General features: G+C 55.1%; 54 protein-coding genes and 1 other RNA gene (2 of these 55 only partly in view). 47 read left to right on the top strand and 8 right to left on the bottom strand.

The window, feature by feature from the left end:
- The 6 genes from RB620_RS17025 to RB620_RS17000 all read left to right on the top strand — a co-directional run.
- On the top strand, nt 1-173 hold the 3' portion of the coding sequence (locus tag RB620_RS17025; RefSeq protein WP_308096263.1) for a hypothetical protein. It extends 31 nt beyond the left edge of the window; 173 of the gene's 204 nt are visible here — the last part of the coding sequence; the start codon falls outside the window, past its left edge; it ends in the stop codon at nt 171-173.
- Nucleotides 174-291: 118 nt separating this feature from the next.
- Entirely contained in the window at nt 292-1,281 is a 990-nt protein-coding gene (prmA, locus tag RB620_RS17020; RefSeq protein ID WP_308096261.1) for a 50S ribosomal protein L11 methyltransferase, read from the top strand.
- Nucleotides 1,282-1,953 carry a site-2 protease family protein gene (locus tag RB620_RS17015; protein WP_308096259.1) on the top strand — a complete coding sequence of 224 codons (672 nt, stop codon included), beginning with the start codon at nt 1,282-1,284 and terminating at the stop codon, nt 1,951-1,953.
- Between the two features lie 68 nt (nt 1,954-2,021).
- Nucleotides 2,022-2,810: an RsmE family RNA methyltransferase gene (locus tag RB620_RS17010; RefSeq protein WP_308096257.1), complete on the top strand. Its 789-nt coding sequence runs from the start codon at nt 2,022-2,024 to the stop codon at nt 2,808-2,810.
- Nucleotides 2,811-2,812: 2 nt separating this feature from the next.
- On the top strand, nt 2,813-4,216 hold the full coding sequence (gene mtaB, locus RB620_RS17005; RefSeq protein WP_308096255.1) for a tRNA (N(6)-L-threonylcarbamoyladenosine(37)-C(2))-methylthiotransferase MtaB: 1,404 nt from the start codon (nt 2,813-2,815) through the stop codon (nt 4,214-4,216).
- A 130-nt stretch (nt 4,217-4,346) separates the two neighbouring features.
- Entirely contained in the window at nt 4,347-4,778 is a 432-nt protein-coding gene (locus RB620_RS17000; protein ID WP_308096253.1) for an NUDIX hydrolase, read from the top strand.
- 29 nt (nt 4,779-4,807) lie between these two features.
- Here RB620_RS17000 and RB620_RS16995 read toward each other — a convergent pair whose 3' ends face one another.
- The gene (locus RB620_RS16995; RefSeq protein WP_308096251.1) at nt 4,808-5,779 is read right to left on the bottom strand and encodes a Na/Pi cotransporter family protein; all 972 of its coding nucleotides are present in this window, start codon (nt 5,777-5,779) and stop codon (nt 4,808-4,810) included.
- Between the two features lie 331 nt (nt 5,780-6,110).
- Between RB620_RS16995 and RB620_RS16990 the strand changes: the two genes are divergently transcribed.
- The 28 genes from RB620_RS16990 (at nt 6,111) to rnpB (ending at nt 36,711) form a co-directional block, all read left to right on the top strand.
- Nucleotides 6,111-7,469, top strand: a complete 1,359-nt coding sequence (locus RB620_RS16990) for a class I SAM-dependent rRNA methyltransferase (RefSeq protein WP_308096249.1) — start codon at nt 6,111-6,113, stop codon at nt 7,467-7,469.
- Nucleotides 7,470-7,502: 33 nt separating this feature from the next.
- Nucleotides 7,503-11,009: a helicase-exonuclease AddAB subunit AddB gene (addB, locus tag RB620_RS16985; protein WP_308096247.1), complete on the top strand. Its 3,507-nt coding sequence runs from the start codon at nt 7,503-7,505 to the stop codon at nt 11,007-11,009.
- A gap of 3 nt (nt 11,010-11,012) precedes the next feature.
- Nucleotides 11,013-14,978: a helicase-exonuclease AddAB subunit AddA gene (addA, locus tag RB620_RS16980; protein WP_308096245.1), complete on the top strand. Its 3,966-nt coding sequence runs from the start codon at nt 11,013-11,015 to the stop codon at nt 14,976-14,978.
- Nucleotides 14,979-15,024: 46 nt separating this feature from the next.
- Nucleotides 15,025-15,630, top strand: coding sequence for a hypothetical protein (locus RB620_RS16975; protein ID WP_308096243.1), 606 nt, complete (start codon nt 15,025-15,027; stop codon nt 15,628-15,630).
- Nucleotides 15,631-15,705: 75 nt separating this feature from the next.
- Entirely contained in the window at nt 15,706-16,014 is a 309-nt protein-coding gene (locus tag RB620_RS16970) for a hypothetical protein (RefSeq protein ID WP_308096240.1), read from the top strand.
- A gap of 145 nt (nt 16,015-16,159) precedes the next feature.
- Complete coding sequence (locus RB620_RS16965; RefSeq protein WP_308096238.1) at nt 16,160-16,504, top strand: histidine triad nucleotide-binding protein; 345 nt, start codon at nt 16,160-16,162, stop codon at nt 16,502-16,504.
- Nucleotides 16,505-16,598: 94 nt separating this feature from the next.
- Nucleotides 16,599-16,772 (top strand): 30S ribosomal protein S21, encoded by a 174-nt coding sequence (gene rpsU, locus RB620_RS16960; protein ID WP_005547957.1) that lies wholly within the window; start codon nt 16,599-16,601, stop codon nt 16,770-16,772.
- A 15-nt stretch (nt 16,773-16,787) separates the two neighbouring features.
- Nucleotides 16,788-17,231 carry a GatB/YqeY domain-containing protein gene (locus RB620_RS16955; protein ID WP_308096236.1) on the top strand — a complete coding sequence of 148 codons (444 nt, stop codon included), beginning with the start codon at nt 16,788-16,790 and terminating at the stop codon, nt 17,229-17,231.
- Between the two features lie 151 nt (nt 17,232-17,382).
- Nucleotides 17,383-17,661, top strand: a complete 279-nt coding sequence (gene yqfC, locus RB620_RS16950) for a sporulation protein YqfC (RefSeq protein ID WP_308096234.1) — start codon at nt 17,383-17,385, stop codon at nt 17,659-17,661.
- Between the two features lie 15 nt (nt 17,662-17,676).
- Nucleotides 17,677-18,870 (top strand): sporulation protein YqfD, encoded by a 1,194-nt coding sequence (gene yqfD, locus RB620_RS16945; protein ID WP_308096232.1) that lies wholly within the window; start codon nt 17,677-17,679, stop codon nt 18,868-18,870.
- A gap of 6 nt (nt 18,871-18,876) precedes the next feature.
- On the top strand, nt 18,877-19,848 hold the full coding sequence (locus RB620_RS16940; protein WP_308096290.1) for a PhoH family protein: 972 nt from the start codon (nt 18,877-18,879) through the stop codon (nt 19,846-19,848).
- A gap of 226 nt (nt 19,849-20,074) precedes the next feature.
- A complete protein-coding gene (locus RB620_RS16935) occupies nt 20,075-22,327 on the top strand; it encodes an HD family phosphohydrolase (RefSeq protein WP_308096230.1) in 2,253 nt (750 codons plus the stop codon).
- Nucleotides 22,328-22,825, top strand: a complete 498-nt coding sequence (gene ybeY / locus RB620_RS16930) for an rRNA maturation RNase YbeY (RefSeq protein WP_308096228.1) — start codon at nt 22,328-22,330, stop codon at nt 22,823-22,825.
- On the top strand, nt 22,826-23,185 hold the full coding sequence (locus RB620_RS16925; RefSeq protein ID WP_308096226.1) for a diacylglycerol kinase family protein: 360 nt from the start codon (nt 22,826-22,828) through the stop codon (nt 23,183-23,185).
- A gap of 18 nt (nt 23,186-23,203) precedes the next feature.
- Nucleotides 23,204-23,647: a cytidine deaminase gene (gene cdd / locus RB620_RS16920; RefSeq protein ID WP_308096225.1), complete on the top strand. Its 444-nt coding sequence runs from the start codon at nt 23,204-23,206 to the stop codon at nt 23,645-23,647.
- Complete coding sequence (gene era / locus RB620_RS16915) at nt 23,644-24,564, top strand: GTPase Era (RefSeq protein WP_308096223.1); 921 nt, start codon at nt 23,644-23,646, stop codon at nt 24,562-24,564. Before cdd ends, era begins: the two co-directional genes overlap by 4 nt.
- 110 nt (nt 24,565-24,674) lie before the next feature.
- Nucleotides 24,675-24,827 (top strand): YqzL family protein, encoded by a 153-nt coding sequence (locus RB620_RS16910; protein ID WP_308096221.1) that lies wholly within the window; start codon nt 24,675-24,677, stop codon nt 24,825-24,827.
- 56 nt (nt 24,828-24,883) lie between these two features.
- The gene (gene recO / locus RB620_RS16905; RefSeq protein ID WP_308096219.1) at nt 24,884-25,627 is read left to right on the top strand and encodes a DNA repair protein RecO; all 744 of its coding nucleotides are present in this window, start codon (nt 24,884-24,886) and stop codon (nt 25,625-25,627) included.
- Nucleotides 25,628-25,980: 353 nt separating this feature from the next.
- Complete coding sequence (glyQ, locus tag RB620_RS16900; protein ID WP_308096217.1) at nt 25,981-26,868, top strand: glycine--tRNA ligase subunit alpha; 888 nt, start codon at nt 25,981-25,983, stop codon at nt 26,866-26,868.
- The gene (gene glyS / locus RB620_RS16895; protein WP_308096215.1) at nt 26,861-28,942 is read left to right on the top strand and encodes a glycine--tRNA ligase subunit beta; all 2,082 of its coding nucleotides are present in this window, start codon (nt 26,861-26,863) and stop codon (nt 28,940-28,942) included. Before glyQ ends, glyS begins: the two co-directional genes overlap by 8 nt.
- A gap of 39 nt (nt 28,943-28,981) precedes the next feature.
- Entirely contained in the window at nt 28,982-29,803 is an 822-nt protein-coding gene (locus RB620_RS16890; RefSeq protein WP_308096214.1) for a pyruvate, water dikinase regulatory protein, read from the top strand.
- Between the two features lie 69 nt (nt 29,804-29,872).
- A complete protein-coding gene (locus tag RB620_RS16885; RefSeq protein WP_308096212.1) occupies nt 29,873-30,343 on the top strand; it encodes a YaiI/YqxD family protein in 471 nt (156 codons plus the stop codon).
- A gap of 70 nt (nt 30,344-30,413) precedes the next feature.
- Nucleotides 30,414-32,243, top strand: coding sequence for a DNA primase (dnaG, locus tag RB620_RS16880; RefSeq protein WP_308096210.1), 1,830 nt, complete (start codon nt 30,414-30,416; stop codon nt 32,241-32,243).
- Between the two features lie 35 nt (nt 32,244-32,278).
- Nucleotides 32,279-33,409, top strand: coding sequence for an RNA polymerase sigma factor RpoD (rpoD, locus tag RB620_RS16875; RefSeq protein ID WP_308096209.1), 1,131 nt, complete (start codon nt 32,279-32,281; stop codon nt 33,407-33,409).
- Nucleotides 33,410-33,498: 89 nt separating this feature from the next.
- Nucleotides 33,499-34,341, top strand: a complete 843-nt coding sequence (locus tag RB620_RS16870; protein ID WP_308096207.1) for a hypothetical protein — start codon at nt 33,499-33,501, stop codon at nt 34,339-34,341.
- The gene (locus RB620_RS16865) at nt 34,341-35,114 is read left to right on the top strand and encodes a tRNA (adenine(22)-N(1))-methyltransferase (RefSeq protein ID WP_308096205.1); all 774 of its coding nucleotides are present in this window, start codon (nt 34,341-34,343) and stop codon (nt 35,112-35,114) included. The genes RB620_RS16870 and RB620_RS16865 overlap by 1 nt, the downstream gene beginning before the upstream one ends.
- The gene (locus tag RB620_RS16860) at nt 35,090-36,211 is read left to right on the top strand and encodes a Nif3-like dinuclear metal center hexameric protein (RefSeq protein WP_308096204.1); all 1,122 of its coding nucleotides are present in this window, start codon (nt 35,090-35,092) and stop codon (nt 36,209-36,211) included. Before RB620_RS16865 ends, RB620_RS16860 begins: the two co-directional genes overlap by 25 nt.
- A gap of 96 nt (nt 36,212-36,307) precedes the next feature.
- An RNA gene (gene rnpB / locus RB620_RS16855) (RNase P RNA component class A) lies at nt 36,308-36,711 on the top strand.
- Between the two features lie 82 nt (nt 36,712-36,793).
- Here rnpB and RB620_RS16850 read toward each other — a convergent pair.
- Complete coding sequence (locus tag RB620_RS16850) at nt 36,794-38,641, bottom strand: S8 family peptidase (protein WP_308096202.1); 1,848 nt, start codon at nt 38,639-38,641, stop codon at nt 36,794-36,796.
- Between the two features lie 278 nt (nt 38,642-38,919).
- On the opposite strand from RB620_RS16850, the gene RB620_RS16845 reads away from it, so the two are divergent.
- The 6 genes from RB620_RS16845 (at nt 38,920) to helD (ending at nt 45,783) form a co-directional block, all read left to right on the top strand.
- The gene (locus RB620_RS16845) at nt 38,920-39,420 is read left to right on the top strand and encodes a YpuI family protein (protein ID WP_308096200.1); all 501 of its coding nucleotides are present in this window, start codon (nt 38,920-38,922) and stop codon (nt 39,418-39,420) included.
- Between the two features lie 55 nt (nt 39,421-39,475).
- Entirely contained in the window at nt 39,476-39,688 is a 213-nt protein-coding gene (locus RB620_RS16840) for a DUF1540 domain-containing protein (RefSeq protein ID WP_308096199.1), read from the top strand.
- A 7-nt stretch (nt 39,689-39,695) separates the two neighbouring features.
- A complete protein-coding gene (locus RB620_RS16835; protein WP_308096197.1) occupies nt 39,696-40,133 on the top strand; it encodes a DUF4190 domain-containing protein in 438 nt (145 codons plus the stop codon).
- 178 nt (nt 40,134-40,311) lie between these two features.
- Nucleotides 40,312-41,091, top strand: coding sequence for an ABC transporter ATP-binding protein (locus RB620_RS16830; protein ID WP_308096196.1), 780 nt, complete (start codon nt 40,312-40,314; stop codon nt 41,089-41,091).
- Entirely contained in the window at nt 41,067-43,418 is a 2,352-nt protein-coding gene (locus RB620_RS16825) for an alpha/beta hydrolase (RefSeq protein WP_308096194.1), read from the top strand. Before RB620_RS16830 ends, RB620_RS16825 begins: the two co-directional genes overlap by 25 nt.
- Complete coding sequence (gene helD / locus RB620_RS16820; RefSeq protein ID WP_308096192.1) at nt 43,393-45,783, top strand: RNA polymerase recycling motor HelD; 2,391 nt, start codon at nt 43,393-43,395, stop codon at nt 45,781-45,783. Before RB620_RS16825 ends, helD begins: the two co-directional genes overlap by 26 nt.
- On the opposite strand, the gene RB620_RS16815 is transcribed toward helD, so the two are convergent.
- The gene (locus RB620_RS16815) at nt 45,752-46,645 is read right to left on the bottom strand and encodes a helix-turn-helix transcriptional regulator (protein ID WP_308096191.1); all 894 of its coding nucleotides are present in this window, start codon (nt 46,643-46,645) and stop codon (nt 45,752-45,754) included. The genes helD and RB620_RS16815 overlap by 32 nt on opposite strands.
- A gap of 313 nt (nt 46,646-46,958) precedes the next feature.
- On the opposite strand from RB620_RS16815, the gene RB620_RS16810 reads away from it, so the two are divergent.
- The 6 genes from RB620_RS16810 to RB620_RS16785 all read left to right on the top strand — a co-directional run bounded on the left by RB620_RS16810 (nt 46,959) and on the right by RB620_RS16785 (nt 55,154).
- Complete coding sequence (locus tag RB620_RS16810) at nt 46,959-47,189, top strand: hypothetical protein (RefSeq protein WP_308096190.1); 231 nt, start codon at nt 46,959-46,961, stop codon at nt 47,187-47,189.
- Nucleotides 47,190-47,332: 143 nt separating this feature from the next.
- On the top strand, nt 47,333-49,240 hold the full coding sequence (gene glgB, locus RB620_RS16805) for a 1,4-alpha-glucan branching protein GlgB (protein WP_308096189.1): 1,908 nt from the start codon (nt 47,333-47,335) through the stop codon (nt 49,238-49,240).
- A gap of 16 nt (nt 49,241-49,256) precedes the next feature.
- Entirely contained in the window at nt 49,257-50,423 is a 1,167-nt protein-coding gene (locus RB620_RS16800; RefSeq protein ID WP_308096188.1) for a glucose-1-phosphate adenylyltransferase, read from the top strand.
- Nucleotides 50,420-51,532: a glucose-1-phosphate adenylyltransferase subunit GlgD gene (gene glgD / locus RB620_RS16795; RefSeq protein ID WP_308096187.1), complete on the top strand. Its 1,113-nt coding sequence runs from the start codon at nt 50,420-50,422 to the stop codon at nt 51,530-51,532. The genes RB620_RS16800 and glgD overlap by 4 nt, the downstream gene beginning before the upstream one ends.
- Before the next feature lie 206 nt (nt 51,533-51,738).
- Complete coding sequence (gene glgA, locus RB620_RS16790; RefSeq protein ID WP_308096186.1) at nt 51,739-53,202, top strand: glycogen synthase GlgA; 1,464 nt, start codon at nt 51,739-51,741, stop codon at nt 53,200-53,202.
- Nucleotides 53,184-55,154, top strand: coding sequence for a glycoside hydrolase family 15 protein (locus RB620_RS16785; protein ID WP_308096185.1), 1,971 nt, complete (start codon nt 53,184-53,186; stop codon nt 55,152-55,154). Before glgA ends, RB620_RS16785 begins: the two co-directional genes overlap by 19 nt.
- 240 nt (nt 55,155-55,394) lie before the next feature.
- On the opposite strand, the gene RB620_RS16780 is transcribed toward RB620_RS16785, so the two are convergent.
- The 5 genes from RB620_RS16780 to RB620_RS16760 are packed head-to-tail and all read right to left on the bottom strand — an operon-like array spanning nt 55,395 to nt 57,218.
- Nucleotides 55,395-55,820, bottom strand: coding sequence for a spore germination protein GerPE (locus RB620_RS16780; protein WP_308096184.1), 426 nt, complete (start codon nt 55,818-55,820; stop codon nt 55,395-55,397).
- A 32-nt stretch (nt 55,821-55,852) separates the two neighbouring features.
- Nucleotides 55,853-56,080, bottom strand: a complete 228-nt coding sequence (locus RB620_RS16775; RefSeq protein WP_308096183.1) for a hypothetical protein — start codon at nt 56,078-56,080, stop codon at nt 55,853-55,855.
- 5 nt (nt 56,081-56,085) lie between these two features.
- Complete coding sequence (gene gerPC / locus RB620_RS16770) at nt 56,086-56,757, bottom strand: spore germination protein GerPC (RefSeq protein ID WP_308096182.1); 672 nt, start codon at nt 56,755-56,757, stop codon at nt 56,086-56,088.
- A 21-nt stretch (nt 56,758-56,778) separates the two neighbouring features.
- Nucleotides 56,779-56,988: a spore germination protein GerPB gene (locus RB620_RS16765; RefSeq protein ID WP_308096181.1), complete on the bottom strand. Its 210-nt coding sequence runs from the start codon at nt 56,986-56,988 to the stop codon at nt 56,779-56,781.
- On the bottom strand, nt 56,985-57,218 hold the full coding sequence (locus RB620_RS16760) for a spore germination protein (RefSeq protein WP_308096180.1): 234 nt from the start codon (nt 57,216-57,218) through the stop codon (nt 56,985-56,987). Before RB620_RS16760 ends, RB620_RS16765 begins: the two co-directional genes overlap by 4 nt.
- 141 nt (nt 57,219-57,359) lie before the next feature.
- On the opposite strand from RB620_RS16760, the gene RB620_RS16755 reads away from it, so the two are divergent.
- Nucleotides 57,360-57,671, top strand: the 5' portion of a protein-coding gene (locus RB620_RS16755) for an Hsp20/alpha crystallin family protein (protein WP_308096179.1). 114 nt of this gene lie beyond the right edge of the window; 312 of the gene's 426 nt are visible here — the first part of the coding sequence; the start codon lies at nt 57,360-57,362; the stop codon falls past the right edge of the window.

The raw sequence follows: 57,671 nt of genomic DNA, 5'->3' as shown, positions 1-57,671 counted from the left end.
GAAGCGAGCTCGAAGCGCAGGAGGCCGTGCATAAGCTGCAAGCGCTGCGCGTGGTCGAAGTGGGTGGCTACCACGAAGGCGGCATGCTGACCGCGACGGTGGATGAATCCGTCGCGGACCGCGCGGTGCATCTCATTCGCCAGATCGGCGGAAACGTCGATTCGAGCATGTGAATAAGCGGTGACGGGCAGCGCGATTTCCGGGGACGGAAATTGCGCTGTTTTTTTGTGCTGAAGCGGGGTCTGTTGTACAATAGAGGGTAGGTTTTTATGATACTGGGAGGCAATACATATGAAATGGCATGAACTGACGATTTCCACGACCGAAGAAGCGACGGAGATGATTAGCAATTTCCTGCACGAGCTTGGCGCGGGCGGCGTTTCGATCGAAGAATCGGGCACGCTGAATAAACCGCGGGACACCTCGCTCGGACAGTGGTACGAGCTGCCGCTTAACGATATTCCGGAAGGGCAAGCAATCATCAAAGGTTATTTTGCCGAAGGCACGGATTTGTCTGTTCTGATCGAGGAGCTGAAGCCGCGCGTCGAAGAGCTGAGAAGCTTCGATATCGATACGGGCGAAGTGTCCTATTCCGCGAAAGAAGTGGATGACGAAGATTGGTCAACGGCATGGAAACAATATTTTAAGCCGATTCGCGTATCTGACAGCTTGACGATTAAACCGACTTGGGAAGATTACGCGCCGGGCGAAGGCGAGCGGATCATCGAGCTAGATCCCGGTATGGCGTTCGGCACGGGCACGCACCCGACAACGGCGCTTTGCTTGCAGACACTCGAATCCGTCGTACGAGGCGGAGAAGAAATGATCGATGTCGGCACGGGATCGGGCATTCTCGCGATCGGCGCATGCCGGCTCGGCGCGAAGAGCGTCCTTGCGCTCGACTTAGATCCTATAGCCGTATCAAGCGCGACGGAGAACGTGCGCCTGAACGGTTTGTCCGAGCAAGTGGAAGTTCGTCTGAGCGATCTGCTCGGCGTTTTGCGTGAAAGCGACGGAGGCGCAGGCGTTCCTTCGGCTCTCCGCGTGACCGTACCCGTCGACCTGGTCGTCGCCAACATTTTGGCCGAGATTATTTTGTTGTTCATCGACGATGTCTACGAAGCGCTTAAGCCGGGTGGCACGTACATCGCTTCCGGCGTTTACAAGAACAAAGAAAACGAAGTGGAAGAAGGGCTCAAGGCTTCGGGCTTCCATATCGTCGAGAAGAGACGCGATGAAGACTGGATCGCGTACGTGGCGCGTAAGCCGCAGGTGGGCTAGATGGAGTTCCAGGACTTTTTCCGGTTTCCGCTCGAGGATTTGCCATTTATCGTATTGGCTTTAATTCTAAGCTTCACGATTCACGAGTTCGCCCATGCGTACAGCGCCTATAAATTCGGCGACGATACGGCGTACAAGGAAGGCAGGGTGACGCTTAATCCCGTCGCGCACTTGGATTTGCTAGGATTCATCCTGATTCTGATCGCGGGTTTCGGCTGGGCCAAACCCGTTCCGGTCAGGGCCAGCCGATTCCGCAAGCCCCGTACGATGAGCATCGTCGTGTCGGCGGTCGGACCGCTTAGCAATTTGCTGCTCGGCATCGTCGCGATTTTTATTTACGTGTTATTGCCGGTGACGGGATGGCTCGACCAAGCCTCCTTCGGTGTCGTGTCGGCGATCGACAAATTTATGACTTATTTGATCTCTTATAATTTCTTGCTGTTCGTCTTTAACCTGATTCCGCTTCCGCCGCTCGACGGTTACCGGATCGTCGCCGAGCTGATGCCGCTGCGCATTCGTTATAAGATGGAGCAGAATGTGCAGTGGGGGATGCTCATCTTTTTGTTGTTCGTCTTTATCCCGCCGCTTCGCCGGTATACGCTTGATCCGATTCTCGGACTCGGCAGCTCTCTCGCGAATGAAATATTTGCCTTCGCGATGCGACTGCTATGATTAGATTTTTATCGGTCAAACATGCTATGATGAAGGATGGAATTTCAAAGTAGGGTGGTTAAGTCAACATGCAGCGATATTTTGTGGCGCCGGAGCAATTTCGCGGCGGCGCCGTTACGATAACGGGCGAGGATGCCCATCATGCTTTGCGGGTCATGCGCATGAAGCCCGGCGATAAAATCATCGTGAGCGACGGCGAGTCGCGTACGGTGCTGGCTTCCGTTACGGAGCTTATCCCGCAGGCGATGAAAGCCGACATTCTGGAGAAGCTCCCGCAGGACAGCGAGCCCGCTTGGTCGGTTTCGATCGCGCAAGGTCTGCCGAAAGGCGACAAGATGGAGCTCGTCATCCAGAAGGGGACAGAGATCGGTGCGGCTGAGTTCCTGCCGTTCGAGTCTGAGCGGATCGTCGTCCAATACGACGCGAAGAAGGAATCGAAGCGCCTCGAGCGCTGGGGCAAAATCGCGAAGGAAGCCGCGGAGCAATCGCATCGCCATCGGATTCCGGCCATCGGACCCGTCCGAAGCTGGAAGGAGCTGCTCGCGACGATTCCGGACTACGATCTGGCCGTCTTCTGTTACGAGCGGGAAGGCGATGCGGCGCAAGGCGTCGGGATCGGCGCGGCATTAAGAAAGTTCCGCGAAGGTAAGCTTCTTTCCTTGGAAGAGGGCAGGACGCCGTCTGTCTTGATCATCGTCGGACCCGAGGGCGGGTTCACGGATCGCGAAGCGGCGGAGGCGGATGCGGCAGGAGCGGTCGTCGCAGGCCTCGGCAAGCGCATTTTGAGAACGGAAACCGCGGGAATCGTCGGATTAACCTGCGTCTTATACGAAGCTGGAGAAATGGGAGGAGAATGACCATGCCTACGGTCGCCTTTTATACACTTGGCTGCAAAGTAAACTTCTACGATACGGAAGCGATCTGGCAGCTGTTCAAGAACGAGGGATACGAGCAGGTTGATTTCGAATCGACGGCAGACGTTTATTTGATCAACACCTGCACGGTGACGAATACCGGCGACAAAAAAAGCCGCCAGATCATTCGCCGTGCCGTACGGCGCAATCCTGACGCGATCATTGCCGTAACGGGCTGTTACGCGCAGACGTCTCCCGCGGAAATCATGGCCATCGAAGGCGTCGATCTCGTCATCGGCACGCAGGACCGCGACAAGATCATGACGTTCGTAAACCAAATTCACGCGGACCGCAGGCCGGTCAACGCGGTGCGCAATATTATGAAGACGCGCAATTTCGAAGAGCTGGACGTTCCGGACTTCGCGGAGCGCACGCGCGCGTTCCTGAAAATTCAAGAGGGCTGCAACAACTTCTGCACCTTCTGCATCATCCCTTGGTCGCGCGGCCTGTCACGGAGCCGCGAACCGCAAAGCGTGCTGGAGCAAGCGAAGGCGCTGGTCGCCTCGGGTTATAAGGAAATCGTCCTGACAGGCATTCATACGGGCGGCTACGGCGACGACATGGAAAATTACAATCTGACTAGCTTGCTCTGGGATTTGGACAAGGTTGAAGGGCTGGAACGGATTCGGATCAGCTCGATCGAAGCGAGCCAAATCGACGATGCCATGATCGACGTGCTGAACCGTTCGAGCAAGATGTGCCGGCATTTGCACATCCCGCTGCAAGCAGGCGAGGATTCCGTCCTGAAGCGCATGCGCCGCAAATATACGACCGAGCAATTCGCCGCGAAGATCAAGCGGCTTCAGGAAGCGATGCCAGGCGTCGCGATTACGACGGACGTTATTGTCGGCTTCCCCGGGGAGACGGACGAAATGTTCGAGAGCGGATTCCGGTTCATGGAAGAGCTCGGCTTCGCCGAGATGCACGTCTTCCCTTATTCGAAGCGTACCGGCACGCCGGCGGCCAGAATGGAAGATCAGGTGGACGAAGAGTTGAAAAACGAGCGCGTTCATAAGCTGATCGATTTGTCCGAGAAAATGCAGCTGCAATACGCGGAGCGATACATCGGAGCCGTGCTTGACGTCATTCCGGAACGTGATTACAAGGGCGCGCCCGGCACCGGATTTGTCATGGGCTACACCGATAACTACATCCAAGTGGTGTTCGAGGGCTCCGAGGAGCTGATCGGCCAGCTCTGCCGGGTGAAGATCACGGAAGCGGGCGTGAACGAATGCCGCGGCCAGCTCGTGCGCGTAATGGAAGATTCGCGCGCCGATCGCGGTCAGACGCAGGCGGAGCTCGACATCCACGAGTACCGCTACGAACGTCCGGAAGCGATGCGGGCTTAATTCGCCTGCTTGCTCATCGCATGAAGAAGCAAACGCGGGATTCCCATTCTTTCTCGATTCCACATGGGCAAAGATGAAGGAATCCTTTGCTGCATATACTAATCGGTAAAGGTTGCTAGGGGGAAGGAACATGAAGGAAATATCTGCGGGCGGCGTCGTGTTCCGCCACAACGAGTCCGGACAGCTGCAAGTCCAGCTCATCCAAGACCGCTACGGCAAGGTGTCGCTGCCGAAAGGCAAGATGGAGGCAGGGGAGACGGTCGAGCAGACGGCGCTTAGGGAAATTCGGGAGGAAACGGGGCTGAGCGGCGAGATCGTCGCGCCCATCGACCAGATCAAGTATCAGTACGAACATGCGCAATTCGGCACCGTCAACAAGGAAGTGCACTATTATCTCGTAAAGGCGGTCGGAGGCACACATCAGGCGCAAGTCGAAGAAATTCGCGGCGTCGACTGGTTCGAACCGCTCGAAGCTTGGCGGAAGCAGAAGCAATCCGGTTATGACAACAATCACCGCATCGTGGCGGGAGCGCTGCAGTTGCTTGGATTACAGGTGACCTAACGCGAGCTTGCCGTTTGATCGAAGCCGGCTTAAGCGCGATCGAACCTGCGCCAAAACTTGGCGTAGCAGAGCGGGAGCGCGATCAGCGAACAAACGATATTGAAAATCGTCTGCGCATGCGCGATCTGCGACGAGGCGGAATGGGCCAGCCAGCCGGTAACGGCTGTCAGTTCGCCGATCAGCGGCAGGAAGAGGAGCGCGCCGCCGACGTTTAGGGATATGTGGGCGAGCGCGACAAATTGGCCGCCGCGAGTTCCGCCGATCGAAGCGAGCAGCGCGGTCACGCAAGTGCCGACGTTGGCGCCGACAACGATCGAAACGCCGATCTCCGGAGGCATGGCGCCGATCGTAACGAAGCCCATCACCATGCCGATGACGGCAGCGCCGCTATGCACGGCGGCCGTCAAGGCGGCCCCGGCGATTAGTCCCCACCATAGGCTGGACCGCGCGTGTTCCAGAAACCAGTCGAACAGGCCGCTGGACTGCAAATAGGGACCGATGGACTGCATCATCGTCAATCCAGCGAGCACAAGCCCGAATCCGCATACCGCAACGGAGATCGAGCGGACAGGCTCCAGCCAAGCTGCCCTGCCAAGACGGGGGAGCAAACGGACTTCGCCGAGCAGGGCGGTGAGCAGCCAGGCCAGCATCGAGGCGACGAGCATCGGAACGGCGGCGTGGCCGATATTTAATCCGATGAGCTCGGTCGTCAGGCATGTACCGATATTGGTACCAAGAATGATGCCTAGCGTTCGGGGAAACGAGATCAGGCCGGCGTTTACGAATCCTATGGATATGACGGTAACGGCGGTGCTGCTCTGGAGTACGGCGGTCGTTGCCGTTCCGACGGCCATTCCGCGCAGCGGGGTGGCCGTCGATTTATGTAGCATCGCGGATAAGTAAGGCCCCGCCATCCGGTGCAGGGCCAGCTCCATCAGCTTCATTCCGCAAAGGAAGACGCAGAAACCGATCAGTACGGGCAGAACAATCGATTGGATCATAATAATCTCCTTTGTTTACACTCATTCGTAGCTATATGAGGATGTTCAAAAAGTCCACTTTTGATCACGAAGCTAACCAGGAAGCGTATTCGACATCGAATCTTGAATTCAGCCGGAACCTCCGGTGCTCACGTAGCTTACACTACGCTCCGCTCCTCAGTTCCTAGCTTCTTTCAACCTTCTACAGCGTTTTTGAAAAAAACGCAGCATCGGAAGCATAAGCTCATGTGCTGAAAACCGGACTTTTTGAACACGCACTATATGTATGCTTCGGACGGGACTAGCATGACAGGCCATCGCAAGACGCGAGAGGCAGAGAGGACGTTGAAACGTGAGCAGGGCAACCGTTATTTTGCAAAAAGCGCGTAAAAAAAGAATAGAGCAAGGACATCCCTGGGTGTTCGCGAGCGAGATCGACCGGATGGAAGGGGAAGCGGAACCCGGGTCGCTCGTTGACGTCGCGACCGCGCAAGGAAAATATTTGGCGACGGGATACTGGAATCCGAAGTCGCAAATCACGGTGCGGATCGTCTCATACCGTCCGGGAATCGAAATGGACGAGACGTATTTCGCGGAGCGGTTCCGTCAGTGCGCGGATCATCGCGAACGTTTCGTCGCTGGTTCAGATTGCAGGCTTGTGTACGGGGAAGCGGACTTCCTGCCCGGGCTCGTTGTTGACCGGTTTGGCGGCGTCCTGGTTATTCAGTTGCTGACGCTTGGCATGGATGCGAGACGCGACGCGATCGTGAACGCGCTCGTGGATGTATTCGCTCCCCGCGGCATTTACGAGCGAAGCGACGTCGGCGTTCGGGGGCTGGAAGGATTAGAGGAACGCAAAGGAGTGCTCTACGGCGATTGTCCGCGGATCGTCGAGATCGAAGAGAACGGCCTCAAGCTGGAAGTGGATATCGAGGAAGGTCAGAAGACGGGGTATTTCTTCGACCAGCGCGAGAATCGCGCGTCGATCGAGCCGCTCATGACCGGTTGGGGAGGCCGCAGCGGCATCGCGCTGGGACCGGACCCGGAGGCTGGACAGGACAAGCTTGTGCCGCTCAACGCGAACGGCAAGGTCGTCACGTTCCCTTATTGGGACGGAGCGACCGTGCTGGAATGTTTCGCCCACACGGGCAGCTTTACGCTCCATGCCTGTAAGTATGGCGCCAAGAAGGTGACATGCCTGGACGTCTCCGAGCATGCCGTCGAGACGGCGAAGCGCAACGTGGAACGAAACGGATTCACGAATCGAGTGGAATTCGTCGTCGCGGACGCCTTCGATTATTTGCGGACGCAAGCCAAAGGACTCGACGAGCGGAAGCTTAGGGCGGCAGGGGGCGCGGATACGTCCAAGAAGCTGGACGGGGCTGGCCGTACATGGGATGTCGTCATTTTGGACCCGCCGGCTTTCGCCAAAACCAAAAACGCGGTCGCGGGCGCTTGCCGCGGGTATAAGGATATTAATCTGCAAGGCCTTAAGCTGGTGAACGAAGGCGGTTACCTGGTGACGGCAAGCTGTTCATACCACATGCAGCCCGATCTATTCCTCGAGACCATTGCCGAAGCGGCGATTGATGCAGGCAAACAGCTTAGGCTCATCGAGTGGCGAGCGGCGGGCAAGGATCATCCGCAACTGCTCGGCGTGAAGGAAGGCCATTATTTGAAATTCGCGATATTCGAGGTGCGAAGCAAGTAAAGCCATCGCCCGGGAGAGGGGAGGAAGCGACACATGCCGCTGAGATTCGTCATCGGCCGGTCCGGCACGGGGAAGACGGGCTTGTGCCTGCAAGAAATTAGAGAGCTGCTTAGCGGAAGCCCGGACGGGCCGCCGCTTATTATGCTCGTTCCCGAACAAGCGACGTTCCAAACGGAATATGCCTTGCTGCGGAATAGCGATCTTCGCGGCACGATGCGGGCGCAAGCGCTTAGCTTTAGGAGGCTTGCTTTCCGGGTGATGCAGGAGACCGGGGGCACGTCGCTCGTGCCGATCGGGGATACGGGCAAACATATGCTGCTGTACAAAATCGTTCACCGGGAAGCAACCCGCCTGCAGCTGTTCAAAGGCGGCGCGGAGCAGCCGGGATTCATCGACCGTCTTGCGGAGCTTCTGACAGAGTGGAAGCGGTATGGCGTGGATGCTTCGTCGCTGCAGGAAGCGACGGGCATGGAGCGGAATACGGCCATGCTCGACCGGAAGCTGCATGATCTGGCTTTGATCTACGACGGTATGGAGTCCGAGCTTGCGGGCAAGTACATCGACGCCGAAGATTATTTACGGTATTTGGAAACGGGGTACAAGGACGCGCCGTCGATGCGGGACGCGCAAATTTGGGTCGATGGCTTCCATGGCTTTACGCCGACGGAGTTTCAAGCGCTTCGCGCGCTGATGCAATCGTCGGCTTTAGTAACCGTCGCGATAACGCTCGACAAGCCATACGCGCTCGGCGAGGCTCCCCATGAGCTGGATCTGTTCCACCCGACCGCAGAAACGTTTCTTACGCTGCTTGGGATCGCCGAGGAAGACGGAGTGCCGCTGCTGCCGACCGTCAATTTGAACGATCGCCTTACAGCGGCCCGTTTCCGCGACAATCCGATGCTCGGTCATCTGGAGAGGCATTTCGGCGGCAAACGCGTTCCGATGATCGTCCAGCATGATGGCGCCGGCATATCGAAGGAAAATCAGGAAAATGGTATATCCCTTCACGCCGCCGCCAGCCGTAGAGCGGAAGTGGAAGCCGTAGCGAGGGATATGCTGCGCAGGGCTAGGGAGGATGGCATTCGCTGGCGCGATATGTCGGTCATGGTTCGTAACGCGGAAGACTATGCCGACTACGTATCGCTCGTATTCGACGAATACGACATCCCGTTTTTCGTCGACCGGAAGGAGAAGGCGCTGCATCATCCTTTGGTCGAATTTATCCGGTCCGCGCTGGAGACGGTATTGTTCGGCTGGCGATACGACGCGGTATTCCGCTGCATCAAGACCGAAATGATGTTCCCGGCTGATCGCAGCATCCCGCGCGAATGGTTCGACCGGCTCGAGAACTTCGCCCTTGCGGCCGGCATCGACGGCTGGAAGTGGCTTGACCGTAAATGTTGGAAGCCGCAAATGACCGTCTCGCTGGAGGAAGATGCCGAGATCGAGACCGTCAGCACAAGCGCGCAGCGGGAGTTCGATATCGTGATGGAGGCCCGCGAGTCGGTTGTGCCGCATCTCCGCCGGTTCGGAGAAGGGCTGCGTAAAGCGGAATCGGTCGGCGGCATGTGCGAGGCGCTGTTCCGTTTGCTTGATCATACGGATGCTGCGGATCGCCTGGAGCGTTGGAGCGGCGAAGATATGGCTGCCGGCCGAACGCTGCGCGCAAGATCGCATCGCCAGCTTTGGGATAACGTCATGAGCTTGCTGGATCAGCTGGTAGAGCTTGCAGGCACGGAGAAGGTAACGCCAACGCTGTTCGCGGGCATGGTCGAGGCGGGGCTGGACAGCTTGACGCTCGCCGCGGTTCCCCCGGCGCTCGATCAGGTGCTGGTCGGGAGCATGGACCGTACGCGCTCGCGCGGGATCGCGGTCTGTTATGTGCTTGGCGCCAATGACGGCGTCATTCCGATGCGGGCGAAGGAAGACGGTCTCTTGACAGAAGCCGAACGGGATACGCTCGGTGAAGCCGGTTTATCTATGGCACCAAGCGTGAAGCGACGCCTGTTGGATGAAAGATTTATGGTATACAACGCTTTGACGACGCCAAGCCGCCATCTGTGGATCAGCTGGACGTTGGCCGACGAAGAGGGCAAGAGCTTGCTTCCATCTGAGCTCATCCGCCAGGTGAAGGGATTATTCCCGGGGCTTTCCACGCTCGAAACCGCCGCCGAACCCGCAATGGCGATGCCGGATGGCGAACAGAAGACGTTCGTAGCGCATCCGCGCAGAACGCTCTCCTACTTGATCGGGGCGATTCGCCAAACGCAGCAGGAGGGCGCGGACATTCCGGCGTTCTGGTGGGATGTATACAACTGGTATGCGGTCCGTCCGGATTGGCAAAACAAGCTGTCCATGCTGACTGCTTCGTTATTTTATAAAAACGAGGAGCTGCATCTGCCCGAGGTCGTTGCTCGCGAGCTCTACGGTTCGCGCATGCAGGTGAGCGTCTCCAGGATGGAGCGGTTCGTGTCTTGCCCATTCCAGCATTTCGCCGTCCACGGACTGAAGCTTCGCGAACGCAAGCTGTACAGGCTCGGTGCGCCCGATGTCGGACAGCTGTTCCATGCCGCTCTTAGCAAGCTTGCGGGAAGCTTGGGCGGAGGCTGGGGCAAAATGTCACGCGCGGACATCAAGGCGGCCGCGGCTCGAACGGTAGACGATCTCGCGCCGAAGCTCCAATCACAGATCTTGCTGAGCAGCGGCAGATTCGGGTTCATTGCCCGCAAGCTGAAGGAAATCGTGGCCCAAGTGGCCGTCGTGCTTGGCGAACATGCCAGAAGAGCCGACTTCCGTCCGGTCGGGTTGGAAATCGACTTCGGACCGGGAGGCGCTTTGCCTCCCATGGTGCTTTCGCTTCCGAACGGGGCGGAGATGGAAGTGATCGGCCGGATCGACCGCGTGGACGCAGCGGAAACCGAGAACGGCCTCCTGCTTCGCGTCATGGACTATAAGTCAAGCTCGACGTCGCTTAAGCTGGAGGAAGTCGTACATGGATTGTCGCTCCAAATGTTAACATACCTAGATGTTCTGGTTACCTATGCGGATCGGTGGTTGGGTCAGCCGGCATCGCCCGCCGGGGTGTTGTACTTCCACGTGCACAATCCGGTCATGGCGATGTCGAACCGGATTTCGGCTGATGAAGCGTCCGGCTTGTTGCTCAAACGGTACAAGACGAAAGGGCTGCTTAGCGCGGATGCCGAAATCATTCGTTTGATGGACGACGAGCTGGAGACCGGTTTCTCCGAAGTGCTTCCTGTCGCGCTCAAGAAGGACGGCAGCTTCTATAGCAGTTCATCGGTCGTCACGAATGAGCAATGGACGGCGCTGCGAGGATCGGTCAGGCGCACGATCTCTCGAATCGGTGGTTCCATTCAGGAGGGGAAAGTGTCGATTGAGCCATACAGGCTCGGCGACAAATCTCCATGCCAATTTTGCGATTACAAGCCGGTCTGCCAGTTCGATTCGCTCGGGAACGAATACCGGAAACTCGCCAAAACGAACAAAGAAGAAACATGGCGTTTGCTGGAGGAGGGATAGCCTATGGACACAAACCATTCGGCGGTTCATCCGGCGCCGATCCCGCCGAAGCCGGAGAACAGCACATGGACCGACGATCAATGGAAAGCCATCGTGACGGACGGACGAAACGTATTGGTCGCGGCAGCTGCCGGATCGGGCAAGACGGCCGTGCTCGTGGAACGCATCATTCGCAAAATATCGTCCGACACCGACGTGGACAAACTTCTCGTCGCCACCTTCACCAAGGCAGCCGCGGCCGAGATGAAAGACCGCATTCGAATCGCGCTCGAGAAAGAGCTCGAACGATACCCCGACTCGGAGCATTTGCGCCGACAGCTGGCGTTAATGGGGAGAGCTTCGATTACGACGCTGCATTCCTTCTGCTTGGACGTCATACGCCGGTATTATCCGCTCATCGGTCTAGATCCCGGCTTCCGCATCGCGAACGAAACGGAAAGCGAGCTGCTTAAGCTCGATGTGCTGGATGACCTGTTCGAGCATATGTACAGCGGGGAGGGCGAGGAGCATGCCGCGTTTCTCGCGCTGGCGGAACGTTACGGCGGCGAACGGGGCGACGAACCGCTATACAAGCTGGCTGGCCAGCTTCATGAATTCGCGCAGAGCCATCCATGGCCTTCTTATTGGCTTCGACAGACCGCAAGGGCATTCGAAGCGGAAACGGTCGAGCAGCTGGAGCAAAGCGAATGGGTGCTCAGCTTGCATCAAGACGTTTCGCTGGCGCTAAGCGGCGCGGAATCGCTGCTGGAGGAAGCGCTCGCGCTGACGAAGCAGCCGGGAGGACCGGCGCCTTACGCCGATTCGTTCGAGGAGGATCTGGCGGTGATCCGCGCGATCCGGCAAGAAGCGGCTCCTGGATCTTGGCGGCAATGGGGCGACGCTTTCCGCGGTGCCGCATTCGGCAAGCTGAAGGCGATGCGCGGCGATGCGTACGACAAGTCCCTGCAAGAGGAAGCGAAATCGCTTCGGGAGAGCGCGAAGAAGCTGATCGGTTCGATCGCGGACGAGTTGTTCGGTCGCACGGCCGAGCAGTTTCTGGATGAGCTTCGCGAGCTGGCTCCGCTCATGCGGACGCTCGCCGAGCTGGTCATCGCGTTCGGGGAGCGGTACGAGTTGGCCAAGCGGGAGAAAGGGCTGCTCGATTTCGGCGATCTCGAACATTATTGCCTTCGCATTCTGAGGGACGAGGCATCGGAGCCAGGCCGTCTCATGCCATCGCCAGCCGCGGAGGATTACCGCCGCCAATTCGACGAGATTTTGCTCGACGAGTACCAAGACACGAACATGGTCCAAGAAGCGATCGTATCCCTTATCGCGCGGGCGGATCGCGGCAACCTGTTCATGGTCGGGGACGTGAAGCAGAGCATCTACCGGTTCAGGCTCGCCGAACCGAATTTGTTCTTGAGCAAATATAAGGCGTATTCGACCGGAGGCGAATTCGAACCGCCGAATGCCGCCGGCACTAGCGGACTACGGATCGACCTTGCCCGCAACTTCCGCAGTCGCATGGAGGTCGTGGACGGCGTTAACGATATTTTCCGCGCCATCATGCGAGAATCGGTCGCGGAGATGGATTACGACCGGAGCGCAGAGCTTGTTTGCGGCGCGGCGTACCCGGAGCCGTTATGGCCCGGGAGCTGCCAGGTGGAACTCGCCGTGCTGGATCGCGCGGGAGTCGATCCTGAAGAGGAAACCGAAGCCAATTCCGATTCCCAAGACGATGGAAGCGACGAGAGCGGGGAGACCGCGCGCGTAACGGACGAGACGGCGGAGCTGAAGGTCGCGCAGCTCGAAGCCCGCTGGATTGGCGGAAAGCTTCGCGAATTGATGGACGGCGGATATCAGGTTTACGACGGCAAGCGGAAGCAATACCGGAGGCTGCAGTGGAGAGACGTCGTCATCCTTCTCAGGGCGACGCAGGCGTGGGCGCCCGTGATCATCGAAGAGCTGCAAACGATGGGAGTGCCCGCTTACGCGGAGCTCAGCAGCGGATACTTCGAAGCGACGGAAGTCGAGACGATGTTGTCTTTGCTTAGAGTCGTCGACAATCCGTATCAAGATATCCCGCTGGCGGCCGCGCTTCGTTCGCCGATGTTCGGCCTGAACGCGGAGGAGCTGTCCAGAATCCGGATCCTGTCGCCGGGCGGCTCGTATTACGACGCCGTCTTGCGCGCGGCCGGAGACGAAACGATACCGGACGAAGCAAGGCTCAAGCTTTCCCGTTTCCTCGAAAGCCTGGACCGGTGGCGAGAGGAAGCGCGGCAAGGCGCGCTCGCGGATTTGCTTTGGCAGATGTACCGCGAAACCGGCTATTACGACTTCATGGGCGGACTGCCGGGCGGAACGCAGCGGCAAGCCAACTTGAGGGCGCTCCATGACCGCGCGAGACAATACGAGTCGACTTCGTTCCGCGGGCTGTTCCGTTTCCTTCGTTTCATCGAACGGATGAGGGATAGCGGCGGCGACCTGGGAACGGCCAGAGCACTGGGCGAGCAAGAGGATGTCGTGCGCATCATGTCGATCCACAAAAGCAAGGGCTTGGAGTTCCCGGTGGTGTTCACCGCAGGTCTCGGCAAGCTGTTCAATCAGCAAGACTTGCGCAGCTCGTTCCTCAAGCACAAAGAGCTTGGATTCGGCCCTCGGTACGTTGACCCCGAACTTCGGATCAGTTACCCGTCGTTGCCGTTTCTGGCGATCAGGCGCAAGCTCAGGATGGAGATGCTGGCCGAGGAGATGCGAATCCTGTACGTCGCGCTGACCAGGCCGAAAGAAAAAATGTACCTGGTCGGCACGACCGGCGACGCCGGCAAGAAACTTCGTCGATGGCTCGGTTCCACCGATTCGGAAGGCCGCTTGTCCGACTTTCGGGTAGCAACGGCCCGTTCGTTCCTGGATTGGCTCGGACCGATGGCGGCTTCTCAATTGCTCCACTCGGGAGGCAGCTCGGAGGAGTCTTCTGACGAAGGCACGGGTGATGGGACCGCGGATACCGGGATCCAGGCCGCTTCCGTGGCGCCGCAATGGGCCGCGAAGGTCGTGCCGTCCGTTTGGCTCGGCATCGAAGCCGCCGCCGCGCTAGAGACGGAAACGAGCGCCGATGACGTCGCCATGTTCGCGCGCAAGCAAGCGATAGCGTCGCTTGCCGTGCTCGACGGCATCGATCGGGATGACGAATTGCGCGCTCGCCTCGAATGGCGTTATCCGCATGAGGCGGCGGCGAGACTGGCCGCCAAAACGTCGGTTACCGAGATGAAGCGGCTGCATGCCGAAGCGGATGCGTATGCTGCCGATCTGAATGACGAATCGAGTGGCCGATTCGGGGAGACGGATTTCTCGGAATCGGGAGGTCCCGGCCCGGAAGCTGAAGCCCGTTCGAATCGCGATTCGCAGCAGCAGTCGTATACGCTGAGGCTGCGAAGGCCGGCATTCATGGAGGAAAAGTCATTGACGGCCGCGGAGAAAGGTTCGGCCAGCCACTTGTTGATGCAGCATGTTCCGTTAACGGGCGACGTCGACATCGAGACGATACGCGCCACGCTGGCAAACATGACGGAGCGCAAGCTCCTCTCCGCGAAACAAGCCGAGTCGATCGACGCGGCTTCCGTCGCGAATTTCTTTGCAAGCGAGCTGGGGGGGCGGCTTAGAAGCGCGGGATGGGTGCGCCGGGAGGTTCCGTTCAGCTGCATGCTGCCGGCGAGCCGCGTCTACGCGGCTCGCGAGGACGAACCATTGAGCGGCGAGCCAATTTTGATCCAGGGCGTCATCGACTGTATGTTCCGCGATGAGTCGGGACTTGTTCTCGTCGACTACAAGACGGATCGGGTTTATATGAAGCAGTGGGAAGCCGCTGCGGAAAGGCACAGGTTCCAATTGGAGCTTTACGCTGAGGCCATTGCATCGGTGCTTGGCGACAAGGTGGACGAGATCTACGTTTATTTCTTTGACGGAGCGCAGTCCGTCAAGCTGTGACACGGCATTATTTTTAGGATAGATGTTGAACGATGGAGGGAGCAGGTTGGAACAAAAGCAACAATCGGGCAAGCGTCCGCTCGCGCTGCCGATTACGTTATTGATCTTGGTGATGAGCGTTATGGGGAACGTCTTGCTGTATACGAAAAACATCGAGCATTCGCGCGGGAAGGCCGAAGCGGAGGGGCTTGCCGTCTATACGCATTTCGAGAAAGCACGCGAGGAGCTGGCGTATTGGATTCGGCTTGCGGACGAAGCGGCCGGCGCGGCGAACGCGAATAACGAAGCCTCCCGCATAACCGCCGCGTATCTGTCGGAGGCGATCGCGCGCGGCGAAGGGGAGCTTGGCGCATTGTTCCTAAAGGCGAAGGAGCTCGACGAGACTCGTTTTGGCGAAGCGCCCCAGGCGTATGAGTCATACATCGGCAGACTAGGGGCTTTTTTGGCGGCGATCGGCAAGGGGAGCGGGCCGTTGAGCAATGACGAGCTGGAGGCTCTGGCCTCGTCGAAGTCGGATTTCCTGGAGCTGGATAAGCTGCTCGGCGAATTCTATTACGGGGGAACCGACAACCGCAACGTGCTGGTCCGTTTATCGGGCGGACACGATTGGCTGACGATCGCCGAAAAGCTGCAGGCCGCAGTGCTTCGTTAATTAAGAGACCATCTTGTAGCCGTTTGCCCATTCCTGCATAGGATAAATGGATCATGTCAGGGAGGCTGATGGAAGATGGAAAATGAATCGTTTGACAAGGCTGGGGCCAAAGGAATATGCGAGCAGCATATGCATCGTTACGTGCTGCTGCAAACGCACGACGGTAGTTGCGTGGACGGAATCGTGGAGCATGTCGACGATGAATGCGTATGTATAGCCGTGCCGTATTGTCCGGGCGAATGGGATCGTGCATTCTTGCCGTTCGGCGGCTACGGAGGCTACGGAGGTTACGGATATCCGTTTTTTCCGCGCAGAAGATTTCACCGCAGGGTATTCCCTCTCGCCGCTTTGCTTGCGTTGTCGCTGCTGCCATATTACTTCTAAAAAGGATCGACCGCAAACGTACGACAAGCGCAGCTTATGCCTGCGCTTTTTTTTGTGCTTCCGTTCCGGGACGAGCCGGATTGGACGCAGAAGGAAATTTTCGGTATGATAGAAAAAGCATGAATGGAATGGAGGTTGCAATGAAGTGGACTGCATTTTCTGCAAGATTATCGAAGGCTCGATTCCGTCCAAGAAAGTGTTCGAGAACGATCGCGTTCTTGCTTTCCAGGATATTCAGCCGGCCGCGCCCGTACATATATTGATCATTCCGAAGAAACATATCCCGACGATGAACGACATCGGTACGGAAGACGTAGAATTGGTAGGCGAGCTGTTCGCGGCCGCGAAACAAATCGCGAAGGAACAAGGCATCGACGAAGCCGGATACCGCCTGATCAACAATGTGAACGACGACGGAGGACAGGTTGTTTATCACCTGCATATCCATCTGCTCGGCGGCAAGAAGCTTGGCCCATTATTGGCAGACTAACGAAGTTGACACTGGGATTTGCTATGCCGTATAATGAAGTTTGATAAACCGTGTTAAAGCTCTGGACGGTCTGTTTCGGAGGGAGGGAAAACTGGTGTCTGAAACTAAAGTTCGCAAAAACGAAACAATTGATGCTGCGCTTCGCCGCTTTAAACGTTCCATCGCTAAAGACGGTGTTTTGGCTGAGGTGAAAAAACGCAAGCATTATGAAAAGCCAAGTGTTAAGCGCAAGAAAAAGTCCGAGGCTGCTCGTAAGAGAAAGTTTTAGGAGGATCCTTCCAAAATGAACCTGAGCGAACGATTGACCGACGATATGAAGCAAGCCATGAAGAGTCAGGACAAGTTCAAGCTCACGACGATCCGTATGATGAGGGCGTCCGTGAAGAACTTGGAAATCGACCTTAGACGTCCTCTTGACGATAATGAAGTGCTTGATATTCTTAGTCGCGAAATCAAAATACGTAAAGATTCCCTCCAAGAATTTAAAAAAGCCGGCCGTGATGATCTGGTGACAGGTCTTGCAGCAGAAATTGAAATTATTAGTCAATACCTTCCCGAGCAGCTGACTGAAGAAGAGATTCAAGAGATAGTAAGGCAGACCATCCAAGAACTCGGTGCTTCTTCCAAAGCCGAAATGGGGAAAGTGATGAGCGCCCTGATGCCCAAAACAAAAGGACGCGCTGACGGTAAACTAGTAAATCAATTTGTACAACAATTTCTGCAATAGCATGCGGACTCACGAAACACCCCGAAAGGGGTGTTTTTTTGTTGTCTGGTAATGGACTGCAGAAACCTCATATTTCAAGAAGCGAACGCATAATTTGGTATAGTACCGAAATATCGCGATACCTACGCTTGCCGAGGGGGCCATGACAGCCATGCGACAACTGAAACGGAAATTCCACAAGTTAACCGCCGAACTGCTCGATATGCCGCAGGATGTCGTGTACGATCTGCCGAGGCTGACGATGATCGGAGACCGCCAGCTCTACATCGAGAACCACCGTGGCGTCGTTCATTTCTCGAGCGATAGGCTGAGGCTCGCGCTTAGCAAGGGACAGTTGGAGGTTACGGGCAGCGAGCTGGTTATTCGCACGATTTGGACCGAGGAAGTGTTCATCGAAGGCGTCATTTCAAATATACAATTAATTCCATAAGGGAGGGAAGCAGCGATGAAAGGTCAAGGCGTTCAATGGCTGCAAGGCGTCGTCGTCGTACAGGCAAGGGGAGGGAAGCCGGAGGATCTCGTCAACCGGGCGTTGGCCGGCGGGCTCTCGCTGTCCGCCATCCGCTGGACAAGCAGCGGGAAACTGCAATTCGAGGTATCCGTCGACGACTTCTTCAAGCTTCGGCCGTTCTTAAAGCAGACAGGCTGTCGGGTCCACGTCGTGAAGCGGGGCGGGCTGCCGTTCTGGATGGCGAAAGCGGAGAAACGAATTTGGTTCGCCGGTGGTATTGCGCTGTTCTTCATTGTCATTTTCCTGCTTTCGTCCCTCGTGTGGAAGATCGAGGTCGACGGCAATACGAAAATTAGCAAAGAGCAGATTTTGCAAGCGGCCAAAGCGGAAGGGTTATACACGCTGCAATGGTCGTTCCGGCTGCAGGATGCCGATGTCTTATCCAAAAAGCTGGTTACCGCGCTGCCGGGAACCACTTGGATCGGCGTGGAGAAAATAGGGACAAAGGTACGCATTCAAGTCGTGGAGATGTCGCTGCCCGAACAAGCATCGCTAAACAATCCCCGGCATCTGGTAGCCTCCTCCGACGCGGTCGTGACGCAGATCGTGGCGGAAGCGGGCAAACCGCTCGTGAGGAAAAACGCGAGAGTGAAAAAGGGGCAAACGCTTATATCGGGCATTATAGGAAACGAGAACTATTCGAAAACCGTCGTAGCCAAAGGCGTCGTGCGCGGGCTTGTCTGGTACGAATTCGAAGTCGAAGCGCCTCTGACGCAGCAAGTGAAGGTTTATACCGGCGAGAAAAAAACGAAATGGTACGCCGTCATCGGCTCCAGAGCGCTGCAGCTCAGCGGCTTCGGCGACAATCCGTTCAGGCAATCCGAGACGGTCACGAGCGAGGAGCGGGTATCATGGCGCGATTGGACGCTTCCATTCGGCCGGATGAAGGAGACGGTCCTGGAGTCCGAGACGCGGGAGCGGACGCTGACGGAGGAGGAAGCCAGCGAGGTCGGTTTGATGCAAGCAAAGGCCGACGTAATGGAGAAAGCAGGGACGGACGCGGTCATCCTGGACGAAATTGTTTTGCATGAAAAGGCGGACAATGGTAAAGTTTATATGAAAGTTCTTTTTGAAGTAGAGCAATCCATCGTAGAAGAAATGCCATTAGTCCACATGCAGGGAGACTGAGAATTGTTGCAAATTGATAACAAAATCGCGAAAGTTCCGCTTGGCAACGCTGCCGAAGGGCTCGCCGTATTCGGTCCTCAAGATAAGTACTTGCGGCTCGTGATGGAGCATGTTCAAGCCTCGATCAGCTCCCGCGAGGCAGAGATCGTCATCTCCGGCCCCACGGAGGAAGTAGATTCGCTTGAACAGCTATATTCCGTGCTTCTGCAGCTTGTCCGTGGCGGCTATACGCCATCCGAGAGAGATATTATGTACGCGCTTGAGCTGGCGCGTTCCATGCAAGCCGAAGAGCTCCTTGACCTGTTCAAGAAAGAAATCGCATCGACGTTCCGCGGGAAAAAGATCATGGTCAAGACGATCGGCCAACGACATTACGTCAAGACGATCCGAAAGCGTGACATCGTATTCGGCATCGGACCCGCAGGCACGGGCAAAACCTACCTGGCCGTCGTATTGGCCGTCAGCGCGCTAAAGGAAGGCTCCGTGAAACGGATCGTCCTGACGCGTCCCGCAGTGGAAGCGGGCGAGAATCTCGGGTTCCTGCCCGGAGACCTTCAGGAGAAGGTAGATCCATATTTAAGACCGCTGTACGACGCGCTGCACGACGTGCTGGGTCCCGATCAGACGGCAAAGGCGTTGGAGCGCGGCTTGATCGAGATCGCGCCTCTTGCTTATATGCGCGGACGTACGCTTGACGATTCGTTTATTATCCTCGACGAAGCGCAGAATACGACGCCGGAGCAGATGAAAATGTTTTTGACGCGGCTTGGTTTCGGCTCCAAGATGGTCATTACGGGCGACGTGACGCAGATCGACCTCCCGCGCGGAAAGTCGTCCGGGTTAGTGGAAGCGCAGCGCATTTTGAAAAACATCGAAGAGATCGGCTTGATCTTTTTTGCGGAGCAGGACGTCGTCCGCCATTCGCTCGTGCAAAAAATTATCGTCGCCTACAATTACGACGCCGAGAACAAAGCCTGAAAAATAATAAATTGTGTTGAAGTTCTAATAAGAGTTCAAAAAATCCAGTTTTCAGTACCGAGAATATTGGATGAAGCTAGAACCTGAGGAGCGGAGCGTAGCAGCGCTACGTGAGCACCGGAAGGTTCGGCTGAATTCAAGATTCGACGTCGAGTAAGCTCCTATGAAATACTTCGTAATCAAAATTGGAGTTTTTGAATTACCTTAGAAGGGAAGGGTAGCTTGGATGAGCCAGAATGGATCGGGCAAGCCGAGCAGCGCCAAGCAGACGGCAAGATCGCCGCAAGGCTGGAGGCAAAGCCCGGCTGTTAGATGGACGCTAATGGCGCTGTTCGTGCTGCTCTTTTATTTCAGCCTGTCGCCGCATGTCATTCCCGAAACATACGATATTTCCGAAGGCGCCGTCAGCGAGAAGGAAATTAAAGCCCCCTTCCAAATTCGCGACGAGAAGGCGACCAGGCAAGCCGAAGAGGATGCGGCAGCCGAGATCGACGCGATCTACTCCATCGTCCCTTTGCGGAACGAGACGCTCGTCGAGCAAATTTTGTACCGGATCGAACAGCTCAACCTTGACGATCAAGTAACGACGGACAATAAGGTCGCGATCTATCGCACGGAAATTCCGGGCAAGTACGCCGCCCATATCGATGCCTTCGTGAAGGTGAACAAGGGCAATGGCACGTACAGCGATTCGCTGCTTGTCGAGATGGAGACGATCGCCAAGGAACAACAGTACACGATACCCGAGGAGACGTTCTACAAGCTGCCTCAGCTGACTTCGGAGCAGCTGGCCGAGATGAGAACGGTCGCGAGGGACATCGTGCGCAAGCTGACCGGCGAACAATTGCGCGAAGCCGAGACGGCCCGGACCCAAGTGGCGGAGCTCGTCAACGCCAGCGCGCTCTCGAACCGGACGGAACGCGAGATCGTTCAGGAGCTTGCGAGATTCGCGATCATGCCGAACAAGTTTTTGGACACGGACGCGACGGACGAGGCGAAAGCGCTCGCCAAGCAGAATACGCAGCCGGTCGTCTTCAAGGAAGGAGACGTCATCGTCAAGCGCGGTCAGACGATTACGCCGGATTTGTACAAGCTGCTGTCGGACTCCAACCTGCTTCAGGACAAACGGTCGTATTGGCCGCAGGCGGGATTGCTTCTCTTATCGATTATGTTCGTCGTCGTCTTGTTCGCCTTCCTGCATCAATCAGGCGGACTCGGCGGCTTCAGGCCGAAGTACAGCAATACGCAGCTCCTCATGCTGCTGCTGATCTTCCTCATCAATATCATTACGATCCAGATCATCGCGCTTACCCAGACGGACGCGGTGCCATATGCCGGTTATCTAGCTCCCGCAGCGCTTGGCGCCATGCTGATTACGCTTCTGCTGGACATGCATTTGGCGATCATCGCTTCTTTCATCTTCACGATTATGGGAAGCATTATTCTGAATCCGGCTTCGAACAGCCTGTTCGATTTCAAGTACGGGTTCTTCATTATCGTCGTATCGCTCGCAGCCGTATTCTCGATCCATCGGGCCAGCCAGCGTTCGACGATTCTCAAAGCGGGCATCATGGTCAGCTTGTTCGGATCGCTGTCCGTGATGGCTGTGCTGATGCTTACGGAGCAAATGGAACGGATGCCGTTTATTTATTCGGTCGCCTTCGCCTTCGCGAGCGGTCTTCTGACGGCGATTCTCGTCATCGGCCTGATGCCGTTTTTCGAAATCACGTTCGGGATTTTATCCGCTTTGAAGCTGGTCGAGCTTTCTAATCCGAATCATCCGCTTCTCCGGAAGCTGCTGACGGAGACGCCCGGAACGTACCATCATAGCGTCATGGTGGGCAATCTGTCGGAAGCCGCGGCCGAGGCGATCGGAGCGGACGGCCTTTTGTGCCGGGTCGGTTCGTATTACCATGATATCGGGAAGACGAAACGGCCCAATTATTTTATCGAAAACCAAACCAATATCGAGAATCCGCATGATACCATCGATCCGAAACTAAGCAAATCCATTATCGTAGCCCACGCGCGGGACGGCGTAGAGATGCTGAAGGCGCATAACATTCCGAAGCCGATTCGCGACATTGCGGAGCAGCATCACGGAACGACTTCCTTGAAGTTTTTCTACCACAAAGCCGTTAAACAGGCGGAAGAGCAAGGGATTGCGCCAGCCTTCACAGAAGAGGACTTCCGTTATCCGGGTCCGAAGGCCCAGTCCAAGGAGGCCGCGGTGGTCGGCATTGCGGATTGCGTGGAAGCGGCAGTTCGGAGCTTGCGGAACCCGACGGTCGAGCAGGTGGAAGCGATGATCGCCAAGATTATAAAAAGCAGGCTCGATGACAATCAATATAATGAATGCGACTTGACGCTTAAGGAACTGGACAAAATCGCGCAATCGCTCAAAGAGAGCATTATCGGCATCTTCCATTCGCGTATCGAGTATCCGGACGATGCCAAAACGAAGGGACGTATCGACTAAATGAATTTGCAATTAGACTGGAACAACGAACAATCGAAGATCGAAATTCCGGAGATATGGATCGATAAGCTGACCGAACTGCTCCAGCTCGCAGGAAAAGCGGAAGGACTGGCCGATGGCGAAGTAGCGCTGACGTTCACCGACGACGAAGGCATTCATGCCCTGAATCGCGATTATCGGGGCATCGACCGTCCGACAGACGTATTGTCGTTCGCGATGCAGGAAGACGGGACAGACGAGCTCGACATTATTTTCGAAGTGGAGAACGAGGACGAAGCCGATCCGCTGTCCGGCATGTTGGGGGATATCATTATCTCCGTTGAAAGGGCCCAGCTCCAAAGCGAAGAATACGGCCATTCCCTCGAGCGCGAGATTGGCTTCCTGTTCGTTCACGGCTTCCTTCACCTGATCGGATATGATCATCAGGATGAATCATCCGAAGCCGAAATGACGAGCAAACAAGAAGCGGTTCTCCAGCAAGCGGGTTTGACGAGATAAATGGTCAAATTCTTCCGAAGCGTTCTCTTGGCGTTGTCGGGAATCGGATTCGCGATCCGCACGCAGCGGCATATGCAAATTCACTGCGTTGCGGCGATCATCGTGATTGGCCTTGGATGCGTCCTATCGCTTGATGCCGTCCAGTGGTGTATGATACTGATAGCGATCGGATTAGTCGTGACCGCAGAATTGATCAACACGGCGATCGAGCAGGCCGTCGATCTGGCAAGCCCCGGGCGGCATCCTCTGGCGAAAGCGGCCAAGGATGTCGCGGCCGGCGCCGTGCTGGCGGCGGCCATTGTTGCCATTGCGATCGGGCTGATCGTTCTTGGCCCGCCGCTTTGGCAATTCATAGTATGAGTGGAGAGAGGCGAAGAAATGAACTACGAAGGGCTCCGGCCTGATTACCATACCTTGCTTCAGCAAGCCGAGGAAGCGATGAAACGCGCATACGTGCCGTATTCGGGCTTCCAAGTCGGCGCGGCTTTGCTCGACGGGCAAGGACATGTCCACTCCGGCTGCAATGTCGAGAACGCGGCGTACGGACCGACCAACTGCGCGGAACGAACGGCGTTGTTCCGTGCGATAGCGGACGGCAGGAAAGCGGGAGAGTTCCAAGCGATCGCCGTGATCGGAGACACGGACGGACCGATATCGCCATGCGGCATCTGCAGGCAAGTGATGGTGGAATTATGCGCGCCGGACATGCCGGTCATCATGGGCAATCTGCGGGGACAGTGGACGATGTCGACGGTTGCGGAGCTGTTGCCGGGCGCGTTCACGCCGGCGTCGTTAAACAAGGAGGAGCAAGGGAAATCATGAATGGACAAGCAACAGGAAGAAGCGGCAAAGGTTTCAAATCCGGATTCGTCGCGATTATCGGAAGGCCGAACGTCGGCAAATCGACGCTGATGAATCACTTGATCGGGCAGAAAATCGCGATCATGTCGGACAAACCGCAGACTACGCGAAACAAAATTCACGGTGTATATACGACGGACGATTACCAAATCGTTTTTCTCGATACGCCCGGCATTCATAAGCCTCAATCCAAGCTGGGCAATTACATGAACCAGTCCGCGGAAGGGGCGCTCAAAGAAGTCGAAGCCGCATTATTCCTCGTCGATGTTTCAGAGGGGCTTGGAGGCGGCGACCGGTTCATCATCGAGCAGCTGAAAAAAACGAAGACGCCCGTTTTCCTTGTCATGAACAAAATCGACAAGATCGAGCCGGAAGCGCTCCTCCCGATGATCGCGCAATACAACGCGCTGCACGAATTTGCCGAGATCGTCCCGATCTCCGCGCTGAAAGGCAATAACGTGAGCACTCTGCTGGAGCAGATTACTCGTTATCTGCCTGAAGGGCCGCAATATTATCCCGCGGATCAAGTGACGGATCATCCGGAGCAATTCGTATGCGCCGAGCTTGTTCGGGAGAAGATTCTTCACATGACGCGCGAGGAAATTCCGCATTCCATCGCGGTTACGATCGAAGACATGCGGGTGCAGGAGAATGGCGTCGTGTACATCGGCGCAGTTATTTTCGTAGAGCGGGATTCCCAGAAGGGCATCATCATCGGCAAGCGAGGCGAGCTGCTGAAGGAAGTCGGCAAGCAGGCGCGCAGGGACATCGAGGCGCTGCTCGGCTCGCGCATTTATTTGGAGCTCTGGGTCAAGGTCAAGAAGGATTGGCGCAACCAGGAGCGCGTCCTGAAGGATCTCGGCTTCCGTCACGATTAATCAGCGGGCAAACCGGAGCTGTCGTAATTTGCTAAGGATATCCGTCCCTTGTTTATCGCATCCTATAACCGTCTGGAGCTGCATTTCCGAGGCGGAAAGGATGAATACGAATGCGAGATTTTTCGTGGAAGTATTTTACGTTGACCGGTGATGTCGAGTCCTTCATGCTGTACAAGGAAGTGGATCAATACGGCGTTGCCGATGATGCTGCCGCGTATGATGGGCAAGATGAGGAATTTGCGAGTATGGACGTGCAAGAATAAGCGACATAGCGGTATTATCGGGATAATAGGCTTATGTTTCATGGGGGAGAAGCCGGATGCTGCATCGCGTGGAAGGAATCGTAATCCGCAGCATGGATTATGGGGAAAGCAACAAGATCGTAACGCTTCTGACGAAAACGAACGGCAAAGCTGGGGTATTGATCCGAGGGGCGAAAAAAGTGAAAAGCAGGCATTCCTCGCTTGCCCAGCCGTTCACGCTCGCGGACTATCAGTACTTCCGGAGCAGCGGGCTCGGCACCTTGAATCATGGTGAGATCATTGCGTCTCACCATGATTTGCGTATGCAGCTCGACTTGTCCGCCTACGCGTCCTACGCGGCGGAGCTGACGGATCGGACGCTGCAAGAGGAAGAAGCGAGCGGGTTTCTGTTCGAGCAGCTCAAGGCCTGTTACGCCGCGCTTCAAGACGGTAAGGACTGCGCGATCGTCATCCATTTGTACGAGATGAGAATTTTGGATCTGGCCGGTTATTCGCCAGGGCTGGACGAATGCGTGAACTGCGGCAATCGGGTAGGTCCGTTCAAGCTGTCCGCAGGCGCCGGCGGCATCTTGTGCAGCCGATGCGAGAGCAGGGATCCGTACGGTATTCCGATGAGCGAAGGGGTACATAAAATTTTGCGTTTGTTCAAAGGAATGGATATGAGAAGGCTCGGAGCGATTTCCGTCAAAAGCGAGACGAAAGCCGAGCTTAAGAAGTGCATGAGAGCTTTAATGGACGCTCAGCTAGGCCTCCAATTAAAATCTCGAAACTTTTTGGATCAATTGGACAAATTGGTTTGACAATCCATCGCAATACGCATACAATATTAAATTATGAATATCGGACATTGATGGAGAAAGTAACCATAATGAGTCTGCAAGAATAGCGAGCCGGGGACGGTGAAAGCCCGGTCGGACGATTATGGCGAAAGGCGCTCCGGAGTCTCTTGAACGAAAGCGGGTTGCCGAACGCACATGATCCATGTAGCGGGCAGCCAAGTAGGGTGGAACCGCGGGAATCATACTCTCGTCCCTACGTCTGGCAGCAGACGTAGAGGCGGGAGTTTTTTGCGTGCCGATACGGTGGATGCTCCAGCAGAGCCTTATGTCCGGTTAGCCGGACCACCACTAAACGATAGAAGGAGTCGAGCGGTATGAACTTTCAAGGCATGATCTTGACGCTTCAACAATTCTGGGCTGAACAAAATTGCATTCTCGTGCAGCCGTACGATGTAGAGAAAGGCGCGGGAACGATGAACCCGATGACGTTCCTGCGTTCCATCGGTCCCGAGCCGTGGAACGTGGCATACGTCGAGCCGTCCCGCCGCCCGGCGGACGGAAGATACGGCGAGAACCCGAACCGTCTGTACCAGCATCATCAATTCCAAGTCATTCTGAAGCCGTCACCGGACAACATCCAGGAACTTTATTTGGAGAGCTTGCGGCGTCTTGGCATCGATGCGAAGGACCATGACATTCGATTCGTCGAGGACAACTGGGAATCGCCTACGCTTGGCGCTTGGGGGCTAGGCTGGGAAGTTTGGCTGGACGGCATGGAAATAACCCAATTCACTTACTTCCAGCAGGTCGGCGGCATCGACGCGAACCCGGTCGCAGTGGAAATCACGTACGGCATGGAGCGTCTGGCCTCCTATATTCAGCAGAAGGAAAACGTGTTCGATCTGGAGTGGGTGGAAGGCGTGACGTACGGCGACGTGTTCCTGCAGCCGGAATACGAGCATTCCAAATATACGTTTGAAACATCCGACACGGCTATGCTGTTCTCCCTGTTCTCCATGTACGAGGAAGAAGCAAGGAAGACGATGGAGCAGCGTCTGGTGTTCCCGGCCTATGACTACGTTCTCAAATGTTCGCACACATTCAACTTGCTCGACGCTCGCGGAGCGATCAGCGTAACGGAGAGAACCGGATACATTACGCGCGTGCGGAATTTGGCCCGCCAATGCGCGGCCACGTATTACGAGGAGAGAGAGCGGCTTGGATTCCCGCTGCTTAAGAAGGGAGTGGAGCAGAATGGCTAAGGATCTACTGCTGGAGATCGGACTGGAAGAAGTGCCCGCGAGGTTCGTTCGCGCCGCGATGAACCAACTGAAGGACAAGATGGACAAGTGGTTGTCGGATAACCGCATCGGCCATGGCGCGATCGAAGCTTACGCCACGCCGAGAAGGCTTGCCGTCATCGTGCGCGAAGTCGAAGAGAAACAAGCCGACAGCAACGAAGAAGCGAAAGGCCCTTCCCGCAAAATCGCGATGGATGACGCGGGCAACTGGAGCAAAGCCGCGCTTGGCTTCGCCCGCAGCCAAGGCGTCGAGCCCGAGCAATTTTACTTCCAAGAACTGGCGGGCGTGGAATACGTCTACGCGCGCAAGAGCAGCATCGGGGCGGAAACCTCCGGCTTGCTGGCCGAAGGACTAAGCACGATGATTACGTCGATGTCCTTCCCCAAAAATATGCGCTGGGGCGGCTACGAGCTTCGGTTCGTTCGGCCGATTCGCTGGCTTGTGGCGTTGTTCGGCGCAGAGGTTGTGCCTTTCGAGATTACCGGCGTAGAGACGGGCCGCGTCTCGAAGGGTCACCGGTTCCTGGGCGAGGACGCTTCGGTGGAAACGCCAGCCGAATACAAGGATACACTGCGCGCCCAGCTAGTCATCGTCGACGTGGAGGAACGCGAAGCGTTGATCGTTTCGCAAATCCAAGGACTGATGGCGGAGAAAAGCTGGAACATCGCAATCAAGGAAGATTTGTTGGAAGAAGTATTGTTTTTGGTCGAATATCCGAATGTGCTATTCGGCACGTTCGATCCTTCGTTCCTAAATATCCCGCAGGAAGTGCTGATTACGTCGATGCGCGAGCATCAGCGTTACTTCCCGGTGCTTGATGAAGCCGGCAAACTTCTTCCGTTTTTCGTCACGGTGCGCAACGGAGACCGGAGGTCGATCGATCTCGTCGCGAAGGGCAATGAGAAGGTTCTGCGCGCAAGGCTGTCCGACGCGAAATTTTTCTACGCGGAAGACCATAAGCTGACGATCGACCATGCGCTCGGCAAGTTGGAGACGATCGTCTATCACGAGGAGCTCGGTACGGTCGCCGACAAGGTGCGTCGCATTACGGCGATCTCGAAGCTTATTTCCGAAGCGCTTCGGATCGAGGGCGCTCAAGCGGACCACATCGCCCGTGCGGCAGCGATTTGCAAATTCGACCTCGTCTCGCAGATGGTCTACGAATTCCCCGAGCTGCAAGGTATCATGGGCGAAGATTACGCCAAGAAAGCCGGCGAGCACGAATCCGTGGCGAAGGCCGTAAACGAGCATTACCAGCCGAGATTCTCTGGCGACCGCATCCCATCCGAATTGACTGGCGCAATCGTAAGCTTGGCCGACAAAATCGATACGATCGTTGGCTGCTTTTCGATCGGCATCGTGCCGACAGGCTCTCAGGATCCGTACGCGCTGCGCCGGCAAGCGGCCGGTATCGTGCAGATCCTGCTTGGCCAGAATCTTCGCATGGGACTCGGCGAGCTGTACGAGATCGGAATCTCCGTTCACGAAGCCCGCGGCTTGAAACGTTCGGCGGAGGAGATTCGTAAAGATTTGAACGACTTCTTCTCGCTTCGCATCAAAAACTGGCTATCCGAGCAAGCCGCTCGTTACGATGTAGTGGACGCGGTCATGGCAGTCGGTTTCGACGACCTGGCATTAACGGCCAGCCGCGCTTCGGCGATTCAGCCGCTCGTTGCCGGCGCCGACAGAACCGAATTCAAGCTGGTCGTCGAAGCCTTCAATCGCGTAGGCAATCTCGCGGCGAAAGCGGAGTCCGCGGACATCGATCCGAACTTGTTCGCCGAAGCGACGGAGGCACGTTTATACGAGTCTTGGATTTCGGCAAGGCCGGGCATTTTGACTGCAATCGAGCATCGCGATTTGTCCGGCGCCTTGCAGCAGCTTTCGGGACTGCGTCCGGCAATCAGCGATTATTTCGACGGCGTTATGGTTATGGATAAAGACGAGAAGGTACGCGCCAATCGATTGGCGACGTTATCGGCAATCGCCCGGGACATCGCGCTGATCGCGGACTTCTCCAAGCTGGTGTGGTAAGCAGCGCTTCGTACGCAATCGCTTAAGGAGGTAATGGCCATGGCGAAAGAAAACGGCAAACCGGAAGTGATCGTTTACGTCGTATCCGATGCGGCAGGCGATACGGGGGAGCTGGTCGTTCGCGCCGCGATCGCCCAGTTCCATCCGATTCACGCGGATATACGCAGGGCGCCTTTCGTGACGGAAGACTCTGCATTGGAGCGTATCGTAGAGCAGGCAAAGCTGTCGCAAGCTATCGTTTTGTACACGCTAGTCATTCCCCATTTGCGCGATACCATGAGGAAGCTGGCGGGAGAAAGCGGAATCGCCGCCATCGATCTGCTCGGGCCTTTCGTCGAGACGCTCGAGCAGCGCACCGGCAGGAAGTCGAGGCAAGAGCCCGGTCTCAACCATGTGCTCGACGCCGATTACTTCCGCAAGGTCGAAGCGGTGGAATTCGCCGTGAAATACGATGATGCCAGAGATACATCCGGCGTAACCAAAGCCGATATCGTCCTGGTAGGCGTGTCGCGAACATCGAAGACGCCGCTTTCCATGTATCTTGCCCATCAGAAGTTCAAGGTCGCGAATGTTCCTCTCGTTCCGGAGCTTAAGCCGCCCGAGGAGCTTTTCAAGCTGCCGAAGCGCAAGGTGATCGGACTGACGATCGATACGTCCTATCTGAACGTCATACGGAAGGAACGGCTCAAGGCGCTCGGATTGCCAAATACGGCAGCTTACGCAACGACGCACAGGATCGAACAAGAGCTGAAGTATGCCGAAGAGGTGATGTCCCAGCTCGGCTGCTTTGTCATTGACGTCTCGCATCGGGCGGTGGAGGAGACGGCCAGCTTGATAATGGAATACGTGCGAGGACAATGAAGGATTTTTTCCCGGAGTTGCCGTATATAATAGTAGTGACTTTTAATGCATTCGCGAGCGGTGATTCGGATGAAGGCTAATCAGATGGCGATCGTGGTAGACGCGGACTCTTGCCCGGTCAAGAACGAAATTGTAGGCACGGCATTGCATTATCAAGTACCGGTTCGCATGGTCGCGTCGTACGACCACCGGCTCGAGCCGAAGCCTGGCGTCGAGATCGTCCAAGTCGACCGCAGCGATCAATCAGTCGACTTGTACATCGTGAACCATATCAGGCGAGGCGACATCGTCATTACCGGAGACTTCGGTCTCGCCTGCGTGGCGATCGGCAAAGGCGCGGTCGTCCTCTCGCCGAGAGGCGAGGAGTATACGGACGACAACATCGATTACTTGATGGAGAGAAGGCACGAAAGCGCCAGAAGACGCCGTGCCGGCGGACGAACCAAAGGTCCAAGGGCGATGTCGGATGCGGATCGGATCGCTTTTCAACAAAAGCTGACAAAAGTTTTGGTTCGCATGCAGGAGAAACATGACATATAGCGAATAATATTAGAAATCTAAGTTTATCGAGCGGTACCGGCTCGCTGACTTAGAATAAAGGTGATGAACGATGACAAACGGTAAAATACCGGAGGAAGTGATTGACGCCGTCCGGAAGCGTCATGACATCGTCGAAACGGTTGGGAAATACGTTCATCTCACGAAGCAAGGCAAATATATGAAGGGGTTATGTCCGTTTCATTCCGAGAAGACGCCTTCGTTCACCGTTACCCCGGAGCTCCAGATCTTCCACTGCTACGGCTGCGGCAAAAGCGGCAACGTCATTCGGTTCGTCGAAGAGATGGAAGGATACAGCTTCCCGGAAGCGGTGAGGGTGCTAGCCGAGGAAGCGAACATGCCCATTACTTGGCAGGAAAGCGGCGGGGGCAGAGCCGCTCCGAATCCGGAGCGCGAGAAGCTTGTCGAGGCGCATGAGCTGACGCTTAAATTTTATCATTACTTGCTGAACAACACGAAGCAAGGCGATAAGGCGAAGCGGTATTTGCGGGAACGCGGACTCAGCGATCGGCTGATCGACCATTTCATGATCGGTTTCGCTCCGGATGAATGGGATGTGCTGACTCGGTTCTTGACCGGCAGGGGATTCGAACCCGCGTTGCTGGAGAAGGGCGGATTGCTTTCGGCCAAACAGGACGGCAGCGGCTACGTGGATCGGTTTCGCGGACGGATCATGTTCCCGTTATGGGATGCCGGAGGCAAAGCTTCCGGATTCGGTGCTCGTATCATCGACGAAGGGCAACCCAAATATTTGAACTCTCCCGAGACGATGTTATTCACGAAGAGCAGGACGCTGTATAACCTGCACCACGCGAAGGCAGCGATCCGGAAGAGCAAGCAGGTCGTTTTGTTCGAAGGATACATGGACGTCATCAAGTCATGGCATGCCGGCGTGAAGAACGGCGTGGCAACGATGGGTACAGCGCTTACGGAGGAGCATTGCGCCATCCTTCGCCGCCATGCGGAAGAAGTGCTCGTCTGCTACGACGGCGACGATGCCGGACAAGCGGCCGCAAGCAAGTCGATCCCGCTCCTGGAGAACACCGGGCTGAAGGTCATGATCGCCATGCTTCCCAAAGGAAAGGATCCTGACGATTATATAAGCGAATACGGACCGGACGCGTTCCTTCGCGAAGTGATGGACGAGCCCGTGTCGATTACAAAATTTAAGCTTATATATTCAAGGAAAAACCATATACTGCTAAAAGAAGAAGGTCGAAAAAACTATCTGATGGAAGCAGTGGAAATTGTGGCCGGAGTCGACTCTTCTACCGAACGGGAAGTGTACCTGAAGGAGTTATCCCGCGAATTCGATATTTCCCTTGACGCGCTTAAGCAGGATTGCCACGGCATCCGCACCGAACAGCAAAAAAAGAAACCGCAAGGGGATAATAACGATAATTCGTGGAATAATGGTAGGAATGAAAAGCGCCGTACGTCCGGAGCGCCTAAGATATTGCCGGCTTACGCGTACGCGGAGCGGAGATTGCTGCATGTCATGATACGGGAGCGCGATGTGGCCGAAGCCGTGCACGAGCGTATCGGGGATTCGTTTAACGTAGAGGATCACGCAGCTCTCGCTGCTTATTTATACGCCTATTATGCGCAAGGGTATGAGCCGGACGCCGCACGGTTCATCTCGACGCTGCATGATAAGCGCCTGGAGGAGACGGCATCGGCCATCTTGTTGCTGGACGACGATTCTCCGATAGACGATACGATTCTGGATGCTTATATCGGGACGATCCTCAAGGTTCCCAAGATTCGGAACATCGAGCGCAAGAAAGAAGAGATGGTGCGTGCCGAGCGCGCCGGCGATGCTTTATTGGCAGCGCAATTAGGACTTGAGATTATAACCCTAGAGAGACAGCTGAAAGGTTGACTTCATGATGCGTCTAGGGAGGAGGGAGTCGGAATATGGCGAACGATCAACATACTGAGTTAGATACCGAACAGAAGCTGGATCAGGTCAAGGATAGTCTGATTGAACAAGGGAAAAAGAGATCCTCTTTGACGTATAAAGAAATTATGGAGAAATTGTCTCCCTTTGATCAGGATCCCGAACAAATCGATGAATTTTTCGAACAGCTCGACGACTTGGGAATCGAGGTGCTGAACGAAAACGACGAAGTACATCCACTTGGCGCTACGAACGAAGAGCAGGAGCGCGACGGAGACGACTTCAACTTCGACGACGATCTGGCTCTGCCTCCGGGAATCAAAATCAACGATCCCGTCAGAATGTATTTGAAGGAAATCGGGCGGGTGCCGTTGTTGTCCGCGGACGATGAGATCGAGCTTGCGATTCGGATCGAGAACGGAGACGAAGAAGCGAAGCGCCGTCTGGCGGAAGCGAATCTGCGTCTCGTCGTCAGCATCGCCAAACGGTATGTCGGCCGCGGGATGCTGTTCCTTGACCTGATTCAGGAAGGGAACATGGGTCTTATTAAAGCGGTCGAGAAGTTCGATCACCAGAAGGGATTCAAATTCAGTACGTACGCAACGTGGTGGATTCGCCAAGCGATTACCCGCGCCATCGCGGACCAGGCGCGCACCATTCGTATTCCGGTGCACATGGTGGAAACGATCAATAAGCTGATTCGGGTATCCCGTCAGCTGCTGCAAGAATTGGGGCGCGAACCGACGCCTGAAGAAATTGCGGTGGAGATGGAGCTTAGCACGGAGAAGGTACGCGAGATCATGAAGATCGCTCAAGAGCCCGTATCGCTCGAGACGCCAATCGGCGAAGAGGATGATTCGCATCTTGGCGACTTTATCGAGGACCAAGAGGCGCTTGCTCCCGCGGATGCTGCAGCTTACGAACTGCTGAAGGAACAGCTGGAAGACGTGCTTGATACGTTAACCGAACGTGAGGAGAACGTGCTTCGCCTTCGTTTCGGTCTTGATGACGGACGTACGAGAACGCTTGAAGAGGTCGGCAAGGTATTCGGCGTGACGCGCGAGCGTATCAGGCAGATTGAAGCCAAAGCGCTTCGCAAGCTTCGCCACCCAAGCCGCAGCAAACGGCTCAAAGATTTTCTTGAATAACGCTTTATCCGATAATGACCTTTCTGCTGCTGCAGCGAGGTCATTTTTCCATCCTGATTCGAATATCGCCGAGAGGACGAGTCGATTTCATGAACGATGAACGAAAGGCTACGATTATTAGAGAGATCGATCATTGGAGAAGAAGCAAACTTCTTCCTGACCAATATTGCGATTTCTTGCTGAATCTCTATGCGGATCCCGACGATCATGCGGAGAACTCCAGACATGCTTCGGGAGCCGTCGTTGGCAAAGCGGTTGCGGCCGTGCAGAACGCTACGGGCAAGCAGTGGCTCCTTACATTTGGAACATTTACCTTAATTTCGTTCGTTGTGCTTTATTTTAGCCGTTTTCATCCCGCATTGCAAATCGCCGTCGTGCTTATCGCCGTTATCGCTTTTCTTCGGACGGGCATGAAGCTAAAACGCCGAAATGAAGCTGCATCGCTTACGTTTACCAGCATCGGCATGCTGGTGCTGCTCGGCGGCGGGCTGCATATGCTGGAGCTGCACGGGCTTACGGATTGGGGTTATCGAAGCGGATTATTAGGCGGATGCGCGTTGTTCTGGGTGGTTTACGGCATTCGGGCGAAGATCCATTCGCTTCATCTTTGCGGTTGGTTAGTCATGCTGCTCCTGTACGGATGGTTATTGTCAAGATTCACGGATACGACGCAATGGTTTGAAGTCCAATTATTCTGGATACCGCTTGCCATCCTGTTCGGTTGGAGCAGCTGGTTTTTCCATCGCTGGACGAAGCCGGTATCTGCCGTATTGTTCGTCACTTGCGCTCTGGCATGGTTCATGCCGGAGCTATATACGGCTGTTGTTCTGAAATATACGGTATGGCTGCAATTGCAGCTGTTAGTCAAAATCGCGATCGGCGGAGGACTTCTCTTCGCCTTGCGCAAACAATGGATGGTGTGGGTAGCCTAATGATCAAATTATCAAGACGTCTGCAGCGAATAGCCGATTACGTAACGGAAGGCGCCAGAGTGGCCGATATCGGCTCCGACCATGCGCTTCTGCCGGTTTATTTGCTTCAGATTGGGAAGTGTCCGTCCGCCATCGCCGGCGAGCTGAACGCGGGGCCGTTGCAGGCGGCAAAAAAACAAGCGGCCGACGCCGGTCTGAAAAGCCGGATATCGGCTCGTCAGGGCAACGGACTCGCCGTATTGGAGCCGGGCGAAGCCGATACGGTAACGATAGCTGGGATGGGCGGCAGCTTAATGAGCGCGATTTTGGAAGAAGGGCATGCAAGCGGCAAGCTGGTTGGCGTAAAGGAGCTGGTGCTTCAGCCGAACGTCGGCGAAGACGAAGTACGCGAATGGCTGCTTGAGAAAGGCTGGTTTTTGGCTGCGGAAAGCATCTTGGAGGAAGACGGCAAGATATACGAAGTGCTGCATGCAGTGAACGATCCGAATGCCGCAAGCCAGAATCAATCGATCTATAACGGGGATTTCCTTGGGTTGGCGTATGAGAAGGAGCTCCTTCATCGCGTGCTTCTTCGCATGGGCCCGTATTTGCTACGCGAATCGAGTCCGGTACTGACGTTGAAGTGGAAATCCGAAATCAAGAAGCTGGAGCGGATCATCGCCCAAATGTCCGGATCCGAGCTCGCCGAATCGGCCGCCAAAGCCGAACAGTTCCGAAAGGAAATCGGCATAATCGAGGAGGTGCTGCAATGTTTGCAAACGGGCATACGGTAGTCCAGATCATAGAGCGGCTAGCGCCCAAACATTACGCGGTTGAAAACGACAAGATCGGTCTTCAATTAGGCACGCTGAACAAACCGATATGCAAAATTTTGATCGCGCTTGACGTTACGGAAGAGGTCACGGATGAAGCGATTGCTGCAGGCGTCGATCTGATTATCGCGCATCATGCCATCATCTATCGTCCGTTAGCGAAGCTCGACACGTCGACTCCCGCGGGCAAGCTGTACGAGAAGTTAATCAAACACGATGTAGCCGTCTATATATCGCATACCAACCTCGACGTTGCGGACGGGGGCATTAACGATTGGTTGGCGGATCAAATAGGGATAGCCGCGGAAGACCGACAATGTTTGGAAGAAGTGCATACCGATAAACTATACAAGCTTGCCGTTTATGTGCCGGAAAGCCATCACGAAGCTGTATTGGAAGCCATTCTGAGAACAGGCGCCGGGCATATCGGCAATTACAGCCATTGCAGCTTCAACACGAAAGGGACGGGAACCTTCATGCCTGGCGAAGGAGCGAACCCGTTCAAGGGCGCGCAAGGAAGGCTGGAGCGGGCGGACGAGGTTCGGATCGAAACGGTCGTGCCGTATAGTCTTGAGCGCAAGACGGTTGCCGCCATGCTGAAGGCTCATCCCTACGAAGAGGTCGCTTACGATCTTTATCCAATGGATCTGAAGGGAAGATCGTTTGGGCTTGGCCGTTCAGGGAAGCTGGAACGGGAATCGACGCTCGGAGAGCTGGCTGTTAGACTCAAGGAAGCATTCGACGTGCCGATGCTGCGAGTTGTAGGACCGCTCGACAAGCCGATTCGCAAAGCTGCCGTATTAGGCGGCTCAGGCGGCCGTTACGTGCGCCACGCGAAGTTTGCCGGGGCCGATGTGCTGATTACAGGCGATATCGATTACCATACAGCTCATGACGCCCTTGCCGCGGGGATGACAATCATCGACGCGGGTCATAACATCGAGAAAGTAATGAAGAGCAAGTTGGCCGATTGGCTTGCGAATGAGCTTGCGCAGGCTAAGTACGCGACCGAAGTGGCGGCTTCCAGGCTGAATACGGAGCCGTTTACGTTCTTGTAAGCGCCGGCGTCCGTCTTTGGCAGAGATCCCCTCAATCGGCAACGATCTCGGGGTTGAGCTTTGGGAGCAAACCTTGTATACTTAGTTCTGCAACGGAAAGTTTGACAGACAATCGCTGGCAGCCTTGTTGCTGCGAGAGGAAAGTCCGGGCTCCACAGGGCAGGATGCTGGATAACGTCCAGTCAGCGCGAGCTGAAGGATAGTGCCACAGAAATGGACCGCCGATGGCCGGCTTAGCCGGCACAGGCAAGGATGGAACCGTGGTGTAAGAGACCACGAGGAGCGCAGGTGACTACGTTCCTGGTAAACCCCATCTGGAGCAAGACCGAGAGGACGCGGCAGCTTCGCGCTGCAGCCTTAGCCCGAGGCGCGTCCGGGTTGGTTGCTGGAGCCGTGCAGCAATGTACGGCCTAGATAGATGATTGTCGCTTCATAGTGGGAGGGTCGTTCCCGTTCGCACCACCAGAAGTACAGAACCCGGCTTACGGCAAACTTTCCGCAACGAATTTATCAAACCATTCCAACATCAAACAAGCAGCTGCTCCTTCACGGGAGCAGCTTTTGTCGTTTGTAAGGAGGAATTTATTCTTCGGCTTGCGCAAGCCGCCGTTTCACTTTCTGCGGAAAGTTCTGCAGCGTTCCGCCGTAGCCTGTAGCGGCATTCAGCGCCTTGTTCACATCGATCTCGCCGTAGCCGAAGTAGATATCCTTGCCGTCCGTGCCCAAATCGCGTGCGGACACACGCATGATTTCCATCACTTCCTCGTTCGACAAATCCGGGTTGACCGATCGAATCAAGCCAGCAAGCGCAGCGACATGCGGACTTGCCATGGATGTGCCTGACAAAGCGGCATATTGGCTGCCTGGATATGTGCTCGCGATACTATCGCCCGGGGCGGCAACGTCGATGTAATCGCCGTAGTTCGAGAACGAGGCTTTTTCTTTGTTATTATTCGTTGCGGCGACCGCGAACACTTCCGGATAAGCAGCCGGATATCCCGGCCGTTCCGTATTGTCGTTCCCGCTTGCGGCGATGAGGACGACATCCCGTTCGTATGCGTATTTAATGGCGTCATGCAGGAAATCGGCTTGAGCATAGTTGCCGAGGCTCATGTTAATGACCTTGGCGCCATGGTCGACCGCCCAGATGATGCCTTGCGCGACGGAATACGTGGATCCCGCGCCGCTGCTGTCGAGTACCTTGATGGGCATAATTTTGTTATACCAAGAAACGCCCGCGACACCTTCGCCATTATTGACGGACGCACCGATAATGCCGGCGACATGGGTGCCATGACCGACATCGTCATCGGGAGCGGAATTATTGCTGACGATGTTGGTTCCTTCAATGAGCTTGTCTTTCAAATCGGGGTGGTTGCTCTGAACGCCCGTGTCGAGCACCGCGATTATGACACCTTCATCCCCCTTGGATACGGTCCAGCCCTTCTCCGTCTCGATCGAGGGCAAATTCCATTGATATTGCGAATAAAGCGCGTCGTTCGGTACGATGGTGGCGTTATCCGCCGTTTCATTCGTGAGATAGAGGTAATGCGGCTCGGTGTATTCGGTTTTCCAATTTGCTTTGAAATAGTTCATTAATCCTTCGGTTTCCATCGATCGGGAACGGAAAACGTAAGTATCTCCGATTTGCTGAATCGACTCCGCATTGACGTCGCGTTTGATTTTTTCCAAGTCCGATCCCGTCGGTCGGTTCACGAAATGTACGACGACATCACGAATATGGTAATGACTCGCATTGCCGTTATCTTCGCCGTTCCTGACCGTTATGTCTCTGGTCGAATTCGGTGCTACGGATTCGATCCGGTAATTGCCCTCGGCGGGATATGGGATAAGCCGCAAATTTCGTTTTTGATGAAGCTCGACCTGACCCACGATATCTTGTTTGAGAATGCCGATCACGCCGCTCCCTCGTTCTTGCGCGTCTGGTACGCCCAGCACAACGAATCTGCTGCCGTTTTTTCCGGTAAACGATTTTGATTCGTAGCCGTTTCCTTCTTTCAGCTTGGCTGCGGCTTCGCTCAAATAGGTTTTGGCCGCTCCGTTCGCGGATTCGGGAACCGTGCCTCGATGAATCGACTTGCTTCCCGACATCCAGTTAATGTAGCTAAAATGCGAATGCTCCTTCATTAGAGCGGCAATGCCGTCGGAAGCGGCGCTGGAAGAATGTCCGCTCGCTTTGAGGATGTGCCGGAAGTCCTTGGCGGATTCCGATGTCATGAGCAAGGCAGTGGCATCCATATCATGCTGCAGCTCGGTAAGCTTAAGCTTCTGTTCCTTGCTGGAGGAGAACGGAATCGACTTCGGCGCCTCGCGCGACGGGCCGGAGCGTGGAGCGAATAACGGCGTTGCCGGTATAAGCAGGGCGGCAACGGCAAGAATGGTGAAAGCGGCGATCCATGATTTTCGCATTTCGATGCCTCCGTATGATGGATTGATTCGTTAATAACTTCTCTTTAGACTCCGACCGCGAACAGTAAATTATGCGACAGAATCGCGAAACGCCAGTACCGTTTCAATGGAATTTGTGGTACGATGTTGATGTTTATAGTTTTTTTGAAATATAAGAAGGTATGAGCTTGCTTTGTACTGGGCTTATATTTCGCCGTGAAACGTTAGCTTTTGCTTGCCGCCAGCGGACAGCGATAGCCGTTTACACTTGTTTGGAATAGGAAAGGGGATCTACCACCATGCCATCGACGAATGTTAAAGCGTTAACTGAAACCTCGCGCGAGAAACTTAAAGAAGCAGTTGCCCAGCTGGAGCCGTTCTTGAACAATCACGCCCTCGCGGGCCTTGTCGGGGAAGACGGAGGAGAGGGCGCCGAATTATTTTACAAAGGACTGTTGTCCGATCTGCGTCATTTATTGGTTTATTCTGAGGTCGCGGTCGAGAAGCTGGGAGTTTTGCTCAGAAGGCCTAATTTCGATACCGAGCACGGAGAGCGCGTTTTGTACGAGGTGTACCATCATTGCGTGAACGCGTTTTTCTATCCGAAAAACGAATGTTATTCCGAAGACGGCCGTTATGCTTACACGGGCCAAGACGCCATCCGTTTCCGGTACAAGCCGGTTCGCGATGCTCGCGACGTCGTTCTCGGCGTATCCAAGGTGTACGAAGAACTTCGCGACGACCTGTCTTATTATGAGAGCGATTATATGACGCAACGCCGTATGCAAGGGCAAAAATAAGGCAAGAATGAATCGCCTCCGCTTGAGGGACAATGATAGCGGAGGTGATTTTTTTATGCCGAAAGGCGTAAGTTGCAGCGTAGCCAATTGCAGTTTCTGGAAGGAAGGCAATAATTGCGGAGCAGCCGAAATCATGATCGATATCGACCAGCATGCCAAAGCTTCATTCAATGAAGAATTCGCCGGCGACGAGCTGGGATTGTATCACCAGGACCAAGCCGAGCAATCCGCGGCTACTTGCTGTCACACCTTTAAACCGAAGGAGTGAACGATTGATGGACGATCAGGTGAAACGAGACGATGATATTTACAATAACCATGAACTGAAGACAGGCTCGGATGCCCCTGCATTCGCTCCGACGAATGTCGGTACGCCGACGAACCTGCCTAACGCAGGAGCCTTTAACGAAGAAATGGGAGCTGACTTCGCTTATGGCATGCCTGCGGCGGCCGATCATCGACCGGCGAGCGGAATGGCCGCGATGGATGCCGATACGGAGAGCAGCGGAACGGCGCTGGGCTGGGTGGCGCTCGTCTTCGCAATCGCGTCATGGTTCATATGGCCGGTGCTGATCGGGGCTACGGCCGCGGTTCTCGGATTTATCGCATATCGCCGAGGGGCTAGAGGGCTCGGAGGCTGGGCGATGGGAATCGGCTTGGTTGCATTGGCACTAAATTTAATTATTGTTCCCTTTTATTACGCTTTAACGTAATCGTTCGCCTCCAGGGCTGCCGTTCGGCAGCCTTTTTTATTTGTTTGTTTGCTCCGCAAGGTTCATGCTTTCCGCAAAGTCCAGGACGCTTCCAATTGACAGGCGATACAGCTATGATAAAATAGAGAACCTATTCGTAAAGCAACTGGGAAACAATGGTGCGGAGGAGGACATTTTGGTGGTAATCGACATCCAGAATATTTCGTGGGAACGCGGGGACGAAACCATTCTTAGCGGCATGAACTGGCAAGTGAAACGCGGGGAGCATTGGTGTTTGCTCGGATTAAACGGTTCCGGCAAGACGACGCTGCTTAACATGATCAACGGTTATATTTGGCCGACGACGGGCAAGATCAGTGTCCTTGGCCATGCGTTCGGTGAATACGATTTGAGAGAGCTTCGCAAAAGGATCGGATGGGTCAGCACTTCCTTGCAGCAGAAGCTGTACGGGAGCGGCGAAGCTCTGCAGATCGTCTTGAGCGGCAAACATTCGACCATAGGCGTTTACGACGAGCTCCAGGAGAGCGATCTCGACCGAGCGCGATCGCTGATGCAATCGCTAGGGTGCGAGAGATTGATGAATCGCGCGTACCAAACCTTGTCCCAAGGCGAACGTCAACGCGTACTCATCGCCAGGGCTTTAATGAATAATCCGGAATTGCTAATTCTGGACGAGCCGTGTACGGGCCTAGATATTTTCGCCAGAGAGCAGCTGCTTTCCATGATCGGAACGATCGCCGGAGAAGAGAATCCGCCTACATTGATTTACGTTACGCATCACGTGGAAGAAATATTGCCTTGCTTCGGACATTCGCTGCTCATTAAGCAAGGCAAGGTGTTCGCAGCCGATCGTACGGAGGAGCTCATGTCGCCTGAGCGCATGTCCGAGTTTCTGGATGTTCCGGTTCATATTGAGCGTATGAACGGGCGTTATTGGCTATCGGTCAAGTCGACATGACGGAGATGCTGGACGAGCAACCGCTTGCCGTCAAGCGCCGGTCGGCGTTCGCATGGATGAAGCGTCGTTATCAAGAAAGACTATCGAAGGATAACCGTCTTACGAACATCGCTGCCGGGAGCGTCGCATGGTTCGGTACCGCCGCGATGTCGGTTGCGGCCTTAGGGATGCCGACCGGATTCGGAGCATGGCCGGATCAGCTGCTATTTCTGGCGGCGAACGGCCTTGCCATGCTGCTGGCGGGATATGGCTTAACGGTCTTATTCTCGTTTCTCGTCGTGCCGCTTCCGCGCAGGCTGCTGTCCGTAAGCTGCTATGTCGGCGGGCAAACTTATTTGATTATCTATTTCTCCGATCTTGGCATCGTGCCCTCCCTCATTATTGCCGGGGCCTATACGCTGACAGGCGTTATAACGGGTTTATGTTTGGGTCGGTTGCTTATAAGCCGGACATCTGCCGCGCGGAAAGCTGCGGTTGCCGGTCTGGTTGCGATCGGGGCAGCCTGCGCGATCATGTTATCGGGGTTCCCTCAGCCTGCCGTTCAGCCAGAGAGAGAAGCGCCGTCGGCGGATCCGGGAGACGAAGCAGCCGTGGCTGCCATACCGGCGGCGAAGATCAAGCTGGACGATCCCTCCATGCCAGGGTCTTATGAAGTCGTAACGTTCTCGTACGGCAGCGGCAAAGACAAACATCGCAAACGGTTCGGAGAAGATGCGGACATCGTTTCGGAAGAAGTTGACGCTTCGGGATACATAACAAGCTGGTCGAACCTCAAGACGGCATTTTGGGGGTTTGACGAGCATGACTTGCCTTTGAACGGCCGCGTTTGGTTGCCTGAAGGCGAGGGGAAGTTCCCGCTCGTCCTGATGGTTCATGGCAATCATTTGATGGAAGATTTTTCGGACGGGGGATATGGCTATTTGGGGGAACTGCTGGCGAGCAGAGGGATGATCGCCGTTTCGGTCGATTCGAATTTCCTTAATTATTCCGTCTGGTCCAGTCTGCCGAACGACGACATGAAGATGAGGGCGTGGCTGATGCTCAAACATCTGCAGTTCCTGCAAGGCCTTGATCAAAAAGCCGGGAACGCCTTTACGGGCAAAGTAGACTGGCAATCCGTCGCGCTGATCGGGCACTCCAGGGGCGGGCAAGCGGTAGCAATGGCCGCCGATGCGGGTCGTTGGTTCAAAAAGGACGATACCTTGGGCAGTCTGGAGTACCTTCGTATACGTTCCGTCATCGCGATCGCGCCGACGGACAAGCGGGTTGACGATAAGTCGGCGAGGCTGACGGATGTCAATTATTTGACGCTGCAAGGCGCCATGGATGCCGACGTCAATAATTTTTATGGAGACCGGCAATATAATAGAGTATCTTTCAATGGCGGAGAAGCGCTGTTCAAGGCTGAATTGTACCTTTCGAACGCCAACCATAGTCAATTTAATACCGAATGGGGCCGAATGGACGAGCGGCTTCCCGGCGGATTGTTTCTCAATTTGGATGGATTGATGAAGGCGGAGGATCAGCGGCAAATTGCCAAAACGTATATTAGCGCGTTCCTCGAAGCCACCCTTCACGGCCGGGAGCAATACGAAGCGTTGTTCCAGGATTATCGAAGCGGCAGCGATTGGCTGCCCGCTACGACACGCTACGTGAACCGTTACGAAAGCTCGGCCATGCTTGAGGTCGAGAATTACGAGCATGCGAATTCCCTCGTAAAGGAAACTTCGACTCGGCGAATGGAGGCGAAGAAGGAGGCTTCCAAGGACCGAGGCGGCAACGACCGGGGAACGGACGGCATGCTGCTCGAGTGGCAAGAGCCGGATGCGGCTATCACGCTTGCCCTTCGGCAGGATGCGAGCGACAGGTTGCGCGACTATGCGGGAGGAAGCTTGCTGTTCTCTCTCGCCAATTCCGAATGGAAGCTGCTTGAATCGGAGTCCGGTACCGGAACCAGCAAGCGATTGCCCCCCTTGCCGGATGTGGAGCTGATTCTAAACGATCGGTCGGGCGGGGTCTGGTCTCTCATGCTGAATGACGTCGCGCCGTTACAGCCGCCTTCTTATGCGTCGTTTATGTCTATGGGCTGGCTGGAGCGAAAGGCGAAGGATCGCAAGTACAAGGAGCCGGCGGAAGCCGTGTTCCAATCCTTTGTCATACCGATGGAGAGATTCAGGTCGGAGGACGGCGGCAGCGCGCATCTCTTGCCTGAGAATATTATATCCATAAGCTTTCATTTCCGGACCGCGCGCGGCCGGATCATGCTGGATGATATCGGGTTTATGAAACAAGGAGGCACTTATGTCGAATACCAATCATCACCCTGAGCAACATGCGGAACAGTCCCGCGTAAGTGATATGATCGCGATTATTGCGGGCAGAATCGAATCGCTCCGGGAACAAACAGGTGGCGTTCGCGGCGAGATCGTCGATATAAGGCGCAATTTCTGGGACGACGTCACGGTTAACTTCGAAGATTCCGCCGAGACCGCGGAAACTTACGCAAGCATGAAGCAGCAGGCAGAGCTCTTGTCGGAACGAGAGAGAAGCCATCGCCATTTGGAGCAGCAACTGTCAACCTTGATCAGACTGGCGCGTTCGCCTTACTTCGGACGAATCGATCTGGTCGAAGAAGGCGGGGACAAGGACGAAGCCGAAACGATCTACCTTGGCGTCGGCTCGCTGCTCGACGATTCCGGCGAACGGTATTTGATCTACGATTGGCGGGCGCCCGTATCGAGTCTCTATTACGATTACGGTCCAGGACCGGTGAGCTACGAAACGCCGGGCGGCTTCATTAAAGGCGAGATGACGCTGAAGCGTCAATTCGTCATCCGAGACGGCCGAATCCGCAGCATGTTCGATACGGGGGTCACGATCGGCGACGAGCTGCTCCAGGAAGTGCTCGGTCAGCAGTCGGACGCGCAGATGAAAAGCATCGTGGCCACGATTCAAAGCGAACAGAATAAAATTATCCGTAACGAAAAAGCGCGTCTGCTTATCGTTCAAGGAGCCGCGGGCAGCGGCAAAACTTCGGCCGCGCTGCAGCGCGTCGCTTATTTGCTGTACCGGTACCGAGGGACGCTGAATGCAGACCAAATCGTGTTGTTCTCGCCAAACCCGATGTTCAATAGCTATGTTTCGACTGTTCTGCCTGAATTGGGGGAACAGAACATGGCGCAGACGACTTACCAGCAATACTTGGCGCATCGGTTAAGCCGCGATTTCGAGCTGGAAGACCCGTTCACGCAAATGGAGTATACGTTGTCCGGCAACGACGACGAGGATTACGGGCATCGGCTCGCGGGCATCGCGTACAAATCCGGCGCGGCTTTTATGGAAATCATCGATTCGTATGCGGCATCGCTCGGGAATGCCGGTATCGCGTTCTCGCCGATCATGTTCAGAGGGCGGGCGCTCGTTACCCGGGAAACGATGGAACGACGATTTTACGAGCTGGACCGCACGGTGTCGATCCCGAACCGAATACGGATGCTGGCGGGATGGCTGCTCAAGGAGCTGACTGCCTTAGGGAAGAAGGAGAGGAAAAAACGCTGGGTCGATGAAGCCATCGAGCTGCTGGATCAGGAAACGTACGCGGGAGCCTATCACGAACTGCGGCGCAAAAACAAGTTCACGGAGCAATCCTTCTCGGATTTCGACTCCGAAAGAGATTATTTGGCCGGTCAAGTCGTGCAGGAAAAGTTCAAGAAGCTGCGCCGAAGAGTGAAGTCGCTAGCGTTCCTCGACGTGCCCGCGATCTACCGGTCGCTGTTCGGGCAAGACGGCGAAGGAGGATTAATTGCGCAGCATACGTCCGAGGGAGCCAGCCGATCATTGCGATTATTGCTGCCTTCCGGTTGGGACGGCATTCGCAAATTGACATTGAAGCAGCTGGAAGCGGGAGTCATGCCTTACGAGGATGCGACGCCTTACTTGTACTTAAAAGAAAAGCTGGAGGGCTTCCAAACGAATACGAGCGTGAAACACGTGTTCGTGGACGAGGCGCAGGACTATTCCGTCTTCCAATACCAATACTTGAAGCGGATATTCCCGAACGCCAAATTTACGGCGCTTGGGGATTGCAATCAAGCGATCTTCGCCCATTCGGGAACGGGAGACGGGTTCCAAGGACTAGCGTCCTTGTTCGAGCCGGGCGAAACCGAACGGATCACGCTCTTGCGGAGCTACCGCTCGACTCGGCAGATCGTCGAATTCACGAGTGTGATTATCGGCGCCGAAGACGAGATCGTGCCGTTCAACCGGAGCGGGGAGGAGCCTAGCATCTCTATTGTCCCGGACCTGCAGGCAGGTCTTGCGGTCATCAAGGAGAAGCTACTGGAATGGCGAGAGAGCGGATTCGCGTCATGTGCCGTTATTTGCAAGACTGCGGCAGAGAGCAAGGAGCTGTATTTAAGTCTGAAGCCTGACATTCCCGAGCTCGCCCTCGTGAACAAAGAGACGATGACCTTCGAGAAAGGGTTGATCGTCATCCCGTCTTACTTGGCCAAAGGGGTAGAATTCGATGCCGTTGTCATCGGCAACGCGTCCGAAGAGGTCTACCATAAGGAATCGGAACGCAAGCTGTTCTATACGGCCTGTACGAGGGCTATGCATGCGCTCCATCTGATCAGCGTCGGGATTCTAACCCCATTCCTGCCTATCTCCGAATCATCGTCCAAATCTCGTTAACGTCGACGCGAAGCTCCGCCGCAATGAGCTCCGCCGTCAGGCGCTGAGGTTTCTGGATCTTGCCGTTGCGAAGCTTGGATATCGTCTGCAGCGAAATGCCTGTCGCGGCGGACAGCTGGCCCGCGGACATATCCCGCTTCGCCATCCATATTTTCAACTTCACCGAAGCGTCCGCCGTATCGTACGAAGGGCGCAAATCCCAAATGACAAAAGCAAATTCTTTGAGCTTGCCGAAGCCGTCCATAATCGGCATATAGGTTATTTCAAGCTCGAGCTCAAGACCGCTAAGCTTGCTCGTATGCAGCTTAATACTTTGTTCGTTCGTATTTCCGGATGCGCCCTCCAGAATCGTCCGGATAAGCTCGTGGTCGGCATCTTCGACAAACGAGAGCAGCGACTCGTCTTCCAGCGCGCGGTCGGGCTCGAACATAAGCGTAGCCAGATTGTCCCTCAGGAAACGGATATGCATATGCTCGTCGACGATTCCACTGAGCAGCACGTTTCCGTTTTCCAATTGTTTGTCAATCCAATTGTAGGCCGTCAAATCCTCGAATATGGCGAACGCCCTGCTGAAACCTAACGGCTCATTGGACGGCAAAGGCACTTGCTCATACCGGATATGGAGCTCGCGCCCGGTCTGCGCGATCATCGTCATCTCGCTCTTCACAATCCTCTTGGATAACCCGGCTGGATAACGGAACGCGACATGCGGGCCATCCTTTGCGAGCAGCACGGTTTTGTCATAGCCGGTAAGCCGAAGGAACGCTTCGTTCGCGTCCAACACGCTAACCTCGCCATTGTTCTCCGCAATTAGCACCATCGGCTGGATGTGCAACTGAAATAATTGTTTGTAAACGGGCAAACGCCTTCCCTCGATTCGGTCCGAATTCATTTTTGAATAGACTTTTAGTATAAGGCAACGCCAAAGGAGTCACAAGTTGACGGAGACAACCGTTTGCACTCATGTAATCTTCATCTTTGTTTAATTATTTAAACTTCGCCGCACTACAGGAGCAAATTGATAGCATTCCGTTCATTATTGCGTCTCTTTGGGCTTAAACTGACGATTAGCTCGCTTTATTTTGCCGTATATTCTAGATAATATTGAGGCTAGCCGGAAGAGGTTTTAATGGTTGAAAGCGGTATTGTCGAGCTGTCTAACAGGAGGAGCATCCATGGAAACCTGCACCATCGAAAACTGTTTAAAGCCCCTTAAAGCCAAAGGACTTTGCTCCATGCACCATCAACGTATGCTCAGGCACGGCGACCCGAACATGGTCAGACCGCGGCGAGTCAAAACATTCGTGCAATGCAAGTGGGTGAACTGCGCCGCGCCAGCCATTACGAAAGGATTATGCCCCAAACATTATTATATTTACCGCGTCACGCAAGCCACGCTTTTGTAGATTTCATGAAGATTACGTCGAATTGTGAGGTATTTTGACATACACCTACATTTACGAGTGATGTTCTATGAAAATCCACTATTTCTTTCTCAAAGAACCATGTATAATAAGCGTATAATTCTTCCTGGGGGGTGATGCTGCGCATGGTGGCAACGATGCACTTGGGCTTGTCCGAGGGAGATGTGTACCTGTTCAATCAAGGTACGGCATACCATAGCTACCGGTTTATGGGAGCTCATCCGCTGACGATCGGCGGAGTCCAAGGGGTCCGATTCGCGGTATGGGCGCCGAATGCGTCCGAGGTTCGCGTCATCGGGGAGTTCAACCGATGGAGCGGAGCGGCGCACCGAATGGAGAAGCTCGGGACAACGGGCATTCACGCGTTGTTCGTTCCGAAGCTGATGCCGGGCGAGCTCTACAAGTACGAGCTGGTTACGCGCGACGGCAAGTCCGTCCGAAAGTCCGATCCGTACGCGTATTATTCCGAACGAAGACCGGGAACGGCTTCGATTGTCGTGGATAACGGCGGGTACGAATGGGATGACGCCGCCTGGATGGCGAAGAAAAAGACGAAAGCCGCCTATCATCATCCGCTTTTGATCTACGAAGCGCATGCCGGTTCGTGGAAAATCAAAGGCAAGGAACATTATTACACCTACGAAGAGCTTGCCGACGACCTTGTGCCTTACGTGGCCGAGATGGGTTACACGCACATCGAATTGATGCCGCTCACCGAACATCCGCTCGACCAGTCTTGGGGGTATCAAGTAACGGGCTTCTTCAGCCCCACAAGCAGATACGGCACGCCGCTGCAGCTGAAGAAGCTGGTAGACTGCTGCCACCGGCTAGCCATCGGAGTTATCCTCGACTGGGTTCCCGGACACTTCTGCAAGGACGATCACGGCTTGCGTTTGTTCGACGGCACGCCAATCTTCGAAGGGGCCGATCCGAACCGCGCGGAGCTTCCGCTTTGGGGAACGCTTGCATTCGACTTCTCCAGGCATGAAATATGGAGCTTCCTGATCTCGAACGCCATCTACTGGATGGATATGTTCCACATCGACGGACTGCGAGTCGACGCGGTCGCGAATATGATCAACCTGCATATGGATAAACCGCCTCATATGCGTACCTACAACGCTTATGGCGGCAGAGACAACTTAGACGCTCTGCGCTTCCTCAAAAAATTGAATGAAACCGTGTTTCATTACTACCCCGATACGTTAATGCTTGCGGAGGACTCTTCCGCTTGGCCAGCCGTTACTACACCGACCTACAAAGGCGGCCTTGGCTTTAATTTCAAATGGAATATGGGCTGGATGAACGACTCCCTTCGTTATATGACGATGCATCCGGCAGATCGGCCGCAGCACCACCATTTGATTACCTTCTCTTTATGTTACGCCTTCTCAGAAAACTATGTTCTACCGCTGTCGCATGACGAAGTCGTGCACGGCAAACGTTCCTTGCTGGACAAAATGCCAGGCTCGTACGAGGAAAAATTTGCGCAGCTTCGGTTATTTTACGGCTATTGGATAACGCATCCCGGCAAAAAGCTGCTGTTCATGGGCGGCGAATGGGGCCAATACGACGAATGGAAAGACCAAGACATGCTGGACTGGATGGTGCTCGAATACGACTCGCACCGGAATATGCTGGGTTATGTCAAGACGCTCAACCATACGTACCGCATGCTGCCCTCTCTCTGGGAACGCGACAGGGATCCCGAAAGTTTCGGCTGGATCGACGTACATAACGCCGCCCAGTCTGTCATATCGTATATCCGTTACGGACTTACGAGCTATTCGATCATCGTCATCAACTTCTCCTCGCAAAACTACCAAGATTACCGCATAGGCGTTCCGGAGCAAGGGATGTACTGCACGCTTCTCCATAGCAATTCCCGGAAGTACGGCGGAACGGAATCGGACCGCAATGCCTGCTACAGCACCGAAGACATCGCGTGGCATGGCCGCAACCAAAGCATCTCGATTCACTTGCCCCCACTTACATTCATGCTGCTTACTCCATTGCCGGGGGACACACTTTGACAAGGAGCTGGTGTCCATGGTCCGTAAAGAAATGATAGCAATGCTGCTTGCTGGTGGCGAAGGAAAGAGGCTCGGCGTGCTGACCAAGGATTTGGCGAAACCGGCCGTTTATTTCGGCGGCAAATACCGGATCATCGATTTCACCCTAAGCAATTGCGCCCATTCCGGCATCGATACGGTAGGCGTTCTAACGCAATACCAGCCGCTTGAGCTGAACCGATATCTCGGAATCGGCAGCCCGTGGGGTCTTGACCGCCGAGACGGCGGGATGACCATTCTGCCTCCTTTCGTGAAGCAGAAGGGCGGCGTGTGGTACAAAGGAACGGCGAATGCCATCTATCAGAATATGTCGTTCATCGAACGTTACAACCCGGAATACGTTCTTGTCATCTCAGGGGATCACATTTACAAAATGGATTACGATCTGATGCTGCAGCATCACAAGCGCAGCGGAGCCGACGTGACCATCGCCGGACTTCAGGTCGATTGGAAGGAAGCGAGCCGGTTCGGCGTCATGCACGTCGACGACGAAGACCGGATTACCGCATTCGAAGAGAAACCAAAAAATCCGACTAGCAATATCGCCTCGATGGGCGTTTATATTTTCACATGGAAGACGCTGCAAAAACATCTGATCTACGACGAAGCGAACCGCAATTCCAGCAATGACTTCGGCAAAGACATTATTCCGACGATGATGAGGGAAGGAAGACGGCTGCACGTTTATCCGTTCAAAGGCTACTGGAAAGACGTCGGCACGATCGAAAGCCTATGGGAGGCTAACATGGACCTGCTCGCCGATGAGCCGCCGCTCGACCTGTACGATCCCGATTGGCGCATCTACTCGGTCAACCCGAATCGTCCGGCGCAGTTCACTTCGCCTTCCGCCGTCTTGACTTCGTCAGTCGTCACCGAGGGTTGCGTGCTGGAAGGCAAGGTCGACCGATCAGTCTTGTTCTACGGCGTCCACGCGGAGAAAAACACGGTCATCAGCGAATCCGTGATCATGCCGAACGTCCGCATCGGCAAAGGCGCCCGCATATACCGCTCCATCATCGGCGAAGGAGCCGTCATTCAAGCCGGGGCTACGATCGGCGATCCGAACGACGATTCGATAACGGTAGTCGCCGTAGAACAGTACGTTACGAACGATCACATGGTACTGGAGGTGGAGCCGTCATGAAACATCGCATTATGGGCGTTATCAACTTAATTCACGAAACGGATGAGCTTGGGCCGCTTACGCAAGGCAGATGCCTGGCGACGGTGCCGTTCGGCGCCAAATACCGGCTCATCGATTTTGCATTATCGAGCATGGTCAATTCGGGAATTAGCAAAGTGGCGGTTTTCGCGCATACGAAATACCGCTCGCTGATGGATCATTTGGGCTCGGGCAAACATTGGGATCTTCAGCATCGCCAAAGCGGATTGTTTGTTCTGCCTCCTGCGACGGACGATCTTTTGGAAGTCAGCCGGGGAGACTTATATCATTTTTATCAACAAAGAGATTATTTCAACCGATCCTCACTCGAATATATCGTCATCACGCGCAGCCACATGGTATGCAACATCGACTTCGAGAAAGTGCTCGCCTTCCATCAAGAAAGCGAAGCGGACATCACCGTCGTCTGCAAGGAGCAAACGGGTCCGATGCTGGGCAAGGCGCGCAAGGTCAAAATGGAGCCGGATGGCCGCGTGACGGAGATTCAGGAGCATTTCGGCAGAATGGAGAGCGACATCAGCTCCATGGAGATGTACGTCATGCGCAAGGAGCTGCTGATGGATCTCGTCGAGACTTCGCTCGCTCAAGGGCAGGATCATCTCGTACGCCACGCGATTTTCTCGAGACTCAGCCAGCTGCGCGTGTACGGATACATGCATGAAGGATATCTCGGAATCGTCAATACGTTAGACAGCTACTATGAACATAATTTGAATCTCTTAAACCATGATGTATGGCGAGAGCTGTTCTTCATGCCGGGGCCGATCTATACGAAGGTCAAGGATGAACCGCCGACCCGTTATGCCGCAGGCTCCAAAGTGACGGGCTCGCTGATCGCGAACGGGTGCCGGATTGAAGGCACGGTCGAGAATAGCGTTATTTTCCGCGGCGTTCATGTCGAGAAAGGTGCCGTCGTCAAGGACAGCATCATTATGCAGAACGGTTATATCGGGCGGAGCAGCTTTGTTCAATTCAGCATCATGGACAAGGATGTGCGTGTCGAAGCGGGCAGGGATATTCGCGGCGCGGGCTCGTCGCCATTCATGGCAGCCAAGAGAAAAATCATATAAAAAGACAATTGAGGGTTCAAATAGCCCAGTTTTCAGCACCGAGAAGATTGAAAGAAGCTAGGAAATGAGGAGCGGAGCGTAGTGATAGCTACGTGAGCACCGGAAGTTCCGGCTGAATTCAATATTCGATGTCGAATACGCTACTCGGAATACTTCGTGATCAAAAGTGGGCTTTTGAACATCCTCTAGGAGGAGGTATTGGAGAGATGAACATTCTGTTTGCATCCTCGGAGGCGGTGCCGCTGGCGAAGACCGGCGGTCTCGCTGATGTCGCGGGCGCGCTGCCGAAGGCGCTGGGCAAATACGGCGCCGACGTACGGGTCATCCTGCCGAAATACGAGGAAATTCCTTTGCATTATGCCGAACAGTTCGAGCTGATCGCCGAATTCCAGGTTTCGTTCGGTTGGCGCAATCAATATTGCGGCTTGCATAAGGGTACGATCGACGGCGTTACGTATTACTTGATCGACAACGAGTTTTATTTCAAGCGCAGAGGGCTGTACGGATACGGCGACGATGCAGAACGGTTCGTTTTCTATTGCTTCGCGGTCATGGAAGCTGCGCGGTTTATGGATTTCCGACCGCACATCGTTCACTGCCACGATTGGCAGGCGGGTCTCATCCCGTTCCTCCTTCGTACGCGGTACGCCTTCGATCCGGCATGGGCATACGCGAAATCGGTGTTCACGGTACATAACCTGATGTACCAGGGTCTATTCAGCATGGATCTCCTGAAGGAGCTGACAGGCGCGGGGGACGATTTGTTCGGCTGGGACGGACTCTCGCATCGCGGCGGCGCCAGCTGCATGAAAGCAGCCCTGGAGTTTGCGGACAAGCTGACGACCGTCAGCCCCACGTACGCGCACGAAATCCAAACCGCGTATTACGGCGAGCAGTTGGATGCTGTTCTCCGTTACCGCTGCGAGGATCTTCGAGGCATCGTGAACGGCATCGATACGGAGCTGTTCGATCCGATGAACGACAGCGCCTTGCATTCGCCATACCGCAATTCCATTGGCCGAAAGCGCAAGAACAAACTCGATCTGCAGCGAGAGCTGGGCTTGCCGGAATCGGCGGACATCCCGATGATCGGAATCGTCTCGAGACTGGTGGAGCAAAAGGGCTTCGATCTTATTGCCGCGATATTGGACGAGCTGCTGCAGGAAGATGTGCAGCTGGTCGTGCTTGGCGCCGGAGAACGGAAGTACGAGGAGCTGTTCGAGGAAGCGGCACGCAACTATCCGGACAAAGCGGCGATCTGGCTGGGCTATAGCGACCGGATGGCACGCAGAATATACGCGGGCTCGGACATCTTCGCCATGCCGTCCAAATTCGAGCCTTGCGGGCTGAGCCAGCTGCTGGCGCTCCGTTACCGCTCCGTGCCGGTCGTTCGCGAGACCGGAGGACTGCGGGACACGGTACAGGCCTTTAACGAAAATACTGGCGAGGGCAATGGTTTTAGCTTTGCGAACTATAATGCACACGATTTTCTATATTCGATCCGAAGGGCGCTTGACTTCTATCGGGAAGAGGAGGTCTGGAAGAGAATCGTCGAAAATGGCGCACGAAGCGATTACAGCTGGAATGTATCCGCCAAGGCATATATGGACGTTTACGCAGAGCTTACCGCGCATCGAAAGGAGAACGAGCCATGGCCCGTCATCTTGTAATCGGCAACGGAAAAATGCTGCTTAATCTGGACCGGAATTGTTACATCCGCGACATCTACTATCCATACGTCGGCCAACTTAACCATGTTGGAGGGCATTATTGCCGCTTCGGAATATGGGTTGACGGCCAATTCTCGTGGCTGGACGATCCCGAATGGAGCATCGACCTGGATTATATCCAGGAGTCGCTCGTGACGAACATCACGGCCAGACATGCGCGGCTCGGAGTCGAGCTCTATATGAACGACGGTATCCACCAGAGGGAATGCATTTATATTAAGCGGGTCGTCGTGAGGAACAAGTTCCATGTATCCAGGGAAGTGAGGCTCTTCTTCCATCAGGATCTGATGATCGAAGGTTCCGAAGTAGGCGATACGGCCGTTTATTACCCTGAGAACCATACGCTTTACCATTACAAACGATCGAATTACTTCATGTTCAACGGCGCCTCCGACGAAGGCGGCATGATGCAGTATTCGACAGGCATCAAACGGTTCCAGTCCGCGGAAGGCACGTGGAGAGACGCCGAAGACGGCATACTCATGGGAAATACGATTGCCCAAGGATCGGTCGACAGCACGATCAGCTTTCGCTCCGAAGTGGAGGAGCAAGGGGAAAAGACGTTCTATTACTGGATGTCGATCGCGAAGAACCTGGAGGAAGTTAAGGAACTGAACAAATACGTGCAGGACAATCATCCGGAGAAACTGCTCAGCCGGATCGTCATTTATTGGAACCATTGGCTGCGCCGGGCAGAATCCGATCTGGGGGACTTGCCGCTGGACGTGAAGAAGCTGTTCAAACAAAGCTTGCTGCTCGTCCGTACGCAGGTCGACGAACGCGGCGCCATCCTGGCCGCCAACGACACCGATATCCTGCAATACAATCGCGATCATTACAGTTATATGTGGCCTCGCGACGGCGCCTTAATCGCGGAGGCGATGTCGATGGCCGGCTATCAGAGCGTCATCGCGCCGTTCTTCCACTTCTGCGCGACGGCTTTGTCTCCGGAAGGTTATTTGTATCACAAGTACAACCCCGACGGAACGGTGGGCTCGAGCTGGCATCCGTATATCGTCCAAGGCAGCAGGCGCCTTCCGATTCAAGAGGATGAGACGGCGCTCGTTCTATTCGCCTTGTGGCAGGATTACAAGCGCAACGAGGTCATCGAGCTGCCTCAATCGCTCTACAGTAATCTGATCCGCAAGGCCGCATCGTTCTTGAGCGAGTACATCGAACATTCCTTGTCCTTGCCGAAGCCGAGCTACGATCTGTGGGAGGAGCGATACGGCATCTGGACGTATACGGCCGCATCCGTATACGGCGGCTTGATGTCCGCGGCATACTTCACGGATTTGTTCGGCGACTACGAGCGAAGCGATCACCTGAAGCAGACGGCCCAATCGATCAAGCAAGGAATGCTCGAGCATCTATGGGATGAAGATTCCGGCCGATTCGCTAGGGGGCTTATTCAGAAGGACAACCGCTGGGTGAAGGATATGACGCTCGAGAGCAGCCTGTTCGGAGTGCTGGAATTCGGCGTCCTGCCGGTTGACGACGAACGGGTCGTCAAGACGATGTTGTCCATCAAGGAAGGGCTTCGCGTTCGTACCGATATCGGCGGCATCGCGCGCTACACCAACGATTATTACTTCCAGCAATCCGGCGAAATCGACAAGGTTCCAGGCAACCCATGGATCATCTGCACGCTGTGGGTCGCGAACTTCGAGATCGATTCGGCGAAATCGCTGGAGGAGCTTAGCGGTCCTCGCGAGACGCTGGAGTGGGTGGCTGACCACGCGCTGCAGAGCGGATTGCTGCCGGAGCAGTTGAACCCGTACGACGGTTCGCCGCTGTCGGTCGCGCCGCTGACCTGGTCGCACGCGACCGTTGTCCAGAGCGTTTGCAAGTACGCCAAGAAGTACAAGGAACTTCAGCTGCTAGGCATATAAAACTCGTGTTCAAAAAGTCCAATTTTCAGCACCGAGAAGATTGGATGAAGCTAGAAAATGAGGAGCGGAGCGTAGTGTAGGCTACGTGAGCACCTGCAATGTTTCCGAAGGAAACATACTTCGAAAGCATACGCTTGTTTCGGCTGAATTCAATATTCGACGTCGAATACGCTTCCTGATTTACTTCGTGATCAAAAGTGGACTTTTTGAACAACATCTAAAACAGACCGGCGAAGGTGATTACCTTCGCCGGTCTGTTGTCCGTTCTAAGGAAGTGCCTTCGAGATCGGATTCGTCCGCGAATTGCCGGATATGTTTCACCCTGGCCTCGCCGACGACGGAATAACTGTTGCCGATATGAAGGCTGGAGGAGGAGCTTAACGCGATGACGCTGACGCAGCCGACGGAAATGCGCGGCGAATGGTTGCAGCGCCGATAGCTCAGCGCCCGGCCGGATTCGAATTCGGGATCGCGCAGCACCGGCCAATCCCGGGAGAATACGGGGTAGGATTCGAAGTAGGCTTCCCCGGCGCTGGAATGGTCTTCCTTCCGCTGGACGGCGATCGCGTTCAGCTTCGCGTTCGTCGAGCCGCGATCGCCGATCTGGACCGTCGAGGCGGAGGCTAGGCTAATGAGGCTGATCATGCCGACTTGAGACGTTCGCACGGGGATGCAACGCCCGTAATCGAAGGAACGGCTCATAGAATATCGGTCACCGTCGTCTCGCCGAGACCGGTCTCGGCGTCTTCCGGCTCCGGAAGAGGCACAAGCGCTCCGACGATGACAGATTCCGGCGGCGTGTCGAACATCGAATAAAGCGCCATATGGTTTGTATCCCCGACTTGCAGCAAGGAAGAGCTGGCGACGCCGAGCACTTCGATGCGGCCGACGCATAAGCTATGGTTATGCACTTTAAAATTAAGCATGGTGATCATCCTTCCGGTTGCACGACGTTCGCTTTCAGTTGGCGCATGTATGCGCCGATGGCGGCCTCGGCATCCCGTTTCGTTTTCTCGAATATCCGTTCCGTCATTTGGCCCGGACTGCTGCGCAGCTGCTCCTGCTCTTCCTTGGTGAGCTGCTGGATGTAGTGATGGATCCGCGCCGGCAGCTGTTTGCGCACGTCTTCCAATACGATGCGGCGATGATGGGGATCAAGCGGCAGCTCCAGCTCGAGCTCATGGCTGAGAAGGCGCTGCTGGCCTTCGGACGACACATAGCCGTCCACCCGGTTCGCGAGCTCCCGGTACGGTCCTTCGGGCTGCGTCATCGTCGACTGGGCGGACGGATAATAATTCGGTTCGTCTCCTACCGTGAACTGTTCGACGTTGCCGGTGCCCGGTAATTGTTCGGTGCCGTCTCCTCCGGGAAGCGTCATGCCGATGTTCAGCGTCCCCTCTAGCTTCTCGACCTTCAATTGGTCGAACCGGTATTCGATGCTTTCAATGTTGTAGGTCGGTTTCGCTTCCAGCGCTTTGAGTTTTCCTTGAATCTGAGCGAGCTGCGCTTCCAGCCGATCGATCTGCTGCTGCTGCTGAAGCAGCCTGCGCCCGACTTCGGCCGACCAGTCATGCCAAGGATTCATCTCGTTCGGATCCTTCATCGCGCCATTCCTCCCATATAACTAAGTCTGGTCAGGCCGCGGCAGCGGAACGAACGAAAGCGGGTCTTCCTCCGTCAATTCAGGCGCCGGTCCGGTAAATCCTCCGGTGTTGTACATCTGGGACAATGATCGGATCGCCCCTGCGCTGCCTACCTGAAGCACGGAACTATTCGATACGCTGTCCACATGCAGCGAATGAATCGTAATATACTGATGAATGGTCCAGTTCATACGATATTAACCCCGTTCGGCACGTTCGTATTGTCTTGCAAATCCGGATCTAGCGAATTGGTGGCGCTGACCGCATTGTTGGAGTTCGTTAAGCTTCCCGTCAAGAAGGAGCCCGAACCTGCGTATGTCTTGGAGTTGCTGGAAGGAGACACCTGGACCGTATCGCCGAATTGGACGATGGAGCCGCCTCCGGTGCTGACGATCTTCACAAAACCGACAACTGCTGGCATTTGTATCACCCTCTATATTCACAATGGTATGTAATATCCTATGCGGCATTCGCCCAGACGTTACCGATGGGCGAGTGTCCCGGAGCAGGAATTGTGCATAAGATAAGGCAATGGAAGCGAAGACTGGGGTGAAAACGACATATGGCATCGAAATGGGAAGAGCTGGAGCGGTGGATGGAGGGGCAGCATTTGCCCAAAGGATTCGAGGTCATCCGCGAGCCGGATTGGGTCGAGAAGTTTGTTCGAAACTTGATGACGAAAGCGTTGCCCGAAGCATCGGACCGGATATCGGATGCCCGCGCACCGGGCATTGCCGAAACGAAATCGTTTATTACGGTTCAATATCGGCTGCCGGCCGGGTCGGGCAGAGGGGATATCCAGCTGTACGTGCGGGAAGACCGGCTTCGCGTGGTCGATCGGGCAAGCGGCAATCGGGAGCTCATCCCGCTGCCG

It is taken from the genome of Paenibacillus sp. LHD-117, from assembly GCF_030929555.1.
GTDB lineage: Bacteria > Bacillota > Bacilli > Paenibacillales > Paenibacillaceae > Pristimantibacillus.
The sequence above is the reverse complement of the archived record's forward strand: the minus strand, read 5'-3'. Positions and strand labels throughout refer to the sequence as shown.

Bases quoted from the DNA above. Each gene is read 5' to 3' on its own strand.
- RB620_RS16760 (WP_308096180.1), bottom strand. From the start codon at position 57,218: ATGCCAGCAGTTGTCGGTTTTGTGAAGATCGTCAGCACCGGAGGCGGC.
- addB (WP_308096247.1), top strand. From the start codon at position 7,503: ATGCCGCTGAGATTCGTCATCGGCCGGTCCGGCACGGGGAAGACGGGC.
- yqfD (WP_308096232.1), top strand. From the start codon at position 17,677: ATGAAAGGTCAAGGCGTTCAATGGCTGCAAGGCGTCGTCGTCGTACAG.
- RB620_RS17015 (WP_308096259.1), top strand. From the start codon at position 1,282: ATGGAGTTCCAGGACTTTTTCCGGTTTCCGCTCGAGGATTTGCCATTT.
- RB620_RS16910 (WP_308096221.1), top strand. From the start codon at position 24,675: ATGCGAGATTTTTCGTGGAAGTATTTTACGTTGACCGGTGATGTCGAG.
- RB620_RS16925 (WP_308096226.1), top strand. From the start codon at position 22,826: ATGGTCAAATTCTTCCGAAGCGTTCTCTTGGCGTTGTCGGGAATCGGA.
- RB620_RS16885 (WP_308096212.1), top strand. From the start codon at position 29,873: ATGAAGGCTAATCAGATGGCGATCGTGGTAGACGCGGACTCTTGCCCG.
- addA (WP_308096245.1), top strand. From the start codon at position 11,013: ATGGACACAAACCATTCGGCGGTTCATCCGGCGCCGATCCCGCCGAAG.
- dnaG (WP_308096210.1), top strand. From the start codon at position 30,414: ATGACAAACGGTAAAATACCGGAGGAAGTGATTGACGCCGTCCGGAAG.
- glgA (WP_308096186.1), top strand. From the start codon at position 51,739: ATGAACATTCTGTTTGCATCCTCGGAGGCGGTGCCGCTGGCGAAGACC.
- RB620_RS16995 (WP_308096251.1), bottom strand. From the start codon at position 5,779: ATGATCCAATCGATTGTTCTGCCCGTACTGATCGGTTTCTGCGTCTTC.
- RB620_RS16785 (WP_308096185.1), top strand. From the start codon at position 53,184: ATGGCCCGTCATCTTGTAATCGGCAACGGAAAAATGCTGCTTAATCTG.
- RB620_RS16860 (WP_308096204.1), top strand. From the start codon at position 35,090: ATGTTTGCAAACGGGCATACGGTAGTCCAGATCATAGAGCGGCTAGCG.
- RB620_RS16840 (WP_308096199.1), top strand. From the start codon at position 39,476: ATGCCGAAAGGCGTAAGTTGCAGCGTAGCCAATTGCAGTTTCTGGAAG.
- cdd (WP_308096225.1), top strand. From the start codon at position 23,204: ATGAACTACGAAGGGCTCCGGCCTGATTACCATACCTTGCTTCAGCAA.
- yqfC (WP_308096234.1), top strand. From the start codon at position 17,383: ATGCGACAACTGAAACGGAAATTCCACAAGTTAACCGCCGAACTGCTC.
- helD (WP_308096192.1), top strand. From the start codon at position 43,393: ATGTCGAATACCAATCATCACCCTGAGCAACATGCGGAACAGTCCCGC.
- RB620_RS16970 (WP_308096240.1), top strand. From the start codon at position 15,706: ATGGAAAATGAATCGTTTGACAAGGCTGGGGCCAAAGGAATATGCGAG.
- glgD (WP_308096187.1), top strand. From the start codon at position 50,420: ATGAAACATCGCATTATGGGCGTTATCAACTTAATTCACGAAACGGAT.
- recO (WP_308096219.1), top strand. From the start codon at position 24,884: ATGCTGCATCGCGTGGAAGGAATCGTAATCCGCAGCATGGATTATGGG.
- RB620_RS16850 (WP_308096202.1), bottom strand. From the start codon at position 38,641: ATGCGAAAATCATGGATCGCCGCTTTCACCATTCTTGCCGTTGCCGCC.
- gerPC (WP_308096182.1), bottom strand. From the start codon at position 56,757: ATGAAGGATCCGAACGAGATGAATCCTTGGCATGACTGGTCGGCCGAA.
- glyS (WP_308096215.1), top strand. From the start codon at position 26,861: ATGGCTAAGGATCTACTGCTGGAGATCGGACTGGAAGAAGTGCCCGCG.
- ybeY (WP_308096228.1), top strand. From the start codon at position 22,328: ATGAATTTGCAATTAGACTGGAACAACGAACAATCGAAGATCGAAATT.
- RB620_RS17010 (WP_308096257.1), top strand. From the start codon at position 2,022: ATGCAGCGATATTTTGTGGCGCCGGAGCAATTTCGCGGCGGCGCCGTT.
- RB620_RS16845 (WP_308096200.1), top strand. From the start codon at position 38,920: ATGCCATCGACGAATGTTAAAGCGTTAACTGAAACCTCGCGCGAGAAA.
- RB620_RS16935 (WP_308096230.1), top strand. From the start codon at position 20,075: ATGAGCCAGAATGGATCGGGCAAGCCGAGCAGCGCCAAGCAGACGGCA.
- RB620_RS16810 (WP_308096190.1), top strand. From the start codon at position 46,959: ATGGAAACCTGCACCATCGAAAACTGTTTAAAGCCCCTTAAAGCCAAA.
- mtaB (WP_308096255.1), top strand. From the start codon at position 2,813: ATGCCTACGGTCGCCTTTTATACACTTGGCTGCAAAGTAAACTTCTAC.
- RB620_RS16835 (WP_308096197.1), top strand. From the start codon at position 39,696: ATGGACGATCAGGTGAAACGAGACGATGATATTTACAATAACCATGAA.
- RB620_RS16955 (WP_308096236.1), top strand. From the start codon at position 16,788: ATGAACCTGAGCGAACGATTGACCGACGATATGAAGCAAGCCATGAAG.
- rpoD (WP_308096209.1), top strand. From the start codon at position 32,279: ATGGCGAACGATCAACATACTGAGTTAGATACCGAACAGAAGCTGGAT.
- RB620_RS16870 (WP_308096207.1), top strand. From the start codon at position 33,499: ATGAACGATGAACGAAAGGCTACGATTATTAGAGAGATCGATCATTGG.
- RB620_RS16865 (WP_308096205.1), top strand. From the start codon at position 34,341: ATGATCAAATTATCAAGACGTCTGCAGCGAATAGCCGATTACGTAACG.
- RB620_RS16775 (WP_308096183.1), bottom strand. From the start codon at position 56,080: ATGCTTAATTTTAAAGTGCATAACCATAGCTTATGCGTCGGCCGCATC.
- RB620_RS16800 (WP_308096188.1), top strand. From the start codon at position 49,257: ATGGTCCGTAAAGAAATGATAGCAATGCTGCTTGCTGGTGGCGAAGGA.
- prmA (WP_308096261.1), top strand. From the start codon at position 292: ATGAAATGGCATGAACTGACGATTTCCACGACCGAAGAAGCGACGGAG.
- glgB (WP_308096189.1), top strand. From the start codon at position 47,333: ATGGTGGCAACGATGCACTTGGGCTTGTCCGAGGGAGATGTGTACCTG.
- RB620_RS16890 (WP_308096214.1), top strand. From the start codon at position 28,982: ATGGCGAAAGAAAACGGCAAACCGGAAGTGATCGTTTACGTCGTATCC.
- RB620_RS16765 (WP_308096181.1), bottom strand. From the start codon at position 56,988: ATGAACTGGACCATTCATCAGTATATTACGATTCATTCGCTGCATGTG.
- RB620_RS17000 (WP_308096253.1), top strand. From the start codon at position 4,347: ATGAAGGAAATATCTGCGGGCGGCGTCGTGTTCCGCCACAACGAGTCC.
- era (WP_308096223.1), top strand. From the start codon at position 23,644: ATGAATGGACAAGCAACAGGAAGAAGCGGCAAAGGTTTCAAATCCGGA.
- glyQ (WP_308096217.1), top strand. From the start codon at position 25,981: ATGAACTTTCAAGGCATGATCTTGACGCTTCAACAATTCTGGGCTGAA.